This window comes from Burkholderia sp. PU8-34 (genome assembly GCF_053427725.1).
Window position 1 is genome coordinate 110,045 of the sequence record NZ_JBSAXC010000006.1, and the last position, 54,537, is coordinate 164,581.

At 66.6% G+C, this 54,537-nt stretch carries 57 protein-coding genes, 1 tRNA gene, 1 other RNA gene and 1 riboswitch (2 of these 60 only partly in view); of the genes, 35 read left to right on the top strand and 24 right to left on the bottom strand.

Annotation, left to right across the window (positions count from 1 at the left end; all coding sequences use genetic code 11):
• From ACV22Z_RS16645 to nadC, 5 genes are all read left to right on the top strand, one after another.
• A protein-coding gene (locus ACV22Z_RS16645) for an RsmB/NOP family class I SAM-dependent RNA methyltransferase (RefSeq protein WP_448077388.1) crosses the window boundary here: on the top strand, positions 1-459 show its final stretch. It extends 825 nt beyond the left edge of the window; only the last 459 of its 1,284 coding nucleotides appear in the window; its start codon lies beyond the left edge, outside the window; its stop codon occupies positions 457-459.
• Positions 459-1,817, top strand: a complete 1,359-nt coding sequence (locus tag ACV22Z_RS16650) for a mechanosensitive ion channel family protein (protein WP_448077625.1) — start codon at positions 459-461, stop codon at positions 1,815-1,817. The genes ACV22Z_RS16645 and ACV22Z_RS16650 overlap by 1 nt, the downstream gene beginning before the upstream one ends.
• Positions 1,818-2,020: 203 nt before the next feature.
• A complete protein-coding gene (locus ACV22Z_RS16655) occupies positions 2,021-3,217 on the top strand; it encodes a DesA family fatty acid desaturase (RefSeq protein WP_448077389.1) in 1,197 nt (398 codons plus the stop codon).
• 209 nt (positions 3,218-3,426) lie between these two features.
• A complete protein-coding gene (nadA, locus tag ACV22Z_RS16660) occupies positions 3,427-4,563 on the top strand; it encodes a quinolinate synthase NadA (RefSeq protein ID WP_448077390.1) in 1,137 nt (378 codons plus the stop codon).
• Complete coding sequence (gene nadC, locus ACV22Z_RS16665) at positions 4,560-5,444, top strand: carboxylating nicotinate-nucleotide diphosphorylase (RefSeq protein ID WP_448077391.1); 885 nt, start codon at positions 4,560-4,562, stop codon at positions 5,442-5,444. Before nadA ends, nadC begins: the two co-directional genes overlap by 4 nt.
• Before the next feature lie 104 nt (positions 5,445-5,548).
• Here the strand turns inward: nadC and nadB are convergent, their stop codons facing one another.
• The 4 genes from nadB to radC form a co-directional block, all read right to left on the bottom strand.
• A complete protein-coding gene (gene nadB, locus ACV22Z_RS16670; protein ID WP_448077392.1) occupies positions 5,549-7,135 on the bottom strand; it encodes an L-aspartate oxidase in 1,587 nt (528 codons plus the stop codon).
• A gap of 164 nt (positions 7,136-7,299) precedes the next feature.
• Positions 7,300-7,467: a 50S ribosomal protein L33 gene (rpmG, locus tag ACV22Z_RS16675; protein ID WP_006478046.1), complete on the bottom strand. Its 168-nt coding sequence runs from the start codon at positions 7,465-7,467 to the stop codon at positions 7,300-7,302.
• 17 nt (positions 7,468-7,484) lie between these two features.
• The gene (gene rpmB / locus ACV22Z_RS16680; RefSeq protein ID WP_004186391.1) at positions 7,485-7,718 is read right to left on the bottom strand and encodes a 50S ribosomal protein L28; all 234 of its coding nucleotides are present in this window, start codon (positions 7,716-7,718) and stop codon (positions 7,485-7,487) included.
• A 240-nt stretch (positions 7,719-7,958) separates the two neighbouring features.
• Positions 7,959-8,723 (bottom strand): RadC family protein, encoded by a 765-nt coding sequence (gene radC, locus ACV22Z_RS16685; RefSeq protein ID WP_448077393.1) that lies wholly within the window; start codon positions 8,721-8,723, stop codon positions 7,959-7,961.
• Between the two features lie 135 nt (positions 8,724-8,858).
• Here radC and ACV22Z_RS16690 point away from each other — a divergent pair, with 135 nt between their 5' ends.
• The 8 genes from ACV22Z_RS16690 to ACV22Z_RS16725 all read left to right on the top strand — a co-directional run bounded on the left by ACV22Z_RS16690 (position 8,859) and on the right by ACV22Z_RS16725 (position 16,649).
• Complete coding sequence (locus ACV22Z_RS16690) at positions 8,859-9,314, top strand: FKBP-type peptidyl-prolyl cis-trans isomerase (RefSeq protein WP_124597807.1); 456 nt, start codon at positions 8,859-8,861, stop codon at positions 9,312-9,314.
• Between the two features lie 2 nt (positions 9,315-9,316).
• The gene (gene ispH, locus ACV22Z_RS16695; protein WP_448077394.1) at positions 9,317-10,297 is read left to right on the top strand and encodes a 4-hydroxy-3-methylbut-2-enyl diphosphate reductase; all 981 of its coding nucleotides are present in this window, start codon (positions 9,317-9,319) and stop codon (positions 10,295-10,297) included.
• 280 nt (positions 10,298-10,577) lie between these two features.
• Positions 10,578-11,771, top strand: coding sequence for a branched-chain amino acid ABC transporter substrate-binding protein (locus tag ACV22Z_RS16700; protein WP_448077626.1), 1,194 nt, complete (start codon positions 10,578-10,580; stop codon positions 11,769-11,771).
• Between the two features lie 211 nt (positions 11,772-11,982).
• The gene (locus ACV22Z_RS16705; RefSeq protein WP_448077395.1) at positions 11,983-12,933 is read left to right on the top strand and encodes a branched-chain amino acid ABC transporter permease; all 951 of its coding nucleotides are present in this window, start codon (positions 11,983-11,985) and stop codon (positions 12,931-12,933) included.
• Positions 12,934-12,951: 18 nt separating this feature from the next.
• The gene (locus tag ACV22Z_RS16710; RefSeq protein ID WP_448077396.1) at positions 12,952-14,118 is read left to right on the top strand and encodes a branched-chain amino acid ABC transporter permease; all 1,167 of its coding nucleotides are present in this window, start codon (positions 12,952-12,954) and stop codon (positions 14,116-14,118) included.
• A 21-nt stretch (positions 14,119-14,139) separates the two neighbouring features.
• Positions 14,140-14,916 (top strand): ABC transporter ATP-binding protein, encoded by a 777-nt coding sequence (locus ACV22Z_RS16715; RefSeq protein WP_448077397.1) that lies wholly within the window; start codon positions 14,140-14,142, stop codon positions 14,914-14,916.
• Positions 14,916-15,632: an ABC transporter ATP-binding protein gene (locus ACV22Z_RS16720; RefSeq protein ID WP_448077398.1), complete on the top strand. Its 717-nt coding sequence runs from the start codon at positions 14,916-14,918 to the stop codon at positions 15,630-15,632. The genes ACV22Z_RS16715 and ACV22Z_RS16720 overlap by 1 nt, the downstream gene beginning before the upstream one ends.
• A 345-nt stretch (positions 15,633-15,977) precedes the next feature.
• On the top strand, positions 15,978-16,649 hold the full coding sequence (locus tag ACV22Z_RS16725) for a DUF2278 family protein (RefSeq protein ID WP_448077399.1): 672 nt from the start codon (positions 15,978-15,980) through the stop codon (positions 16,647-16,649).
• A gap of 41 nt (positions 16,650-16,690) precedes the next feature.
• On the opposite strand, the gene ACV22Z_RS16730 is transcribed toward ACV22Z_RS16725, so the two are convergent.
• The 3 genes from ACV22Z_RS16730 to ACV22Z_RS16740 form a co-directional block, all read right to left on the bottom strand.
• A complete protein-coding gene (locus ACV22Z_RS16730) occupies positions 16,691-17,143 on the bottom strand; it encodes a GNAT family acetyltransferase (RefSeq protein WP_448077400.1) in 453 nt (150 codons plus the stop codon).
• Between the two features lie 13 nt (positions 17,144-17,156).
• Positions 17,157-18,341, bottom strand: coding sequence for an acetylornithine transaminase (locus ACV22Z_RS16735; RefSeq protein WP_448077401.1), 1,185 nt, complete (start codon positions 18,339-18,341; stop codon positions 17,157-17,159).
• 282 nt (positions 18,342-18,623) lie between these two features.
• The gene (locus tag ACV22Z_RS16740; RefSeq protein ID WP_448077402.1) at positions 18,624-19,655 is read right to left on the bottom strand and encodes a CDP-6-deoxy-delta-3,4-glucoseen reductase; all 1,032 of its coding nucleotides are present in this window, start codon (positions 19,653-19,655) and stop codon (positions 18,624-18,626) included.
• An 83-nt stretch (positions 19,656-19,738) separates the two neighbouring features.
• Between ACV22Z_RS16740 and ACV22Z_RS16745 the strand changes: the two genes are divergently transcribed.
• A complete protein-coding gene (locus ACV22Z_RS16745) occupies positions 19,739-20,776 on the top strand; it encodes an NAD-dependent epimerase/dehydratase family protein (RefSeq protein WP_448077403.1) in 1,038 nt (345 codons plus the stop codon).
• On the opposite strand, the gene ACV22Z_RS16750 is transcribed toward ACV22Z_RS16745, so the two are convergent.
• Positions 20,759-20,947: a hypothetical protein gene (locus tag ACV22Z_RS16750; RefSeq protein WP_448077404.1), complete on the bottom strand. Its 189-nt coding sequence runs from the start codon at positions 20,945-20,947 to the stop codon at positions 20,759-20,761. The genes ACV22Z_RS16745 and ACV22Z_RS16750 overlap by 18 nt on opposite strands.
• Positions 20,948-21,053: 106 nt before the next feature.
• Positions 21,054-21,770, bottom strand: a complete 717-nt coding sequence (locus ACV22Z_RS16755; protein WP_448077405.1) for a pseudouridine synthase — start codon at positions 21,768-21,770, stop codon at positions 21,054-21,056.
• Positions 21,771-21,897: 127 nt separating this feature from the next.
• Here ACV22Z_RS16755 and ACV22Z_RS16760 point away from each other — a divergent pair, with 127 nt between their 5' ends.
• From ACV22Z_RS16760 to ACV22Z_RS16775, 4 genes are all read left to right on the top strand, one after another.
• The gene (locus tag ACV22Z_RS16760; protein WP_448077406.1) at positions 21,898-22,272 is read left to right on the top strand and encodes a copper resistance CopC family protein; all 375 of its coding nucleotides are present in this window, start codon (positions 21,898-21,900) and stop codon (positions 22,270-22,272) included.
• 72 nt (positions 22,273-22,344) lie between these two features.
• Entirely contained in the window at positions 22,345-22,845 is a 501-nt protein-coding gene (locus tag ACV22Z_RS16765; protein WP_448077407.1) for a DinB family protein, read from the top strand.
• A 141-nt stretch (positions 22,846-22,986) separates the two neighbouring features.
• The gene (locus ACV22Z_RS16770) at positions 22,987-23,760 is read left to right on the top strand and encodes an SDR family oxidoreductase (RefSeq protein WP_448077408.1); all 774 of its coding nucleotides are present in this window, start codon (positions 22,987-22,989) and stop codon (positions 23,758-23,760) included.
• A 306-nt stretch (positions 23,761-24,066) separates the two neighbouring features.
• Entirely contained in the window at positions 24,067-24,987 is a 921-nt protein-coding gene (locus ACV22Z_RS16775) for a LysR family transcriptional regulator (protein ID WP_448077409.1), read from the top strand.
• 34 nt (positions 24,988-25,021) lie between these two features.
• Here ACV22Z_RS16775 and ACV22Z_RS16780 read toward each other — a convergent pair whose 3' ends face one another.
• Positions 25,022-25,189: a hypothetical protein gene (locus ACV22Z_RS16780; protein ID WP_448077410.1), complete on the bottom strand. Its 168-nt coding sequence runs from the start codon at positions 25,187-25,189 to the stop codon at positions 25,022-25,024.
• Between the two features lie 88 nt (positions 25,190-25,277).
• Complete coding sequence (locus ACV22Z_RS16785) at positions 25,278-26,660, bottom strand: TAXI family TRAP transporter solute-binding subunit (protein WP_448077411.1); 1,383 nt, start codon at positions 26,658-26,660, stop codon at positions 25,278-25,280.
• Positions 26,661-27,159: 499 nt separating this feature from the next.
• Between ACV22Z_RS16785 and ACV22Z_RS16790 the strand changes: the two genes are divergently transcribed.
• Positions 27,160-27,372 (top strand): hypothetical protein, encoded by a 213-nt coding sequence (locus ACV22Z_RS16790; RefSeq protein WP_448077412.1) that lies wholly within the window; start codon positions 27,160-27,162, stop codon positions 27,370-27,372.
• Between the two features lie 11 nt (positions 27,373-27,383).
• The gene (locus ACV22Z_RS16795) at positions 27,384-28,499 is read left to right on the top strand and encodes a DUF3396 domain-containing protein (protein WP_448077413.1); all 1,116 of its coding nucleotides are present in this window, start codon (positions 27,384-27,386) and stop codon (positions 28,497-28,499) included.
• 268 nt (positions 28,500-28,767) lie between these two features.
• On the opposite strand, the gene ACV22Z_RS16800 is transcribed toward ACV22Z_RS16795, so the two are convergent.
• The 3 genes from ACV22Z_RS16800 to ACV22Z_RS16810 all read right to left on the bottom strand — a co-directional run bounded on the left by ACV22Z_RS16800 (position 28,768) and on the right by ACV22Z_RS16810 (position 31,184).
• A tRNA-Leu gene (locus ACV22Z_RS16800) sits at positions 28,768-28,852 on the bottom strand.
• Positions 28,853-28,939: 87 nt separating this feature from the next.
• Entirely contained in the window at positions 28,940-30,097 is a 1,158-nt protein-coding gene (locus ACV22Z_RS16805; RefSeq protein ID WP_448077414.1) for an ABC transporter substrate-binding protein, read from the bottom strand.
• 145 nt (positions 30,098-30,242) lie between these two features.
• The gene (locus ACV22Z_RS16810; RefSeq protein WP_448077415.1) at positions 30,243-31,184 is read right to left on the bottom strand and encodes a CysB family HTH-type transcriptional regulator; all 942 of its coding nucleotides are present in this window, start codon (positions 31,182-31,184) and stop codon (positions 30,243-30,245) included.
• A gap of 216 nt (positions 31,185-31,400) precedes the next feature.
• Here ACV22Z_RS16810 and ACV22Z_RS16815 point away from each other — a divergent pair, with 216 nt between their 5' ends.
• From ACV22Z_RS16815 to cobA, 6 genes are all read left to right on the top strand, one after another.
• Positions 31,401-33,080 (top strand): nitrite/sulfite reductase, encoded by a 1,680-nt coding sequence (locus ACV22Z_RS16815; RefSeq protein WP_448077416.1) that lies wholly within the window; start codon positions 31,401-31,403, stop codon positions 33,078-33,080.
• A 25-nt stretch (positions 33,081-33,105) separates the two neighbouring features.
• Positions 33,106-33,663 (top strand): DUF934 domain-containing protein, encoded by a 558-nt coding sequence (locus ACV22Z_RS16820; protein WP_448077417.1) that lies wholly within the window; start codon positions 33,106-33,108, stop codon positions 33,661-33,663.
• A complete protein-coding gene (locus ACV22Z_RS16825) occupies positions 33,660-34,406 on the top strand; it encodes a phosphoadenylyl-sulfate reductase (RefSeq protein WP_448077418.1) in 747 nt (248 codons plus the stop codon). The genes ACV22Z_RS16820 and ACV22Z_RS16825 overlap by 4 nt, the downstream gene beginning before the upstream one ends.
• 75 nt (positions 34,407-34,481) lie before the next feature.
• Positions 34,482-35,444, top strand: coding sequence for a sulfate adenylyltransferase subunit CysD (cysD, locus tag ACV22Z_RS16830; protein ID WP_448077419.1), 963 nt, complete (start codon positions 34,482-34,484; stop codon positions 35,442-35,444).
• A 22-nt stretch (positions 35,445-35,466) separates the two neighbouring features.
• A complete protein-coding gene (locus ACV22Z_RS16835; protein ID WP_448077420.1) occupies positions 35,467-36,783 on the top strand; it encodes a sulfate adenylyltransferase subunit 1 in 1,317 nt (438 codons plus the stop codon).
• Positions 36,784-36,853: 70 nt separating this feature from the next.
• A complete protein-coding gene (cobA, locus tag ACV22Z_RS16840; RefSeq protein ID WP_448077421.1) occupies positions 36,854-37,603 on the top strand; it encodes a uroporphyrinogen-III C-methyltransferase in 750 nt (249 codons plus the stop codon).
• A 58-nt stretch (positions 37,604-37,661) separates the two neighbouring features.
• On the opposite strand, the gene ACV22Z_RS16845 is transcribed toward cobA, so the two are convergent.
• The 3 genes from ACV22Z_RS16845 to lptF are packed head-to-tail and all read right to left on the bottom strand — an operon-like array spanning position 37,662 to position 40,326.
• Positions 37,662-38,054 carry a sirohydrochlorin chelatase gene (locus ACV22Z_RS16845; protein ID WP_448077422.1) on the bottom strand — a complete coding sequence of 131 codons (393 nt, stop codon included), beginning with the start codon at positions 38,052-38,054 and terminating at the stop codon, positions 37,662-37,664.
• 25 nt (positions 38,055-38,079) lie between these two features.
• Entirely contained in the window at positions 38,080-39,228 is a 1,149-nt protein-coding gene (gene lptG, locus ACV22Z_RS16850; RefSeq protein ID WP_448077423.1) for an LPS export ABC transporter permease LptG, read from the bottom strand.
• A 3-nt stretch (positions 39,229-39,231) separates the two neighbouring features.
• The gene (gene lptF, locus ACV22Z_RS16855) at positions 39,232-40,326 is read right to left on the bottom strand and encodes an LPS export ABC transporter permease LptF (RefSeq protein WP_448077424.1); all 1,095 of its coding nucleotides are present in this window, start codon (positions 40,324-40,326) and stop codon (positions 39,232-39,234) included.
• Between the two features lie 122 nt (positions 40,327-40,448).
• Between lptF and ACV22Z_RS16860 the strand changes: the two genes are divergently transcribed.
• From ACV22Z_RS16860 to ACV22Z_RS16870, 3 genes are read left to right on the top strand one after another with little or no spacing between them, the layout of a single operon-like run.
• Positions 40,449-41,960: a leucyl aminopeptidase gene (locus ACV22Z_RS16860; RefSeq protein WP_448077425.1), complete on the top strand. Its 1,512-nt coding sequence runs from the start codon at positions 40,449-40,451 to the stop codon at positions 41,958-41,960.
• Between the two features lie 34 nt (positions 41,961-41,994).
• The gene (locus ACV22Z_RS16865; RefSeq protein ID WP_448077426.1) at positions 41,995-42,411 is read left to right on the top strand and encodes a DNA polymerase III subunit chi; all 417 of its coding nucleotides are present in this window, start codon (positions 41,995-41,997) and stop codon (positions 42,409-42,411) included.
• Between the two features lie 25 nt (positions 42,412-42,436).
• Entirely contained in the window at positions 42,437-43,078 is a 642-nt protein-coding gene (locus ACV22Z_RS16870) for a DUF2486 family protein (RefSeq protein ID WP_448077427.1), read from the top strand.
• Positions 43,079-43,106: 28 nt separating this feature from the next.
• Here the strand turns inward: ACV22Z_RS16870 and ACV22Z_RS16875 are convergent, their stop codons facing one another.
• Positions 43,107-43,430, bottom strand: coding sequence for a c-type cytochrome (locus ACV22Z_RS16875; protein WP_448077428.1), 324 nt, complete (start codon positions 43,428-43,430; stop codon positions 43,107-43,109).
• A gap of 125 nt (positions 43,431-43,555) precedes the next feature.
• Positions 43,556-45,229 carry a dihydroxy-acid dehydratase gene (gene ilvD / locus ACV22Z_RS16880; RefSeq protein ID WP_448077429.1) on the bottom strand — a complete coding sequence of 558 codons (1,674 nt, stop codon included), beginning with the start codon at positions 45,227-45,229 and terminating at the stop codon, positions 43,556-43,558.
• A 145-nt stretch (positions 45,230-45,374) separates the two neighbouring features.
• Between ilvD and ACV22Z_RS16885 the strand changes: the two genes are divergently transcribed.
• Both ACV22Z_RS16885 and lgt read left to right on the top strand, forming a co-directional pair.
• Positions 45,375-46,292 (top strand): LysR substrate-binding domain-containing protein, encoded by a 918-nt coding sequence (locus tag ACV22Z_RS16885; RefSeq protein ID WP_448077430.1) that lies wholly within the window; start codon positions 45,375-45,377, stop codon positions 46,290-46,292.
• A gap of 90 nt (positions 46,293-46,382) precedes the next feature.
• Entirely contained in the window at positions 46,383-47,273 is an 891-nt protein-coding gene (gene lgt / locus ACV22Z_RS16890) for a prolipoprotein diacylglyceryl transferase (protein WP_448077431.1), read from the top strand.
• 100 nt (positions 47,274-47,373) lie between these two features.
• Here the strand turns inward: lgt and ACV22Z_RS16895 are convergent, their stop codons facing one another.
• The 5 genes from ACV22Z_RS16895 to ACV22Z_RS16915 form a co-directional block, all read right to left on the bottom strand.
• Entirely contained in the window at positions 47,374-48,114 is a 741-nt protein-coding gene (locus tag ACV22Z_RS16895; protein ID WP_448077432.1) for an SIMPL domain-containing protein, read from the bottom strand.
• Positions 48,115-48,296: 182 nt separating this feature from the next.
• Positions 48,297-48,758 (bottom strand): EVE domain-containing protein, encoded by a 462-nt coding sequence (locus tag ACV22Z_RS16900; RefSeq protein ID WP_448077433.1) that lies wholly within the window; start codon positions 48,756-48,758, stop codon positions 48,297-48,299.
• Between the two features lie 101 nt (positions 48,759-48,859).
• A non-coding RNA gene (gene ssrS, locus ACV22Z_RS16905) (6S RNA) lies at positions 48,860-49,041 on the bottom strand.
• Between the two features lie 81 nt (positions 49,042-49,122).
• Positions 49,123-49,437 (bottom strand): cell division protein ZapA, encoded by a 315-nt coding sequence (locus ACV22Z_RS16910; protein WP_448077434.1) that lies wholly within the window; start codon positions 49,435-49,437, stop codon positions 49,123-49,125.
• On the bottom strand, positions 49,434-49,784 hold the full coding sequence (locus tag ACV22Z_RS16915) for an ATPase (RefSeq protein WP_448077435.1): 351 nt from the start codon (positions 49,782-49,784) through the stop codon (positions 49,434-49,436). The genes ACV22Z_RS16910 and ACV22Z_RS16915 overlap by 4 nt, the downstream gene beginning before the upstream one ends.
• 167 nt (positions 49,785-49,951) lie before the next feature.
• Positions 49,952-50,204: riboswitch (cobalamin riboswitch) on the top strand.
• Between the two features lie 65 nt (positions 50,205-50,269).
• Here ACV22Z_RS16915 and ACV22Z_RS16920 point away from each other — a divergent pair.
• The 4 genes in view from ACV22Z_RS16920 to cobT are tightly spaced (at most 52 nt apart) and all read left to right on the top strand, a layout consistent with a single transcriptional unit that may run on beyond the window.
• A complete protein-coding gene (locus ACV22Z_RS16920) occupies positions 50,270-52,180 on the top strand; it encodes a TonB-dependent receptor domain-containing protein (RefSeq protein WP_448077436.1) in 1,911 nt (636 codons plus the stop codon).
• Between the two features lie 30 nt (positions 52,181-52,210).
• Entirely contained in the window at positions 52,211-53,212 is a 1,002-nt protein-coding gene (locus ACV22Z_RS16925) for a FecCD family ABC transporter permease (protein WP_448077437.1), read from the top strand.
• Positions 53,209-54,021 (top strand): ABC transporter ATP-binding protein, encoded by an 813-nt coding sequence (locus ACV22Z_RS16930; RefSeq protein ID WP_448077438.1) that lies wholly within the window; start codon positions 53,209-53,211, stop codon positions 54,019-54,021. Before ACV22Z_RS16925 ends, ACV22Z_RS16930 begins: the two co-directional genes overlap by 4 nt.
• A gap of 52 nt (positions 54,022-54,073) precedes the next feature.
• Positions 54,074-54,537: the start of a nicotinate-nucleotide--dimethylbenzimidazole phosphoribosyltransferase gene (cobT, locus tag ACV22Z_RS16935; RefSeq protein ID WP_448077439.1), read on the top strand. Its footprint extends 589 nt past the window's final position; only the first 464 of its 1,053 coding nucleotides appear in the window; the start codon lies at positions 54,074-54,076; its stop codon lies off the right edge, out of view.

A 54,537-nucleotide genomic window follows, 5' to 3' on the forward strand; every position in this document is an offset into this window, starting at 1 on the left:
GTGAACCCGGTGCTGATCGACAGCGAGCACGACGCGAAGATCAAGCGGCTCGCGGGCAAGATCGACCGCGTGCTCGTCGATGCGCCGTGCAGCGGCCTCGGCACGCTGCGCCGCAACCCGGACCTGAAGTGGCGCCAGTCGCGCGCGTCGATCGACGAACTCACGCCGAAGCAGGCGTCGATCCTCGCGAGCGCCGCGCGTCTCGTGAAGAAGGGCGGGCGGCTCGTCTACGCGACCTGCAGCGTGCTCGACGCGGAAAACGAGGCGATCGTCGAGCAGTTCCTCGCCGATCATCCGGACTTCGCGCTCGTGCCGGCACAGAAGGTGCTGGCCGACCAGCGCATCGCGCTCGAGACGGGCGACTACCTGTCGCTGTGGCCGCATCGTCACGCGACCGACGGCTTCTTCGCCGCCGTGCTCGAGCGGCGCGCGCAGGCTAACGGCGGGCCGCAAGGATGATGCAGAACCTGCAGAGCCGCCTGCTGTCGAGGCGGCTCGCTTCGGTGATCCAGGACTTCAACCAGCCGGTGATGATCTGGCAGGCGGCGATCCTGGTCGGCGCGCTGTGCTTCGCGTGGCTGGCCGCGCGTTTCGTGCACGCCCGCATCGACGCGCGTCGGCGCGCTGCCGGGCGCACGCCCGGCGCCGGCGCGCAAAGCCTGAAGCGCGCGCTGTTTCCGCTGTTCGGCAGCGTGTTCGTGGGGATCGCGCAGCTCGCGTTCGACCCGTTCATGTCGACGTCGCTGCTGTCGCTCGCGCTCGTGCCGCTGATCGGCATCGCGTTCATCTACGCGCTGTTCTTCTTCGCCCGGCGCGTGTTCGCGCGCGACGGCCACACGCATGCGTGGCTGTCCGTCGTCGAGAAGCTCGTGTCGATCGTCGTGTGGGCCGCGATGGTGCTCACCGTGCTCGGCATCCAGCGCGACGTGCTGCAGTGGCTCGACAGCGTGCAGTTCCGCGTCGCGAACGCGCACCTGACGCTGCTGTCGGTGATCTCCGGCGCGTTGTGGGTCTGCGTGACGCTGATGGTCGCGGTGTGGCTCGGCTCGGTGCTCGAGGATCGCCTCGCGCGCGCGAGCACGCTCGACGCGAACCTGAAGGTCGTGCTGTCGCGGGTCGGGCGCGCGCTGCTCGTGTTCGCGGCGGTGCTGATCGGGCTGTCGCTCGTCGGCATCGACGTGACCGTGCTCGGCGTGTTCGGCGGCGCGGTCGGCGTCGGGCTCGGCTTCGGCCTGCAGAAGATCGCGAGCAACTACGTGTCGGGCTTCATCATCCTGCTCGACCGGTCGCTGCGGCTCGGCGACGCGATCAGCGTCGGCGGGCTGCAGGGCGTCGTCACGCAGATCCGCACGCGCTATACGGTCGTGCGCGGCCTCGACGGCAACGAGACGCTGATCCCGAACGAGAAGCTGATCACCGACGTCGTGCAGAACCAGTCGTCGTACCTGACGCGCGGCTATGCGAAGGTCGCGGTGCAGGTCGCGTACACGAGCGACGTCGAGCACGCGCTCGCGGTGCTTGCCGACGCGGCGAAAGGCGTGCCCCGCGTGCTCGCGGAGCCCGCTCCGACGCCGTATCTCGTGAATTTCGGCGCGGACGGCATCGATCTCGAGCTCGGCTTCTGGATCGAGGATTCGGCGAAGGGCACGTCCGGCGTGCGCTCGGCGGTGAACCGCAACATCTGGCGGCTCTTTTCCGAGCACGGGATCTCGATTCCGTTCCCGCAGCGCGAAGTGCGCGTCGTCGGCCTGCCGGACGGCTTCACCGCCGTGCGGCCGGCAGGCGGCGACATCGCGGCCGGGCGCACCGTCATGTAATGCCGGCCAGAAGCGGAGCGCCGGCGCCGTGGAGTCCGCCGGTGGACTTTCGGCGTTGCTCCAAGGCAAGAAATATTCATTTTTTACAAAGACTTGGAACGATTGCAGTAAAATTTCTGTCTGTTACGCGGTATGCTTTCATTTTTCTGACGCCGGTGCCGGCCTGTTTGTGCGCGGCGTCGTTTACACCACAGGTAACTGCCTTGTTGAATTCCCTGCTCGACTTTCTTTCCCACGGGCTCCTGCGCTTTTCGTGGTGGCAGATCGCGCTGTTCGCGCTCGCCGTCACGCACGTCACGATCGTCGGCGTGACCGTCTACCTGCATCGCTGCCAGGCGCACCGTGCGCTGGAGCTGCACCCGATCGCGAGCCACTTCTTCCGCTTCTGGCTGTGGATGACGACCGGCATGCTGACGGGGCAGTGGGCGGCCATCCACCGCAAGCACCATGCGAAGTGCGAAACCGAGGAAGATCCGCACAGCCCGCAGACGCGCGGCATCTGGAAGGTGTTCCTCGAGGGCGCGGAGCTGTACCGTGCGGAAGCGAAGAACGAAGAAACGATGCGCAAGTTCAGCCACGGCACGCCGAACGACTGGATGGAACGCAACGTCTACACGAAGTACCCGATCCTCGGCATCAGCCTGATGATGGTGATCGACGTCGCGCTGTTCGGCGTGATCGGCCTGACCGTATGGGCCGTGCAGATGGCCTGGATCCCGTTCTGGGCGGCCGGCGTCGTCAACGGCTTCGGGCACTTCTGGGGCTACCGCAACTTCAACTCGGCCGATGCGAGCACGAACCTGTTCCCGTGGGGCATCGTAATCGGCGGCGAGGAACTGCACAACAACCACCACACGTTCGCGACGTCCGCGAAGCTGTCGAACAAGTGGTACGAGTTCGACATCGGCTGGATGTACATCCGCATCATGTCCGCGTTCGGTCTCGCGAAGGTGAAGAAGGTCGCGCCGACGCCGCGCCTGAACAAGCCGAAGACGGTGCTCGACCAGGAAACGCTGCAGGCCGTGCTGTCGAACCGCTACGAGGTGATGGCGCGTTACGGCAAGGCCGTCAAGCGCGCATACCGCCAGGAGCTCGTGCGTCTCAAGGAACTCGGTTCGAGCGACAAGTACCAGCTGATGCGCGGTGCGCGCAAGTGGTTCCACAAGGACGAGGACGGCCTCGACGAGCAGAAGAAGAAGCTGCTGCCGGAGATCTTCGCGAACAGCCAGAAGCTGCAGACGTACTTCCAGCTGCGCCAGGAACTGGCCGCGATCTGGGATCGTTCGACCGCGTCGCGCGAACAGCTGCTCGCGCAATTGCAGGATTGGTGCCATCGCGCCGAACAAAGCGGCATCAAGGCGTTGCAGGAATTTGCGACGCGCCTGCGCCGCTACGCCTGATTCGAAATCGATTAGAATCTCAGGACGTCACAAACCCCGCGTTGGCGGGGTTTTTTCTTTTGGGCCGGCCGTTTCCGCGGCGGCGATCAGCAGGACCGGGTTTTGCACGAAACCGGAGCAAGCGCGATGGCGCTGACTCTGGTCGAGCTTTGCATGGGATCGGAGTAAGCGCTGAAGCGCTAACTCCGATCGACACAGGAGATATGGAGATGCAATCGACGATCAAACCCGTCGAGTACGACCGACCGGTTGCCGCAGGGGCAGTCTGCGGCGTCGGGCAGGCATGGGCGAAGGTGCCCGAGACGCCGTCCCCCGAGGAACGCGCGGCGCTGAAGGCGCGCATCAAGGCGTTGCTCGTGCGCGAGAAGGCGGTGCTGGTCGCGCACTATTACGTCGATGCCGTGTTGCAGGAGCTGGCCGACGAAACCGGCGGCTGCGTCGCCGATTCGCTCGAAATGGCCCGCTTCGGCCGCGACCATGATGCGCGGACGCTCGTCGTCGCCGGTGTGCGCTTCATGGGCGAGACCGCGAAGATCCTGAGTCCGAACAAGCGGATCCTGATGCCGGACCTCGACGCGACCTGTTCGCTCGATCTCGGCTGCCCGGTCGACGAGTTCTCCGCGTTCTGCGATGCGCACCCGGATCGCACCGTGGTCGTCTACGCGAACACCAGCGCCGCCGTGAAGGCGCGTGCCGACTGGATGGTCACGTCGTCGATCGGCCTCGAGATCATCGCCGACCTGCACGCGCGCGGCGAGAAGATCATCTGGGCGCCGGACCGTCATCTCGGCAGCTACATCCAGAAGAAAACCGGCGCGGACATGCTGCTGTGGCAGGGTTCGTGCCTCGTGCACGACGAATTCAAGGGCATCGAGCTGGACCTGCTGCGCGCCGAGTATCCGGACGCGAAGGTGCTGGTCCATCCGGAGTCCCCGGAGAATGTCGTCGCGCAGGCCGACGTTGTCGGCTCGACGACGCAGCTGATCGACGCCGCGGTCAAGCTCGATGCGACGCGCTTCATCGTCGCGACCGATCTCGGCATCCTGCACAAGATGCAGCTGGCGGCACCCGGCAAGACCTTCATCGCGGCGCCGACGGCCGGCAACAGCGCGACCTGCAAGAGCTGCGCGCACTGCCCGTGGATGGCGATGAACGGCCTCGCGAACCTCGCGGACGTGCTCGAACGCGGCCACAACGAGATCTTCGTCGATCCGGCGATCGGCGAACGCGCGCGCCTGCCGATCGACCGGATGCTCGATTTCGCAGCCGCCCACAAGAAGCGCGTGCAGGCGAGCGGCGACCTGCAACGCGACCAGCAACTGTTCGCGAACGTGGGGGCGGCATGACGAGTAACGCCGTTTCCCCGCTTTACGAGAGCGTCCTCGCGCAATACGGCGCGGCGTTCGAAGACGCAATCGCGCGCAACGTCGCTGATGCAATTTCGGAGGACGTCGGCCCGGGCGACCAGACCGGGCGGCTCGTGCCGGCGGACGAGCGCCGTCGCGCGCGCATCATCGTGCGCGAAGAGGCCGTGCTGTGCGGCGTGCCGTGGTTCGACGCGGTGATGCGCCGGATCGGTCCGGCGATCGATGTGCGCTGGCATTACCGCGAAGGCGACCGGATGACGGCCGATTCGACCGTTTGCGAGCTCGAGGGGCCGGCCCGCGCGCTGCTGACCGCCGAGCGCAACGGGCTCAATTTCCTGCAATTGCTGTCGGGCGTCGCGACCGCGACGCGGCGCTACGTCGACCGGATCGAAGGCACACGCGCGAAGATTCTCGATACGCGCAAGACGCTGCCGGGCCTGCGGCTCGCGCAGAAATACGCGGTGCGGGTCGGCGGCGGGGCAAACCAGCGCCTTGCGCTGTACGACGGAATCCTGATCAAGGAAAACCACATCGCGGCCGCGGGCGGCGTCGGCGAGGCGCTCGACGCCGCGTTCGCGCTGAACGCTGGCGTGCCGGTACAGGTCGAGGTCGAGACGCTTGCGCAGCTCGACACGGCGCTCGCGCACGGCGCGCAGTCGGTACTGCTCGACAACTTCACGCTCGACATGATGCGCGAAGCGGTGCGCGTGGCGGACGGCCGCGCGGTGCTCGAGGTATCGGGCGGCGTCAACTTCGATACGGTGCGCGCGATTGCCGAAACCGGCGTCGACCGGATCTCGATCGGCGCGCTGACGAAGGACGTGCGCGCGACCGATTATTCGATGCGGATCGTCGACTGATCGCACTGCGGTGCAATCCGCAGACAAAAAAGCCGTTGGCGTGCGAGCGCCAACGGCTTTTCTTCTTGCGCGCAGCGCAGCGTTGAGCTGCGCTGCGCGTGGCGTCAGCGACGCACCTTCGGCATCAGCACGCTCGGCAACGCCTTCGGCAGCGCATGCGGCCAGTCGCGGCTGAAATGCAGGCCGCGGCTTTCGCGGCGCGACTGGGCGCTCTTCACGATCAGCGTCGCGACATCGACGAGGTTGCGCAGTTCGAGCAGGTCGCGGGTCACGCGGAAGTTCGCGTAATACTCCTGGATCTCGTCGCGTAAAAGCGACAGCCGGTGCCGCGCGCGCTCGAGGCGCTTGTCCGTGCGCACGATGCCGACATAGTTCCACATCAGGCGCCGCAATTCGTCCCAGTTGTGCGCGACGACGACTTCCTCGTCCGCGTCCGACACGCGGCTCTCGTCCCACGCGGGCAGCGTGCCGTGCGACTCGGCGTCGAAGCCGGCCGTCTCGATCGCGTCGGCGGCCGCGCGGCCGATCACGAGGCATTCGAGCAGCGAGTTGCTCGCGAGGCGGTTCGCGCCGTGCAGCCCCGTGTACGACGTTTCGCCGACCGCATACAGGCCGGCGAGGTCGGTGCGGCCCGCGAGATCGGTGACGACGCCGCCGCACGTGTAGTGCGCGGCCGGGACGACCGGGATCGGCTCTTTCGCGATGTCGATCCCGAATTCGAGGCAGCGCGCGTGGATCATCGGGAAATGCTCGCGCAGGAACGCCTCCGGCTGATGGCTGATGTCGAGATACACGCAGTCGATCCCGCGCTTCTTGATCTCGAAGTCGATCGCGCGCGCGACGATGTCGCGCGGCGCCAGTTCCGCGCGCGGATCGTGCGCCGGCATGAAGCGGGTGCCGTCCGGCAGCTTCAGCAGGCCGCCTTCGCCGCGCACGGCCTCGGAAATCAGGAACGATTTCGCATACGGATGGAACAGGCAGGTCGGGTGGAACTGGATGAATTCCATGTTCGCGACCCGGCAGCCCGCGCGCCACGCCATCGCGATGCCGTCGCCGGTCGCGGTGTCGGGGTTCGTCGTGTACAGGTAGACCTTGCCTGCGCCGCCCGTGGCGAGCACCGTGTGCGGCGCCTCGATCGTGATCGTGCGATCGTTCTCGACATCGAGCGCATACAGGCCGTGGCAGCGGCGGCCGGGCAGGCCGAGCCGCTCCGACGTGATCAGGTCGATCGCGTGGTGGTTTTCGAAGAACGTGATGTTCGGGTGCCGGCGCGCGCGTTCGGACAGCGTCGCGAGCACCGCGTGGCCGGTCGCGTCGGCGGCGTGGATGATGCGCCGGTGGCTGTGGCCACCCTCGCGGGTCAGGTGAAAGCCGAGCTCGGCGGCGTCGTCCTTCGTGAACGGCACGCCTTGCGAGATCAGCCATTCGATCGCTTCGCGGCCGTGCTCGACGATGTAGCGGGTCGCGCCCTCGTCGCACAGGCCGCCGCCGGCGACCAGCGTGTCGTCGACATGGTTCTCGATGCTGTCCGCGGAGTCGAGTACCGCTGCGATGCCGCCTTGCGCGTTGTCGCTCGCGCCCTCCATCATCGAACGCTTCGCAATCAGCGCGACGCGCCGCGTGCTGGCCAGATTGAGCGCGACCGACAGGCCTGCCAGGCCGCTGCCGACGATCGCCACGTCGAATTTCATTGCTGCATCTCCGTCATTGCACTCTTGATCTTGTCTGTTCCGGCGGCAAAACCGCGGAAAGGGGAGAGCATACCGCGTCGGGCTCGAGCGTGCTTCGGGCAAAACAAAAAGCCCCGCGATTGCGGGGCTTTCTGGTCGTCATCAGGCTGGCAGAAACCAGGAGATTACTTGATCTTGGTTTCTTTGTATTCCACATGCTTGCGGACGACGGGATCGAACTTCTTGATCGCCATCTTTTCCGGCATGTTGCGCTTGTTCTTCGTGGTCGTGTAGAAATGACCCGTGCCAGCGGTCGACTCGAGCTTGATCTTGTCGCGTGCGCCTTTTGCCATGATTGTGCTCCTTGGGCTTAGGCTTCGCCGCGTGCGCGCAGGTCAGCGAGCACGGAATCGATGCCGTTCTTGTCGATCAGGCGCAGGCCGGCGTTCGAGACGCGCAGACGCACCCAACGGTTTTCGCTTTCCACCCAGAACCGGCGGTTTTGCAGGTTCGGCAGGAAGCGACGCTTCGTCTTGTTGTTGGCGTGGGAAACGTTGTTGCCGCTCATCGGCGCTTTCCCAGTTACTTGGCATACGCGTGCCATGAGAGCACTCCTAATACGCTAAATTCGGGGTTCGATCGCCGGTGAAGGTTCCATCGTACCGCCACGTGATCCATGGCTGCACTCAGAACGCCCAAGCCCATAACAGACAAGGCCCTTCGATGGCTAGAACTGGTTGGAAAAAAGACAGACGGCGATTCTAGCAGAAAAAGCTCAGAAAAATCAAACGCAATTTCGCTTCACCGTTGCATCGGGCCCGGACGGTTCGCCGGGGCGCACAGTCTACAGCCAACCGGCGCCCGCGAACGAAAATGTGTCGCTCGTGCCGACGACGATATGGTCGAGCAGCCGCACATCGATCAGCACGAGCGCGTCGCGCAGCACCCGGGTCAGCCGCCGGTCTTCCGCGCTCGGCTGCACGGCGCCGGAAGGGTGGTTGTGCGCGACGATCAGTGCGGCGGCGTTCAGCGACAGCGCGCGGCGCACGATCTCGCGCGGGTAGACGGCCATCCGCGTGAGCGAACCGCGCGCGCTTTCCTCGATGTCGATCAGGCAGTGGCGGGCGTCGAGATACAGCGTGACGAACACTTCATAGGGACGTGTGCCGATCTTGAGCCGCAGAAAATCCTCGACCGCGCCGGGCGAATCGATCAGCAGCCGCTCGCGCGCCTTCTCGGCGAGCGCGCGCCGCGCAAGCTCGGCGACCGCGGAGAGCAGCGCGATGCGGGCGTCGCCGATGCCGGGGCGGCCGCGGAAATCGTCAGGCGTCGCGTCGAGCAGCCCGCGCAGCGAGTGGCCGAACTGCGCGAGCAGCGCGCGGGCGTTGTCGAACACGTTGTGGCCGGGCACGCCGGTGCCGAGCAGCAGCGCGATCAGCTCGTCGTCGGACAGCGCGGCGGGCCCGCGCGTGAGCAGCCGTTCGCGCGGCAGCCCGGTTTCCTTCGTGCGCGGGGCGCGGCGCCTGCGCCGAACGGGCGGGGTGCGCGGGGCGGGCGCGGGCCCGAGGTTCTCCCGGCATGCGGGCAAAGGCAATAATTGTTGCGTCATCGTTGATACTCCATTGTCGGCAGGCGGCCTGCGCGCCGTCGTCGCACTTTCTGCCTTGCGCGCGCAGGTGACTTACAATAGGGGTTTTGCGCTGGGCCTTCCGGCCGTTACGGGCGCCGATTGAACGAGTCATTCATGAGCCTTATCGATCTATCCGAAGTGAAGCCCGGTTCGCACGTCACGCTGCACTACCGGTTGGCCCTCGCCGACGGCGCCGACATCGTCAACACCTTCTCCGACAAACCGGCCACGCTGCTGCTCGGCGCGGGACAGCTGGCACCCTCGCTGGAACAGATTCTCGTCGGGCTCCGGGTGGGTGACCATTCGACTTTTCAGCTAGCGCCGGAGCAGGCGTTCGGTCCCCGAAACCCCGACATGCTTCAGCGCGTGACGCTCGCGACGCTGCGTGAAAACGGCATGGTCGGCGACGATTTCACGCCCGGCGACCTGATCGAGTTCAACGCGCCGGACGGCGGCCGATATGCAGGGGTGCTGAAGGAAATCGGCGAAACCTCCGCGCTGTTCGACTTCAATCATCCGCTCGCGGGCCAGGCGCTCACGTTCGAAGTGAAAATCATCGGGATTCTGTAATCATGAGCACCACCGATACGCTGTCCGGACAGACCGTCGCAGCCGACGCCGAAATCCTGCTGGCGCAGCCGCGCGGCTTCTGCGCGGGCGTCGATCGCGCGATCGAGATCGTCGAACGCGCGATCGCGATGCACGGCGCACCGATCTACGTGCGCCACGAGATCGTCCACAACAAGTACGTGGTCGAGGATCTGAAGAAGAAAGGCGCGATCTTCGTCGAGGAACTCGAGGAAGTGCCGGCCGGCAACACCGTGATCTTCAGCGCGCACGGCGTGTCGAAGGCCGTGCGCGACGAGGCCGGCGTGCGCGGCCTGCGCATCTATGATGCGACGTGTCCGCTCGTCACAAAGGTGCACGTCGAAGTGGCGAAGATGCGCCAGGATGGTGTCGACATCGTGATGATCGGGCACAAGGGGCATCCGGAAGTCGAGGGAACGATGGGGCAGGTCGAGCGCGGCATGCATCTCGTCGAGAGCGTCGAGGACGTGCAGAAGCTCGTGCTCGCCGATCCGGAGCGCATCGCGCTCGTCACGCAGACGACGCTGTCGGTCGACGACGCGGCTGAAATCATCGCCGCGCTGAAGGCGAAGTACCCGAAGATCCGCGAGCCGAAGAAGCAGGACATCTGCTACGCGACGCAGAACCGCCAGGACGCGGTGAAATTCATGGCGCCGCAGTGCGATGTCGTGATCGTCGTCGGGAGTCCGAACAGCTCGAATTCGAGCCGCCTGCGCGAGGTGGCCGAGAAGCGCGGCGTCGCCGCGTACATGGTCGACGCGCCCGAGCAGATCGATCCCGCATGGGTTGCGGGCAAGCGCCGCATCGGCGTGACGGCCGGCGCGTCGGCGCCCGAGGTGCTCGCTCAGGCGGTGATCGCGCGTCTGCGCGAACTCGGCGTGCGCAACGTCCGCGCGCTCGAGGGCATCGAGGAGAACGTGTCGTTCCCGTTGCCGCGCGGCCTGAACCTGTCTCCCGCCGCCTGACCCGGATACCACTCGCGGTACACCGAAGCGCGCCCTAGGGCGCGCTTTTTTTGCACCTTTTTTCCGCGCGTCGAGATTGCAAGCGCAACCAATCCTCCCAATGATGGTGCAACTGGGTTGCTATCCGCGCTCGAACCTGTGTCTCAAAATTGGTTGCAATGCAGGAAAACCCCATCGAATCAGGAATATTGGCGTCCTATAAATGGAGTTACAATGCGCCCGTTTTCAGGCCTGAGCGGTCGTGAAATCGGGTTTTGGCAAGGCGCGGGAGACCTATTTAATGCATGTGAAGTTGGCTTACGCCGTGTCCGTCGCCGCAGCGGTTGCAATGCTTGCCGCCTGCAGCAAAAAAGGCGACGACGGGGCGGGCAGGGAGGCTGCGGTGTCCGCGCCACCGCCGGCCAGCGACGCGCGCGTCGTCAAAATCGGCCATGCCGCCCCGCTGACGGGGAGCATTGCGCATCTCGGCAAGGACAATGAAAACGGGGCACGTTTGGCGATCGAGGAAATCAACGCGCATGGCCTGACGATCGACGCGCATCCGGTGCGGCTGGAACTGGTCGCCGAGGACGACGCCGCCGATCCGAAGACCGGCACGCAAGTTGCTCAGAAGCTGGTCGACGACCGGGTCGTGGCCGTGGTGGGGCACCTCAATTCCGGGGTGTCGATCCCGGCGTCGAAAATTTACAGCGACGCAGGCATCGTGCAGATTTCACCGTCCTCGACCAATCCCGACTATACGAAGCAAGGGTACAAGACCACCTACCGCGTGGTGGCGACCGATGCGCAGCAAGGGCCTGCGCTCGCCAACTACGCGCTGCATGCGCTCCACGCGAAGCGCTTCGCGGTCGTCGACGACGCGACCGCCTACGGCAAGGGTCTGGCCGACGAATTCGCGAAGACCGTCCGGGCAGCGGGCGGACAGATCGTCGCGCGCGAAGCGACCAACGACCGCGCGACGGATTTCAAGGCAATCCTGACGAAGATCAAGAGCGACCATCCCGACGTGATCATGTACGGCGGCATGGACGCGACGGGCGGCCCGTTTGCGAAGCAGGCGCTGGCGCTCGGCATCGAGGCAAAAATCCTTGGCGGCGACGGCGTGTGTACCGACAAGGTGGTCGAGCTCGCGGGCAGCGCGGTGCAGAACCTGATCTGTTCGGAGGCGGGGCTCGCCCTGTCGCGGATGGACAAGGGGGCGGACTTCGAGAAGAAGTACGAGGACCGTTTCCACACGCCGGTGCAGATCTACGCGCCATTCACGTATGACGCCGTCTACGTGATCGTCGACGCAATGAAGCGCGCGAACTCGATCGACGCGTCCAAGGTGCTGGCTGCGATGCCGTCGACCGATTACCGCGGGGTGATCGGTCACATCGCATTCACGCCGAACGGCGATTTGAAAGAGAGCGCGATTACGCTCTACGACTTCAAGGAGGCAAAGAAAACCGTCCTCGATGTCGTGACGATGTAGCGACGGGACTCGTGACGGCACCGGAACAGTGCGGTGCCGTTTTTGTATCCGCTCCGGCGGCAGGTCCGGCCGTACAGGCCGGGCGGCGCACGCCGGGACGATCCACCCTTACCGGTCTTTTCTAGTACCCGCAGTGTCGCCGAGACGACGTGATTCCTCGCTTACCCGCGGGGCGCAGCTTCATCCGGCAGCACGGGCCAAGGAGCTTTAAATGGATATCTTCGTCCAGCAGATCCTCAACGGGCTGGTGCTCGGCAGTGTGTACGCCATCATCGCGTTGGGTTACACGATGGTGTACGGCATTCTGGGCATCATCAACTTCGCGCACGGCGATGTGCTGATGATCGGCGCGATGGTTGCGCTGTCGGCGATCAACGTGCTGCAGAACCACTTTCCCGGGCTCGGCAACGTCGCGACGCTGACGATCGGTCTCGGTATCGCCGCGTGCGTCTGCGCGGTGGTCGGCTTCACGATCGAGCGGGTCGCGTACCGGCCGCTGCGCCGTGCGCCGCGTCTCGCGCCGCTGATCACCGCGATCGGCGTGTCGATCCTGCTGCAGACCGCCGCGATGATCATCTGGTCGCGCAACCCGCTGCCGTTCCCGCAGCTGCTGCCGACCGACCCGATCAACGTGATCAAGGCGACCGACACGACGCCCGGCGCCGTGATCTCGATGACTGAAATCGTGATCATCGCCGTCGCGTTCATCGTGATGGGCGGCCTGCTGCTGCTCGTGCACAAGACCAAGCTCGGCCGCGCGATGCGCGCGATCGCGGAAAGCCCGAACACTGCGAGCCTGATGGGCGTGAACCCGAACTTCGTGATCTCGGCGACCTTCATGATCGGTTCGGCGCTCGCCGCGCTGGCCGGCGTGATGATCGCGTCCGAGTACGGCAACGTGCACTTCTACATGGGCTTCATCCCGGGCATGAAGGCATTCACCGCGGCGGTGCTGGGCGGGATCGGCAACCTCGGCGGCGCGATGGTCGGCGGGGTGCTGCTCGGCCTGATCGAGCAGTTGGGCGCCGGCTACATCGGCAATCTGACGGGCGGCGTGTTCGGCAGTAACTACCAGGACGTGTTCGCATTCATCGTGCTGATCATCGTGCTCGTGTTCCGTCCGTCGGGCCTGCTCGGCGAACGGGTCGCGGACCGCGCGTAACGGAAGGGGAGCAAGAACATGACATCCATTCAACCGATCGAAACCTCGACGACGCTCGTCGAAGAACGCAACACCGCGAAGACCGTCACCATCGGTATCCTGACCGCGGCCTTCGTCATCGCTGCGCCGATCATCATCGGCGCAGCGGGCGGCAACTACTGGGTCCGCGTGCTCGACTTTGCGATGCTGTACGTGATGCTCGCGCTGGGGTTGAACGTGGTGGTCGGCTTCGCCGGCCTGCTGGACCTGGGCTATATCGCGTTCTACGCGGTGGGCGCGTACACGGCGGCATTGTTGAGCTCGCCGCACCTGACCTCGCAGTTCGAGTGGATCGCGCAGCTCGCGCCCGGCGGATTGCACGTGCCGTTCCTGATCATCGTTGTGATCGCGATGACGCTCGCGGCGGGAGCCGGAATTTTGCTCGGTGCACCGACGCTGCGGCTGCGCGGCGACTACCTCGCGATCGTCACGCTGGGCTTCGGTGAAATCGTGCGGATCTTCATGAACAACCTCGACCGTCCGGTGAACATCACGAACGGCCCGAAGGGGATCACGGGGATCGACCCGGTGCACGCCGGCGACTTCAGCCTCGCGCAGACGCACTCGCTGTTCGGCATCCAGCTGCCGTCGGTGTACATGTACTACTACCTGTTCGTGCTGTGCGCGCTGCTGGTGATCTGGACGTGTACGCGCCTGCAGCACTCGCGCATCGGCCGTGCATGGGCGGCGATCCGCGAGGACGAGATCGCGGCGAAGGCGATGGGCATCAACACCCGCAACGTGAAGCTGCTCGCGTTCGCGATGGGCGCGTCGTTCGGCGGCCTGTCGGGCGCGATGTTCGGCTCGTTCCAGGGCTTCGTGTCGCCGGAATCGTTCACGTTCTGGGAGTCGATCGTCGTGCTGGCGTGCGTGGTGCTGGGCGGCATGGGCCACATCCCGGGCGTGATCCTCGGCGCGGTGCTGCTGGCGATCTTCCCGGAATTCCTGCGTTCGACGATGGGCCCGCTGCAGAACGCGGTGTTCGGGCATGAGATCGTCGATACGGAAGTGATCCGCCAGGCGCTGTACGGCCTCGCGATGGTGATCATCATGCTGTACCGCTCGGAAGGCCTGTGGCCCGCGCCGAAGCATGAGGACAAGATCGCGAAACTGGCGAAGCGCAGCGCCAAGTCGGCGCGCGCGTAACGGACAAGCAGGAGAAAACACATGAGCGACAAACCAATCCGACTGTCCGTCAAAGGCGTGAACAAACGCTTCGGCGGCCTGCAGGCGCTGTCCGACGTCGGCCTCGAGATCAAGGAAGGCGAGATCTACGGCCTGATCGGCCCGAACGGCGCGGGCAAGACGACGTTCTTCAACGTGATCACGGGGCTGTACACACCGGATTCCGGCGAGTTCAAGCTGGACGGCGCGGAATACAAGCCGACCGCGGTGCACCAGGTCGCGAAGACGGGCATTGCGCGCACGTTCCAGAACATCCGGCTGTTCGGCGGCATGACTGCGCTGGAAAACGTGATGGTGGGCCGCCACGTGCGCACCAAGCACGGGCTGCTCGGCGCGGTGTTCCAGACCCCGGCGGAACGCCAGGAAGAGCGTGAAATCAAGGAGCGCGCGATCGAGCTGCTCGAATACGTCGGCGTGCTGCAGTACGCGGACTACACGTCGCGCAACCTGTCGTACGGCCACCAGCGCCGTCTGGAGATCGCGCGCGCACTGGCAACCGACCCGAAGCTGCTCGCGCTCGACGAGCCGGCGGCCGGGATGAACGCCACGGAGAAAGTGGAACTGACGCGCCTGCTCGACAAGATCCGTTCGGACGGCCGCACGATTCTGCTGATCGAGCACGACGTGAAGCTCGTGATGCACTTGTGCAACCGGATGACGGTGCTCGATTACGGCAAGGTGATCGCCGAGGGTCTGCCGCAGGACGTGCAGAAGAACCCGAAGGTGATTGAGGCATATCTCGGCGCAGGGGTGCACTGATGGCAGCGGCAATGTTGAAAATCAAGGGCTTGCAGGTCAACTACGGCGGCATCCAGGCCGTCAAGGGCGTTGACATGGAGGTCCGTCAGGGCGAGCTCGTGACGCTGATCGGCGCGAACGGCGCAGGCAAGACCACGACGATGAAGGCGATCACGGGTCTCAAGCCGTATTCGGCGGGCGACATCGAGTACGACGGCAAGTCGATCAAGGGCATGCCGACGCACGAACTGCTGAAGCGCGGCCTTGCGATGGTGCCGGAAGGCCGCGGGATCTTCGCACGGATGTCGATCCTCGAGAACATGCAGATGGGCGCGTACCTGCGCAACGATGCGGACGGGATCAAGAAGGACATCGACCGGATGTTCGGCTTCTTCCCGCGCCTGAAGGAACGGGCGACGCAGCTCGCGGGTACGCTGTCGGGCGGCGAGCAGCAGATGCTCGCGATGTCGCGCGCGGTCCTGTCGAAGCCGAAGCTGCTGCTGCTCGACGAACCGTCGATGGGGCTGTCGCCGATCATGGTCGAGAAGATCTTCGAGGTGGTGCGGACGATCTCGAAGGAGGGCATCACGGTGCTGCTGGTCGAGCAGAACGCGCGTCTCGCGCTGCAGGCGGCCGACCGCGGCTACGTGATGGACTCGGGCACGGTCACGATGGAAGGCGACGCGAAGCAGATGCTCGACGATCCGAAGGTGCGCGCCGCGTATCTGGGTGAATGAGTGAGTGAATGAGCGGGCCCCGCGTGTCGGTGCGGCTGCGGCCGCACGCGATGCGCAAGGGCTTTGGAAAGGCTGTCACGGGTTGCCGTGACGGCCTTTTTTTTCGCGCCGCGCGATGGCCGCAGAACTGTGCCCGTGTGCGTGACTCCATCGGACGAGCGCGCCACAACCGCGGCGCGCAGGCTGCATCACGTCGGCTGCTTGCGTCTGGCCGTCCGCGACCGGCCGTCCACAACCGGCCGTCCGCAACCGGCCGTCCACAACCGGCCGTCCGCAACCGGCCGTCCGCAAACCGACACGCGCGGGGCGTAGCATGAGCGGCCCATCGGCACACGGAGGACGCGCATGAGTCTGGACTACGGTTTCGTGAAGGCGAAGGTCAAGTCGGTGGCGGGGCTGAAGGCGTCGCCGCACGGCAGCGAGATTCAGTACCACATCCACCTGACGCTCGCGCTGCCGACGGGCGACTGGGATGTCGCGGTCAACGTCGGCACCAACGACGCGGACGACCTGCTGAACTACAAGCTCGTCTACGATTTCCACCACCCCGTCACGCAGACGCTCGCGAACGCGCAGCAGGGCTATACGGACCTGACGGGGACGGCCGCGCTGCCCGCACTCGATTACCTGCGCAGCGACATCCTGAACGAGACGGGAGCATGGCGCCCGAGCGACGTGATGGACGGCACCGGCCACCCGGAGCCGATTCCGTCGCTGCTGCGGCTCGTCGACGCCGCGCAGTCGCAGGGGCTCGATGTGGTCGTGTTCGGCCGCACGTACGTCGAGGGCAACGGCATCCACGACACGCACATGAACCAGGGTTCATCGGGGCCTCACTTCCTGCATCGCGCGGGCGACGACAGCAACGACCACAACGATATCTGGCAGGACGGCGCGCTGATCGTGCGCGTGAGCGACACGCAATGGGCTGCGTATTTCGCCGCGTTCGAACAGCAGGCAGTGCCGACCGACGCGCTCGGCAATCCGCTGCCGGGCGCGGAGCCGATTACATACTGATCACGCACCGACGCCGGCTGCTGCCGGCGCCAGCGGCAGCATCACGTTGCGGGCAGCAGCTTGCCGAACGAGATGCGTTCCTCGACGTGATAGCCGAGCGCGGCGTAGAAACGGCACGCGTCGTCGTTGCCGGGCAGCACCTGCAGATTGATCTTCAGGCAGCCGCGCGCGGCGAGCGCGTCCTCCGCATGCGCGATCAGCGCGCGGCCGACGCCGAGCCGGCGCGCGTCGCTCGCGACACCGAACGAATACAGCCAACCGCGATGCCCGTCGAAGCCCGCCATCAGCGTGCCGACGACGCGCGCGCCGCACACCGCGACGAAGAACAGCTCGGGTTGTGTCGCGAGCTTCAGCTCGATCGATCGCAACGGATCGCGGTGCGGCGCGGCCGCCTCGCTGTATTGCGGGAACGCGTCGCGCCAGACTGCAAGCACGGCGTCGGTATCGGCGTGATCGAACGGACGGATCGCGACGTCATCGGCGGCGGCATCCATCGGGCGGGTCTCCTCAGAGTGTGTCGAGCACCGAGCGCAGCATCGCCATCATCTGGTCGATCTCTTCGGTGGTCACGTTCAGCGCGGGCATGAAGCGCAGCAGGTTCGGGCGCGCCGCGTTGAGCAGCAGGCCGTCCGGCTGCATGTCGCGCGCCTTCTCGACGATCTGCGGGCCGATGTCCTTGCCGAGCAGCAGCGCGCGCAGCAGGCCCTCGCCGCGCTCGCCCTCGAAGCCGCGCTCCTCCGACAGCTCGAGCAGCTTGCGCTTCAGGTATTCGCCGCGTGCGCGCACGCCTTCGAGGAAGCCCGGTGCGACGAGCTGCGAGATCACCGAATAGCCGGCCGCCGTCATCAGCGGGTTGCCGTTGTAGGTGCCGCCCTGGTCGCCGGCCTCGAACACCGCGACGTCGGCCTTCGACAGCAGCGCCGCGAGCGGCACGCCGCTGCCGATCCCCTTGCCGAGCGTCATGATGTCCGGCTCGATGTCGGCCAGCTCGTACGCGAACAGCGTGCCCGCGCGGCCGCAGCCGCTCTGCACTTCGTCGACGATCAGGAGCAGGTTGTGCTGCTTCGTCAGCGCCCGCAGTTCGCGCATGAACTCACGCGTTGCGGGGATCACGCCGCCTTCGCCCTGGATCGGCTCGAGCATCACCGCGACGGTCTTGTCGCTGATCAGCTTCTCGACCGAGTTGATGTTGTTCAGCTCGGCCTTCGGGAAGCCCGGCACCTGCGGCGCGTAGATCGTGTCCCAGCCCGGCTTGCCGCTCGCCGACATCGTCGCGAGCGTGCGGCCGTGGAAGCTGTGGTCGAACGTGATGATCTCGTACGCACCGTTCCTGAACTTGCGGCCCCACTTGCGCGCGAGCTTGATCGCGCCTTCGTTCGCTTCGGCGCCGCTGTTCGTGAAGAACACCTTGTCGAACACGCTGTGCTGCGTGAGCAGGCCCGCGAGCTTCGCCATCGGTTCGTTGTAGAACGCCGGCGACGGGTTCAGCAGCTTTTCCGCCTGCGACTTGAGCGCTTCGACGACACCGTCGTTGCAGTGCCCGAGGCTGTTGACCGCCCAGCCCTGGATGAAATCCAGATAGCGCTTGCCGGTGTGATCGTAGAGCCAGGAACCCTTGCCGTGCGTGAACACGATGTCGGGGCGGTTCGTGATGTACATCAGCGAGTCGATCGGATAGTCGTTCAGGGGCATGGCGGCAGACTCCAGCAGACGGTCAAGGTGAAAAGACAATAAAAAAGCCACGGGGCATGCCGTGGCTGGGTGGTTCGAACAGCTTGTGCGTAACGTGTCGGGGGTTACGCGCGAGTCCGTGACGAGCCGGCGGCATCCGGGCGGAGCGGCGAGCGGCGACGTCGGAGGGTGGACAGGAAGCGGTTCATGTGCGCAAGCATACGGTATCCCGCGCCCCACTGTAAACCGCCGCGATGCAACAAATGTGTCGCGGCGGCGGGGCGCGGAGGATGCCGTCCGGGCTCAGACCGGATGCGCGAGATCGGCGGCGCTCGTGAACGAGTCCGCGTAGAACTCGTCCGCGGGCAGGCCGTGGTGCTGCGTGAAGTCGCGCTGCGCGGACTCGACCATCACCGGCGCGCCGCACGCATAGACCTGGTAGGCCGACAGGTCGGGCAGGTCCTCGATCACCGCACGATGGACGAAACCGGTGCGGCCCGTCCACGCGTCGGCGTCGTCCGGCTCGGACAGGACCGGCACGAACCTGAAGTTCGGGATCTCGCTCGCCCATTGCTCGGCGAGTTCGGCGAGGTAGATGTCCTTCTTGCGGCGCGCGCCCCAGTAGAGCGTCATCGGGCGCGTGATGCCGCGGTGCTTCACGTGCTCGATGATCGCCTTGATCGGCGCGAAGCCGGTGCCCGACGCGAGCAGCACGATCGGCTTGTCGGAATCCTCGCGCAGGAAGAACGTGCCGAGCGGGCCTTCGAAGCGCAGGATGTCGCGCTCCTTCATCGCGCCGAACACGTGGTCGGTGAACTTGCCGCCCGGCATGTGGCGGACGTGCAGTTCGACCGGGCCTTCCTCGTGCGGTGCGTTCGCCATCGAGTAGCTGCGGCGCGACCCGTCCTTCAGGATGAATTCGATGTACTGGCCCGCGAGGTATTGCAGGCGTTCGTTCGCCGGCAGCTGCAGCTTCAGCACCATCACGTCGTCGGCCTTGCGCTCGAGCGCGGCAATGCGGCACGGCAGCTTCTTGACCTGCACGCCGTCGACGCCGGCGATCTCGCGCACGTCGATCTCCAGATCGCATTGCGCCTTCGAGCAGCACAGCAGCGCGAGGCCGCGGGTACGCTCGTCGTTGGACAGGGCAGATGCGGCGTGCGGGCCTTGCTCGATCTGGCCCGACACGATCTGGCCCTTGCAGGAGCCGCACGCGCCGTTCTTGCAGCCGTACGGCAGATGGACGTTCTGGCGCAGCGCGGCTGCCAGCACGGTTTCGTCCGACTCGACCTGGAACTGCCGGCCGCTTTGCTTGAGAGTGACGTTGAATGCCATAGAACCAACTAGAACAAAATGTGGGGACCGTGCAAGTTGCGCACGGCAGCTACAATGCTTCCGCTACTGATTTCGCAACCATCATGATCGCGACACGAATCCTGCGCCGGCCGCGCGTGCTGATCGTCGGCTGCGGCGACGTCGGCCTGCGCTGCATCGCGCAATGGCGCGCGCGGCGCGGCGACCTGCGGATCGTCGCGCTGACGAGCCATCCGGCCCGGTGCGACGAACTGCGCGCCGCGGGCGCGACACCGATCGTCGGCGACCTCGATCGCCCGTGGACGCTCGGCCGGCTCGCGGGCCTCGCCCGCACTATCCTGCATCTCGCGCCGCCGCAGTCCGACGGTAGCGAGGACCGGCGCACGCGCGCGCTCGTCGCCGCGCTGACCGCGCCCGCGCGGCGCTCGACGGTTCAGCCGGCGCCGGCGTACGGCAGGCTGCGCAGCGTTCGCGCGGCGGCGCGGCCTGCCGGCGCGCCCGTCCGGGCAGCGCGTATTGTACCCGACGGCCTTCGCGCGCCGCGGCTCGTCTACGCCAGCACGACGGGCGTTTACGGCGATTGCGGCGGCGCGCGCATCGACGAGACGCACCCGCTGCGTCCGGCGAATCCGCGCGCCGTGCGCCGCGTGTCGGCGGAGCGCCAGCTGCGCGCCGCGACGGCGCGCGGCGTGCTGTCCGCGCGGATCGTGCGCATTCCCGGCATCTATGCGGCGAACCGGCTGCCGCTCGCGCGGCTCGAACGCGGCACGCCGGCGCTCGAACCGGCCGACGACGTCTATACGAACCACATCCACGCGGACGACCTCGCGGCGATCCTGCGGCGCGCGGCAGTGCGCGGCCGGCCGTCGCGCGCGGTGCACGCATCGGACGACAGCGAACTGCAGATGGGAGAGTATTTCGACCGGGTCGCGCATGCGTTCGGCCTGCCGCCGCCGCCGCGCGTGAGCCGCGCCGACGCCGAGCGCCTGCTCGAACCGACGCTCCTGTCGTTCATGCGCGAGTCGCGGCGGCTGTCCAACGCACGTCTCAAGCGCGAATTGTGCGTGACGTTGCGCTATCCGACCGTAGACGAATTCCTTCAAACGCTCGGGCCCGGCAAAGCGTCAGGTCAGCGCCGGTAGCGCCTCGATCAGCAGGAAGCACAGCAGCGCGCCGATCAGTGCGCCAATCAGGTTCGGATAATATTTGTGCTTCGCGCGCATGTACGCAAGCAGCCCGCCGATCGCGAGCGCACCTACCACGGCGAACGCGAGCATCACGTACGAAACGTCAGTCAGATTGTGGATTTGCATGATGTCTCCCCTGCATCGCTGCTCGTAACAGCTTGTCATTCGAGTATAGCGGGGGATAGGGCGGCCGCCACGCGGCCGATCATCGAACGGTCGTGCGGATTTTCCCTTACAGGGTTTGGGCGGTGTCGCGCAGCGACGCGAGATCGGCTTCGCTCAGCCAGCGCCATGCACCCGGTTCCAGGTCGGCCGGCAGCGTGAACCCGCCAATGCTCTCGCGGTGCAGGGCTTCCACGCGGTTGCTCGCGGCCGCGACCATTCTTTTCACCTGATGGTATTTGCCTTCGAGCACGGTCAGCGCGAGCACGTGCGTGTCGCGCGCATCGGCGGCAAGCGCGGCGATCGGTTTCGGCTCGCCATGAAGCTGCACGCCCGTGCGCAGCGCATGCAGCTGCGCGTCGTCGAGCGGATGGCGCACGGTCGCGACGTAGGTCTTCGGCACCTTGCGCTTCGGCGATGTGTACGCGTGGACGAACTGGCCGTCGTCGGACAGCAGCAGCAGGCCCGTCGTGTCCTGGTCGAGGCGGCCGACGCATTGCACGCCGCGGGCGGCGAACGGCGCCGGCAGCAGGCTGAACACGCTCGCGTGGTGCTGCGGATCGCGCGAGCACTCGTAACCGGCGGGCTTGTTGAGCGCGAGGTACGCGCGCGCGTGGAACGGCCACGCGGTATCGTCGACCGAGATCACGAGCGCGTCGGTACTGAAGTCGGCATCGGGGTCGGTGCAGACTGCGCCGGCGACCGTCACGCGCGCGGCCTCGATCAGGCCGCGGCACTGGCGGCGCGAGCCGAAGCCCTGGGAGTAGAGAATGCTTTCGAGATCCATAGCGCGCGCATTCTATCAAGCGGCACACGGTCGCTGTCACGGCGGTGCGTGCGCTGGTAAGCTGCCGGAACATTTCGGACGGGCACGCTTTCGTGAGCGGCCCGTTCATTTTCTTCCCGGACACACGATGACTTTCGATCTGCTCTCGCTCGGCCGCAAGGCTGCCGCCATCGCCGTTGCCGCGACCGTTTCGTCGGCTGCATTCGCGCACGCGCGGCCCGAGAACACCGACCCGGCCGCGAACGCGGCGCTCACCTCCGCGCCGTCTGCCGTCACGCTCGACTTCACCGAAACGCTCGAGCCGGCGTTCAGTTCGATCGTCGTCGTCGACGGCGCCGGCAAGCCGGTGTCGGACGGCAAGGCGAGCGTCGACGCGGCGAATCGCAAGCGGATGGCAGTGCCGCTGTCAGCAATCGGCGCGGGCGCTTTTACCGTGAAGTGGGTGGCCGTCGCGGCGGACGGGCACCGCACCCAAGGCAGCTACCGCTTCAGCGTGAAGTGATCGCGGCGGCGGGCTGGCTCGATGCCCGCTCGCCACCGCCGTTTCCCGACCATCCGACTGGGAGGCCCTCGCATGAACCCGACGACCCTCGACGCGCTTGCCGATTTTCCCCGCCTGCTCGAAGCGCATTTCGCGGCGGTGCCCGACGGGTACGCGAGCTGGACGCCCGACGACTGGAACGGAATCCCGAGCGAACGCTATTCGCCGCTCGGGCAGCTCTGCCACGTGCGCGACATCGAGATCGACGGCTATCACGTGCGGCTGCGCCGGATGCTCGACGAGGACCGCCCGCTGCTCGTGTCGCTCGACGGCGACGCGCTTGCCGTCGAGCGGCGCTACGACGACGCGTATGCGTCGGACGTGCTCGCTGCGTTTCGCGACGCGCGGCGGCAGACGCTCGACCTCCTGTCACGTGTCACGCCGGACCAGTTCGCCCGCATCGGCGAGTTCGAGGGCTACGGCGCGGTGACCGTGCGCGGGCTCGTCCACTACCTGTGCAGTCACGATCAGCAGCATCTGGCCGGGATGCAGTGGCTGCTCGGCAAGATCGACGCGAAACGGCACGCGCGCTGAGCGGCCGGCGACCGGCGAACCGGCGAACCGGCGAACCGGATTGGATCGGTTTTCTGGACAATCCATCCAGCTGCGACCGGCTGACCGGCGCCACGGACGTGCCTACACTCGGGATTTCGTTCAACGAGAAAGGAGTCAACCGTGGCCACTCATACGCTCGCAGACAAGGTCGTCCTGATCGCAGGCGGCGCGAAGAACCTCGGCGGATTGATCGCGAGGGATCTGGCGAGCCACGGCGCGAAGGCGGTGGCGATTCACTACAACAGCGCGGCGACGCAGCCGCAGGCCGAAGAAACGGCCGCCGCGGTGCGTGCGGCGGGCGCGGACGCCGCGACGTTCCAGGCCGACCTGACGACAGCCGGCGCGGTCGCGCAGTTGTTCGACGCGGCGAAGCAGCGTTTCGGCAAGCTCGATATTGCGATCAACACGGTCGGCAAGGTGCTGAAGAAGCCGATCACCGAGATCAGCGAGGCCGAATATGACGACATGTTCGCGGTCAACAGCAAGTCGGCGTTCTTCTTCATCAAGGAAGCGGGGCGGCATCTCGAGGATCACGGCAAGCTCGTCACGCTCGTGACGTCGCTGCTCGGTGCGTTCACGCCATTCTATGCGGCATACGAAGGGTCGAAGGCGCCGGTCGAGCACTTCACGCGGGCGGCCGCGAAGGAGTATGGCGCGCGCGGGATCTCGGTGACTGCCGTGGGGCCGGGCCCGATGGACACGCCGTTCTTCTATCCGGCCGAAGGCGCCGATGCGGTCGCGTATCACAAGACTGCCGCCGCGCTGTCGCCGTTCAGCAAGACGGGCCTGACCGACATCGAGGACGTCGTGCCGTTCATCCGCCACCTCGTGACCGATGGCTGGTGGATCACGGGCCAGACGATCCTGATCAACGGTGGCTATACGACCAAGTAAGCGACCAGATAAGCGACCAGGCAAGTGGCAAGTGGCAAGTGGCAAGTGGCAAGTGGCAAGCGGCAAGCGGCAAGCGGCAAGCGGCAAGCGGCCGGGCAGGTCCGGGCGGATCCGGGCAGGTCCGGGCAGGTCCGGGCAGGTCCGGGCGCGGCGCGGGCCGCGTACCCGCAATGGCCGGTTTCCATGGACAATGGGCGGGCGCGCGGGCGTAAAGGCCGCGCGCCTTTTTCATGTCGGGCGCCGGATCGTATCGCGGTTGCCGCGCCGGACGCGTCCGGTCGCCCGAACGAACCCACGTCATTGCCGATGGACAAGCTGGATCAGGTCAGAATCTTCCTGCAGGTTGCCGAACTGGGCAGCTTCATCAAGGCCGCGCACGCGCTCGACGTGCCGCGCGCGACCGTGTCGGCGGCCGTCCAGCAGCTCGAGACGGGCCTCGGCACGCGCCTTCTGCACCGCACGACGCGGCAGGTGCAGCTCACCGCCGACGGCGCGCTGCTGCTCGAGCGCGGCCGGCGTCTGCTCGCGGAAGCCGACGAACTCGATCGCCTGTTCCGCAGCCGCGACCGCGAAGTGGTCGGGCGGCTCAACGTCGACGTGCCGAGCCGGATCGCGCGGCGCGTGATCGCGCCCGCACTGCCGGCGCTGTTCCGACGTCATCCGAAGCTGCAGCTGTCGCTCGGTTCGTCTGACCGGTCGATCGATCTCGTGCAGGAGGGCGTCGATTGCGCGATCCGCGTCGGGCGTCTCGCGGAAAGCAGCCTGGTCGTGCGGCCGCTCGGCCGGTTCGTGCTGGTCAATTGCGCGAGCCCGGACTACCTGCGCGAATGCGGCGTGCCGGACCACCCGGATGCACTGGCGCACGGGCATTGGTCGGTCGGCTATGCGTCGCCGGCGACCGGGCGCGAATTGCCATGGGAATACGTCGCCAACGGCGATACGCACACACTGACGCTGCCGAGCCGCGTGATCGTCAACAACGCGGAGACGTACATCGCGAGCTGCCTTGCCGGGATGGGGCTGATCCAGATTCCGCGCTTCGATGTCGGGCACCTTCTCGACAGCGGCGTGCTGGTCGAGGTGATGCCCGCCTACCGTGCCGAACCGATGGACGTGTCGGCCGTGTATCCGCACCGGCGCCACCGGTCGCGCCGGCTCAATGCATTCATCGAGTGGTTCGACGAGCTGATGGGCGGCGCGCTGGAGGAGCGGGCGCGCGGCGGCTGACCGGCGTGATGCCGGACGCGCATGCGGCGCGCGTTCATTCGGTGCGATGCGGAACGTTGTCCGGGAACGGATAGGGTGCGTGCGGGCCCGGCCAGTCCGGCACGGGCGGCTGGCTCAGGATGTCGCAGCCGGACAGCGCGAACCAGAGCGCGGATGCCAGCACACCCGCGCAGATCCGTTTCGAAGTTGCTCGCAGGGACATAGGCCGCCTCCGTGCTGCGTCGTGCCTGTTGCTTGGACAATCGGGCAAGCCGGTGCGTTGCGCTGCAAGCGCGTGAGCACTTGGGACGTCACTGTCTTTCAGTGCCGCGTCGTGGTGGCGGCGTGGTGGCGGCGGAGGGGGGCATGATTTCAGTCGAGATGCGCTCCCTTACAACGCCAATCGCCTGCTTGAGCGCGTAAAGGTCCTGAAAATAGCGCTTCGGCATCCGCATCTGGCTGGCGTGCGCATCGATGTTCTCGATGTCCTGGTTCCATCGCGCGATCTGGTCGCGGGTTGGCTGCCGGTTGGCCCAGATTTCATCATCCAGCAGCTTGAGCTCCCCGTAGCAGATCAGCAGCCGCTTTTTCAAATGCGCCTCCACCATGCGTGGCAGTGCCTGCAACAGGCCTAGGAGCAGCGCTGCGAAAGGAACCAGGACGAGCAGGCGTCGTTCGATGAAGCTGGCCAGCCAGAACGGCAGGTAGCGCTGCAGGAAGGGGCGGCCGGATGTGAAATAGCGCGTGCTTTCGTCCGCGATCGGAAATTCCTGGGTGTTCAGGTTGGGGAACGTGCCGATCGGCGTGAAGTAGTCCTCGCGGCCGTGGACCATTTTGGTGACATCGAGCAGCAGATAGACGAAGGCAGGATGCAGCGTGTCTTTCGCCACGAGCAGCGCCGTGGCGGCCAGCAGGGTGACGTCTGCCGGTGGACGATCGTTGGCGATGCTGGTCGAGCCGCGCGGATAGACGATTCTGGACAGGGATGGAAACTTCTGCACGAGCGCGTCGGCCTGCGCGAAACTCATGAGCTTCAGATCGCTGCTCAGCAGGGTTTGCTGCATCGGCGCGTCAGGCCGGCCGATGAAAAAAGCGGCATCGAGCTCTCCCTGCTCGAGGCGCTGATATGCGGTGGCTGCATCCACTTGCTCCAGGGTCGTGTTGTTCCGTGTGATGCCGCTATAGCCGAGCAAGACAAGGGAGACATTGAGCAGTCCGCTGCCGGGCACACCGATGCCCACCCGTTTGCCGCGCAGTTGGGACAACCGGTCGACAACCGTGTCGCCACGATAGAACACCCAGATCGGCTCATACGAGACGGCGGCGATGGTCTGCAGGTGATCCGTCTCTTTCGGCGTCGTCGTGCCCGATTGGATGAAACCCACTTCGTACTCGCCGTCGGGCTTCGTCAACCGCTCGTAATTTTCGACCGAGCCGGACGAGCTGCGGATCTCGAGCGTGATGCCGTCACGCTTGAGGATCGCCGCGTAGCGGTCTGCAAAGCCGCGATAGATGCCGTTGTCGGCGCCCGTCGTAATGACGATCGTATGGCGCAACGCAGGCTGGATGACGCCGACGAGCACCCACCCCAGCGCTGCCAGGATCAATGCGGTGCCGGCCACGACGAGGTATCGGTGTGCCGGCGACGCGGGAGGTTTCTCGTGCGGGCGAAGCGCTCCGTGATCTCTGGGCATCGTTGGGTCTTCTCTTATCCGGCCTCATGTGCGCCGCTTGGCCGACGGGCCAACGTCAGACGTCTCGCGGGTTTTCTTGCGCAGTGGTGCCAGAGGCCGCGGGGGATGGGACACCGGAAATGAATCGGTGCTCCCACGCAGACGACGGTTCTTCATCTTCAACTTGAACGCGAGCGGAGCCAGGCGTAGCTGCGCTGGACGGCAATTACCGCAGAAGTTACCACAGAAACACGCGCTGGAAGGCTGGGGAGCCTTGACTGATAAGGCTTTGAAGGGATGTGACGGTGCCAGGGCTGCACAAACTAAATATCCACTGACCGTGCGACGGTATGGGGCGCCCCACCGGACTGGCACAGGCTGTGCGAAAGATCGCCGGCGTCCACCGCCAGCGCGCGCCGAGCCTTGATTGCCGGCAACTTTGACACGGTAGTTACCCCTATTCGGCACGTGCTACAGTCCTCGCACGTTTCCCACTTCGAAGACGCAGGAAGCGGCGTACATGGACATTGCTGGCGACGAATCGAAATATGCCGGCATCAGCCCGGATGATTGCGGCTGCGGTGACGCTGACGAGCAAGCGCAGCGGTCGACAGCAAAGCAGACTCAAACGGACCTTGAGAGCATCCTCGGCGGCGGCGCCAATGCGCGTTCGGGCAGCCTGCTTCCGCCGCTCATACCGCCGTCGCTCCCTCCATCTCCGATTCCCTTTTAAGCATCATGCCAATGACGAAGGACGAATTGATCGCGTGGGCCAACGATCCAAACCGAGCGGGCACGCTTCCGTACGGTGCGTTCGAGCCGAAGCACCAGCGAGCGATCGTAGGCGCGGCCCTCGCCGTGCGTGCTGTTGTCTACTTCAAGGGCGGGTGCACGCCAGCCAAGCGCAAGGCGCTGGCGGCCTGCTACCAGCGATTCGACCATGCGCTGCAGACTTATCAGCGCGCCGCCGAAGAGGCCGCCGACCGCGCCCCGTCCAAGGGCTCCCCGCTCCGATGGCTGTACCAGGACGGAAAGCAGCCGGTCGAACTGGGAAAGGGGCCGTCGGTCGCTTCCCTGTCGACCAGCATCCCGGCGGACGCTCCGTTCGTGCTCGCAGTCTCCAACGCCGAAGACAAGCAAGAGGCCGGCACGATGGAATTCTCGACCTTCTGCCTCGAGGACTGGCAGGCGTCGTTGAACCGCGGCATGGACGTCGTGACGTTCTCTGTTCCGCAGGCCTTTCTGACGCTCTGCCCGAGCGTGTTTCAGGCGCTCTTTGCGCACGTCGTCCGCGAACTCGACGCAGTGAGCGGTCACGCGGGATATGCCGCGAACCTTTCGCTGTTGCAGCGCGGCCCGAACGAGGCGTCGGAGTTTTTTTGGGCCCGCAAGTTCGGCCCCGGGCTGGACGTCGGCGACCCGATGCGTCGCAATCTCCGCCGCCTTACCGATCGCATCAAGACGGTGGACTGGCTGACCGCGATCAATGCCGACCTGGTACGCGAGTTGGGCAGGGCAGACAGACTGAATCTGCCGCCGGACTGGTTCATCGAGATGCCCTACGACGACGGTGGCCTGATCATCCAGGCGGGCGTCGCGCCGCAGACGGGCATTGCTGGCGAACAAGGGCACCCGCCCGAGCCCCCGCCCGCGTACGTGCTGCTGAACAACGCGTTGCGCCCGATCGTCGCTGAAGCGATCGGGACGCTGCAGACGGGAACCGCGACCAGCACCGCTCCCCTGTTGAACACGCAGGTTGCGACCGAGGCTTGGCTCCGCCGGCTCGACGTCGAGCCGGATCGTATTAATGCGTATTGGGTCGAGCTGCACAAGACGCCGAAGTTATCACCCGCATCGTGATATTGCGTCGCGAGCGCGGTTTTGGCCCGCCTTGATACAGGCCGAGCCCTTCGGCTTTAGGCCCATTTTGGGCCCGCGGGTGTGTCCAGGCGGCGGACACAGCGGGAGCCAGGGGAGGATGCGTTGAGGCAAAGAAAAAGCCCCGCCTGTTTCCAGTGCGGGGCTTTCTGTGCAGCTTTTGGACACGCTCCAGGGTCACGCTGTGCCACTTGAGGATGTCTTTTTGGAGAGAATCCTGGCTAAACCCTTGATTCCCTTCGATTTGTGATGGTGCCCAGGGCCGGAATCGAACCGGCACGCCTTGCGGCGGGGGATTTTGAGTCCCCTGCGTCTACCAATTTCACCACCTGGGCTTTTCCGGACTGCGCATGCGATTGCGCGCGGCGAAAAGGTAAATTATCGCTGAAAACGCGGCACCGGGCAAGCAGCCCGGCCACCGGTCACTGGCTGAGATAGACGAACCCGCCGTTTTTCACGATGCCCATCACGCTCGCGCGCTGGTCGAGCCCGACATGGTCCTTGTCGTTCGTGTTGACGACGCCGTTCGGCACGACGAGTTCGTGCGCGCGCTCCAGCTCGCGCCGCAGCGCGTTGCGGAATTCGGGCGTGCCCGGCTGCGCGGTCTTCAGCGCGCGGCCGACCGCATCGGCGAGGCGCGGATAGACGCCCGCCGCGTCGCCCGCGAACTGCGTGACGGTGCCGGCGCCATATTTCGCTTCATACGCATCGACGAATGCGAGCGCGGCCTTGCGGGCCGGATGATCGGCCGGCAGCGTGCGCGCGACGACGACCGGCTGCGTCGGGAACAGCGTCCCGTCGACGTCCTTGCCGCCGAGCTTGATGAATTCCGGCGTCGCGATGCCGTGCGTCTGGTAGATCGGGCCCTTGTAGCCGCGCTCGATCAGCGTGCGCTGCGGCAGCACGGCCGGCGTGCCGGATCCGGCGATCAGGATCGCGTCCGGCTTCGCCGCAACCAGCTTCAGCGCCTGGCCCGTGACGCTCGCGTCGGTGCGGTTGAAGCGCTCGGCTGCCACGACGCGGATCTTGCGCAGGTCGGCGAAACGCGTGAACTCGTTGAGCCAGCTGTCGCCGTAGCTGTCCGCGAAGCCGATGAAGCCGACCGTCTTCACGCCGTGGTTCGCCATGTAGCGGGTCATCACGTCGGCCATCGCGCGGTCGCTCTGCGCCATCTTGAACGCCCAGGTGCGCGCGCCTTCCTGCGGCTCGACGATCGCGCCGGAGCCGACCAGCGTGATCATCGGCGTTTGCGCGGCGGCCACCGCGTCGAGCGCCGCGAGCGCGGCCGGCGTGATGTTCGGCCCGATCACGACGTCGACACGGTCTTCGGACACGAGCTTCCTGATGTTGCGCACCGCCGCACCCGGGTCGGACGCGTCGTCGAGCAGCGTGACCTGCACGTTCTGCCCGGCGATCGTCTTCGGCCACATCAGGATCGCATTCTTGCTCGTGATGCCGATCGCGGCGGCCGGGCCGGTCGTCGACAGGTCGATGCCGACCTTCAGGTCCGCATGCGCGGCGGCGCACGCAAGCACGAGGGCGGCGCCGGCGGCGCCGCGCAGCAGGGCGGAAAGCGTCATGCGGAGTCCTCCGTCGGACAGAAAAAAGGGGCGCGATTTGCGCCCCTGTCTTTATACACGTGGCTTCAAGAAAACGCCGGGCCGCCCGAAGTTTTCTTGACCCCCTCGGGGGGCTGGCGCGAAGCGACAGGTCTGGGGGTGCCTGTTAAAGCTCGTACGATTCGGATTCGCCCTTGAGTGCCTGCTCGATCAGCTTGCGGTTCAGCGTCGGCGACAGCAGCTCAACGAGCGTATACACATAGCTCCTCAGGTACGCGCCCTGCTTGAGCGCGACGCGCGTGACGTTGCTGCCGAACAGATGGCCGACCGGAATCAGCCGCAGGTTGCGATCGCGCTCCGGGTTGAACGCGATGTCGGCCATGATCCCGACCCCGAGCCCCAGCTCGACGTAGGTCTTGATCACGTCGGCGTCGATCGCCTCGAGCACGATGTCCGGCGACAGCCCGCGCAGCGCGAACGCGTGGTTGATCTTCTTGCGGCCCGCGAACGCGTCGTCGTAAGTGATCAGCGGGTATTGCGCGAGATCGTCGAGGGTCGGCGTCTTGCGCTCGAGCAGCGGGTGATCGACGGGCACGACGGCCGCGTGGTGCCACTGGAAGCAGGGCAGCGACACGAGATCCTTGTAGTCGGCGATCGCCTCGGTCGCGATCGCGACGTCGGCCTGGTCGTGGATCACCATCTCGGCGACCTGCGTCGGGCTGCCCTGCAGGATCGACAGGTGCACCTTCGGGAAGCGCTTCTTGAATTCGGCGATAGCGGCCGGCAGCGAGTAGCGGGCCTGCGTGTGCGTCGCGGCGATCGTCAGGTTGCCCTGGTCCTGCGCCGCGTAATCCTTTCCGACCCTTTTCAGGCTCTCGACCTCCTGGAGGATCCGCTCGACCGACGCGAGGATGATCCTGCCGGGCTCGGTCAGCGAGCGCACCCGCTTGCCGTGCCGCGTGAAGATCTCCACGCCCAGCTCGTCTTCCAGCTCGATGATCGCCTTCGACACCCCCGGTTGCGACGTGTACAGCGCCTTGGCGGCTTCGGTGAGGTTGAAATTCTGCCGGACGGCCTCGCGCACGAAGCGAAATTGGTGCAGGTTCATTTATAACCCTTCCGCATATCAACAGAATTTTTTAGTCGTTTGAAATATAAGGCGAGTTTATTACGATTCACCGGAGTTTTTCAAATATGGATATCTGTTTTCGTCATTAGCAATCCACCGGGCAGCGGAAGGCCGGGCGGCGCGGACGGAACGGAGATTCGGGCGCGACGTGGCTAGGACGTCGCGCGGTCACCACGAAAACCCTGGGGTCCCCGAATGTATCAGTACGACCAATACGACCAGACAATCGTCGACGAGCGCGTCGCGCAGTACCGCGACCAGGTCCGCCGCCGCTTGTCGGGCGAGTTGAGCGAAGACGAGTTCCGCCCGCTGCGCCTGCAGAACGGCCTGTACATGCAGCGTCACGCCTACATGCACCGCATCGCGATTCCGTACGGCAACCTGCGCAGCGACCAGCTCCGGATGCTGGCCCGCATCGCGCGCGAGCACGATCGCGGCTACGGCCACTTCTCGACTCGCTCGAACATCCAGTTCAACTGGGTCCAGCTCGAGGAAACGCCCGAGATCCTCGCGAAGCTCGCGTCGGTGCAGATGCATGCGATCCAGACGTCCGGCAACTGCATCCGCAACATCACGGCCGACCAGTTCGCCGGCGTCGCGCAGGACGAGGAGATCGATCCGCGTCCGTGGTCGGAAATCCTGCGCCAGTGGTCGACGTTCCACCCCGAATTCGCGTGGCTGCCGCGCAAGTTCAAGATCGCGGTGTCCGGCTCGAAGGACGACCGCGCGGCCGTGCAGATCCACGACCTCGGCGTGTACCTGAAGAAGAACGCGCAGGGCGAGGTGGTCGCGAGCATCCTCGCGGGCGGCGGCCTCGGCCGCACGCCGATCGTCGGCGCGGTGATCAAGGAAGACCTGCCGTGGCAGCACCTGCTGACCTACTGCGAAGCCGTGCTGCGCGTGTACAACCGCTACGGCCGCCGCGACAACCTGTACAAGGCCCGCATCAAGATCCTCGTGAAGGCGCTGTCGCCGGCGAAGTTCGCGCAGCAGGTCGAGGAAGAGTGGCAGCACCTGAAGGACGGCCCGTCGACGCTCACGCAGGCGGAACTCGACCGCGTGTCGCAGTGCTTCTTGCCGCCCGTCTACGAGAAGCTGGCCGACACCGACGCGTCGTTCGAACAGCACCTGCTCGAGAACAAGGCGTTCGCGCGCTGGGTCGAGCGTAACGTCGCGCCGCACAAGGTGCCGGGTTACGCGGCCGTCACGCTGTCGCTGAAGGATCATCGCGTGGCGCCGGGCGACGCGACCGACCAGCAGATGGAACTGGTCGCCGACTGGGCGGATGCGTACTCGTTCGGCGAGCTGCGCGTGTCGCACGAGCAGAACCTGATCCTCGCGAACGTGAAGAAGCGCGACCTGTTCGCAGTGTGGGAAAAGGCGAAGGCGGCCGGTTTCGCGACGCCGAACATCGGCCTGCTGACCGACATCATCGCGTGCCCGGGCGGCGATTTCTGCTCGCTCGCGAACGCGAAGTCGATCCCGATCGCACTGGCGATCCAGCAGCGCTTCGACGATCTCGACTTCGTGTACGACCTGGGCGACCTGTCGCTGAACATTTCCGGTTGCATGAACTCGTGCGGCCACCACCACGTCGGCAACATCGGCATTCTCGGCGTCGACAAGGACGGCGCCGAGTGGTACCAGGTGTCGCTCGGCGGCGAGCAGGGCACGGGCCATAACGGCGCGCGCCTCGGCCGCGTGATCGGGCCGTCGTTCTCGGCGGAAGAAGTGCCTGACGTGATCGCGAAGCTGATCGACACGTTCGTCGAAGCACGCATCGACGGCGAGCGTTTCATCGACACGTACGACCGCATCGGCATCGCGCCGTTCAAGGAGCGCGTCTACGCGGCGCGCCAGGCTGTGAACGCGTAACCAACCGGGTAGAAGGAATTAGCAGATGGCTTCGATTATCAAGAACCGCGCCGTGATCGACGATGCATGGCAGGTCGTGCGCGCGGCGGAAGACGGCGCGCTGCCCGCGGTCGACGCGTTGCCGGCCGGCAAGGTGCTGGTGCCGTTCGCATTCTGGCAGGCCGAGCGCGCGGCGCTCGTCGCCGCGAAGACGAAGGACGAACTCGGCGTGTGGCTCGCGCCGGACAGCGAACCGGCCGATCTCGCCGCCGACTTCGGCGCGATCGCGCTGATCGCCGTCGAGTTCCAGCGCTTCGCAGACGGCCGCGGCTACAGCATCGCGCGCCTGCTGCGCGAGCGCTACGGCTGGACGGGCGAGCTGCGCGCGATCGGCGACGTGCTGCGCGACCAGCTGCTGTACATGTCGCGCTGCGGCTTCGACGCATTCGCGGTGCGCGCGGACAAGGACATCCACGACGCGCTGAACGCGTTCGGCGAATTCTCGCAGCGCTACCAGGGCGCGTTCGACGAGCCGGCGCCGCTGTTCCGCCGCCGCGGCGCGGCGGCTGGCGTAGCGACGCCCGACACGAAGGTGAGCGCATGAGTGCCGACGCCACCGCACTGACGCCGGAACTCGCCGCGAAGGTCGAGCGCCTCGATGCGCTGCTCGCGCAGATCGCCGCGCGCCATCCGAAGGTGAAGTTCGCGAGCAGCCTCGCGGCCGAGGACATGCTGGTGACGCACGCGATCCTGTCGAAGGGCGTGGCGATCGGCGTCTTCTCGCTGAACACGGGCCGCCTGCACGCGGAGACGCTCGGCATGATCGACCGCGTGCGCGAGCGCTACGGCTACGAGATCGAGCAGTTCCACCCGCAGCAGGATGCGGTCGACCAGTACGTTGCCGAGCACGGGCTGAATGCGTTCTACGAGAGCGTCGAGCTGCGCAAGTCGTGCTGCCACATCCGCAAGGTCGAGCCGCTCAACCGCGCGCTCGCCGACGTCGACGCGTGGGTCACGGGCCAGCGCCGCGAGCAGTCGGTGACGCGTGCCGAGCTGCACGAGGAAGAGCGTGACGATGCGCGCGGCATCGCGAAATACAATCCGCTCGCGGACTGGAGCGAAGCAGAAGTGTGGGCCTACCTGAAGGCGTTCGACGTGCCGGTCAACCCGCTGCATGCGCGCGGCTACCCGAGCATCGGCTGCGAGCCGTGCACGCGTGCGATCCGCCCCGGCGAGGACAGCCGGGCGGGCCGCTGGTGGTGGGAATCGCGCGATTCGAAGGAATGCGGACTGCACATCTCGATCACGCCGATTCCCGCGACGGCCGAAACCGGCGCGACGCACTGAACGACCGACACAAGACCGAACATGCGCCGCCTGCGACAGCGGGCGGCACGAACCCAGAAGAGAAGGACTGAAATCATGAGCACGACGCTCGAGCAATCCGCCTTTGCCCCGCCCACCGGCGCCGACAGCCGCATGGGCCACCTCGACTGGCTCGAAGCCGAGTCGATCCACATCCTGCGCGAGCTGGTTGCCGAGTGCAGCAAGCCGGCGCTGCTGTTCTCGGGCGGCAAGGATTCGGTCGTCGTGCTGCACCTCGCGCTGAAGGCGTTCGGTCTCGGCGCGAACCGCAAGACCTCGCTGCCGTTCCCGCTCGTACACATCGACACGGGCCACAACTACGACGAAGTGATCGACTTCCGCGACCGCCGCGCGAAGGAGATCGGCGCCGAGCTGATCGTCGGCCACGTCGAGGATTCGATCAAGCGCGGTACCGTCGTGCTGCGCCGCGAGACCGATTCGCGCAACGCCGCGCAGGCCGTCACGCTGCTCGAGACGATCGAGCAGCACGGCTTCACCGCGATGATCGGCGGCGCGCGCCGTGACGAAGAGAAGGCGCGCGCGAAGGAGCGCATCTTCTCGTTCCGCGACGAGTTCGGCCAGTGGGATCCGAAGGCGCAGCGCCCGGAACTGTGGAGCCTCTACAACGCACGCCTGCACAACGGCGAGCATCTGCGCGTGTTCCCGATCTCGAACTGGACCGAGCTCGACGTGTGGCAGTACATCGCCCGCGAGAACCTCGAACTGCCGTCGATCTACTACGCGCACCAGCGCGAGATCGTGCGCCGCAACGGGCTGCTCGTGCCGGTCACGCCGCTCACGCCGATGCGCGAGGGCGAGACGAGCGAAGTCGCTCAAGTGCGCTTCCGCACCGTCGGCGACATCAGCTGCACGTGCCCGGTCGAGAGCGACGCGGACGACGTCGAGAAGATCATCGCCGAGACGGCGGTGACCGAGATCACCGAGCGCGGCGCGACCCGGATGGACGACCAGACCTCCGAAGCCGCGATGGAACAGCGCAAGAAGCAAGGTTATTTCTGACGCACACGAGGACATTCACATCATGAGCATCATCGAGAACAACGAAGACCTCGGCGTGCTGCGCTTCATCACCGCGGGCAGCGTCGACGACGGCAAGAGCACGCTGATCGGCCGCCTGCTGTATGACAGCAAGGCCGTGCTGTCCGACCAGCTTTCCGCGCTGTCGCGCGCGAAGAACAAGCGCACGGTCGGCGACGAGCTCGACCTCGCGCTGCTGACCGACGGCCTCGAAGCCGAGCGCGAGCAGGGCATCACGATCGACGTCGCGTACCGCTACTTCGCGACCGCGAAGCGCAAGTTCATCATCGCCGACACGCCGGGCCACGAGCAGTACACGCGCAACATGGTGACGGGCGCGTCGACCGCGCACGCGGCGATCATCCTGATCGACGCGACGCGCGTGACGATCGAGAACGGCGTCGCGGAACTGCTGCCGCAGACCAAGCGCCACAGCGCGATCGTCAAGCTGCTCGCGCTGCAGCACGTGATCGTCGCGATCAACAAGATGGACCTCGTCGACTACAGCGAAGCGCGCTTCAACGAGATCCGCGACGCGTACGTCACGCTCGCGAAGCAGCTCGGCCTCTCCGACGTGCGCTTCGTGCCGGTGTCGGCGCTCAAGGGCGACAACATCGTCGGCGCGAGCGAGCGCATGCCGTGGTACGCGGGCGAGCCGCTGCTCGACGTGCTCGAGTCGCTGCCGGTCGAGACGCAGGCGCATGACGCGCTGCGCTTCCCGGTGCAGTGGGTCGCGCGCCAGGACGGCAGCTCGGCCGACGACTTCCGCGGCTACATGGGCCGCATCGAGGCGGGCGAAGTGAAGGTCGGCGACGAGATCCTCGTGCTGCCGTCGAACCGCACCGCGACGGTCGCCGAGATCATCGCGCCGGTGCCGGGCGGCACCGCGGCGGTCGAACTGGCGTTCGCGGGCCAGACCGTGACGATCCGCCTCGCGGAAGACGTCGACGTGTCGCGCGGCGACATGTTCGTCGCGATCGCGCAGCCGGTCGAGCCGGCGAAGAAGCTCGAGGCCGATCTGTGCTGGTTCGACGAAACGCCGCTGTCGCCGCAGCGCAAGTACCTGCTGAAGCAGACCACGAGCACCGTGTTTGCGAAGGTCGGCGCGGTCAAGCAGGTGCTCGACGTGCACACGCTGTCGCACGCGACCGACCGCCACGACCTGAAGATGAACGACATCGGCCGCGTCGCGCTGACGCTGCAGAAGCCGATCGTCTGCGACACGTACGATGCGCATCCGGGCACGGGCGCGTTCGTGCTGATTGACGAGGCGACGCATCACACGGTCGCCGCAGGGATGATCCGGGCGTTCTCGGCGTAACCGGGAAGCCGCGCCGCCGCACGGCGGCGCGGGCCGGAGCCGTCCCCCGCGGACAAGCGAAGCGACCAACATGGGCAAGGTGTATCTGATCGGAGCAGGACCGGGCGCGGCGGACCTCATCACGGTGCGCGGCGCGCGGCTGCTCGCGCAGGCCGACGTCGTGCTGCACGACGCGCTCGTCGAGCCGGCGATGCTCGACTATGCGCCGAACGCGCGCAAGATCGCGGTCGGCAAGCGCTGCGGGCAGCGTTCGACCGCGCAGCAGTTCATCAACAAGCAGATCGTCGACGCGGCGCGCGAACATGCGTGCGTCGTGCGGCTGAAGGGCGGCGACCCGATGCTGTTCGGCCGCGCGGACGAGGAAATGCGCGCGCTCGAGGCGGCCGGCATCGACTACGAGATCGTGCCGGGCATCACCGCGGCGCTGGCCGGCGCGGCCACGCTGAAGCGCTCGCTGACGCTGCGCGGTGTCGCACGCAGCGTCGCGTTCGCGACGCACAGCCGTGCGCCGGGCAGCGACGAGATCCGCGAAGCCGCGCGCGCCGATTCGATCGTCTACTACATGGGCCGCGACAGCGCGCCGGGCATTGCGCAGCAGCTGATCGACGCGGGCCGCGCGAGCGCGACGCCGGTCGCGATCGTCGAGGCATGCAGCACGGCGCGCGAGCGCACGCTGACGTTGACGCTTGGCGAGATGGCGGCGGGCGCGGCGCAGGCCTGGCTCGATCCGGCCGCGCCGAGCCTGCTGATGATCGGCGACGCGTTTGCCGGCCGCGGGAAGCAAGCGAAGCAGGGCGGCGCGTTGCGCGATGCGGCCTGAGTGAAACGAAAAACGCTGGCATAGGCCAGCGTTTTTTTCTGTGTGGCGTTCGCCGTGCTTACGCGTCGTCGCCCGACTGCTCGAGGCAGTAGCGCGCGATCGCGTCGAGCACGCCGTCGTCTTCGCCGACCGCGGTCGTGCAGCGGATTTCGACGCCCGGATGCGCTGCGCGGCACGCATCGACGAGCTGCGGCAGGTCGCGGCGGATATGGCCACCCTGGCCGAAGAACACCGGCACGACGGTGATGCGCGTGCAGCCGGCCGCCACCTGCGCGGCGACTGCGGTGTCGAGCGACGGCGTCATCAGCTCGAGAAACGCGAGCGAAACGGACCCCGGTGGCGCAGCGGCGCCGCGCGCGGCGCGCAGCCGTGCGGCGAGCCGCTCGAACGGCTCCGCCCAGCGCGGATCGCGGGCGCCGTGACCGAACAGGACGATACCGTGTGAACTCATGTGGCCCTCCGTCGCGTGCCGGCGCTCAGTGCCGGTCGACCCATTTGAGCGCGAACAGCCCGAGCGCGAGGTAGATCAGGCCGGGGGTGGCCGCCGTCAGCGGTGCGGGCCACGTGTTCAGCGTGCCGATATGCGAGAACAGCGTATTGAGGAGCTGGAAGCTCATGCCGAGCATGATGCCGCCGAACACCTTCACGCCGACCACGCCCGCGCGCGTATGCAGGTACGCGAACGGCAGCGACAGCACCAGCATCACGAACACCGCGAACGGGTACAGCAGCTTGCGCCACAGCGCGATGTCGTAGCGCTGCGTGTCCTGCTGGTTTTCCTTCAGATGCTGGATGTAGCGGAACAGATTGATGATCGACATCCGGTCCGGCGACACGAGCAGCACCGACAGGATCTGCGGCGTCAGGTCCGAGCGCAGCCGGTATTCCGGCAGCGTGACCTGCTGCGACCGGTACACGGGGTTCAGCGCGTCGGCGGGCTGGCCGCTGATCGGCTTGATCGGCGTGAGCTCCGTCTCGGTCACGCCGGTCAGCAGCCAGTGGCCGGGCGGCTCGTAGCGGCCCGTTTGCGCGATCCGCACGTTCTGCAGCTGGAATTTCGAATCGAATTCGTAGATCCGCACGTTGCTGATCGTCGAATCCGGCGACAGGCTGCCGACGTTCACGAAGCGCGTGACGTGCTCGCCGTTCTCGCGCGCCGCGAGCGTGTCCTTCACCCACACGCCGGACTGGAAGTTCGACGACACGGACGCGCCGAGCGCCTGCAGCCGCACGCGTTCGGACAGCTGGTCCGCGTACGGGCCGACGAACTCGCCGATCAGGTAGGTGACGATCACGATCGGGATGCCGATCTTCAGCAGCGAGCGCAGCGCCTGGTTGGTCGCGAGGCCCGATACGCGGAAGATCGTGAACTCCGAGTTCGCGGCCATCTGCGCGAACACGTAGATCGCGCTGATCAGCGCGGCGACCGGGATGATCTCGTAGAAGCGCGACGGCGTCTGCAGCGCGACGCGCAGCACCGCGTAGCCGAACTTGTAGTTGCCGTGCCCGACCGAGTTCAGTTCGCTGATCAGGTCGAAGAAGAAGAACAGGCCCGAGAACGCGAACAGGATGAAGACGAACGTGACGTAGATCTGCCGCGCGAAGTATTTTTCATAGAGCCGCATCGATCATGCTCCCGTCGAGCGGCTGAACAGCGCGCGTGTAAACAGCGGCCGGTTGCGCACCCGCAGCCAGAAGATCACCGCGACGATCGCCGCGACGATCAGGTGCAGACCGACGAGGCCGACGCCGAACGACAGCTTGCCCTGCTCGATCTGCGCCTGCACGACGTTGAGCAGGTTCGAGTAGGTCAGGTAGATCAGCACGGCCATCACGAGGTTGATCGTGCGGCTGCGGCGCGGGTTCTGGTACGCGAGCGGGATGCCGAGCACCATCAGGTTGATCGCGATCAGCGGCAGGCCCGCGCGCCACGCGAATTCGGCGAGGTTGTCGCGCGTCGGGTTGCGCAGCAGCTCGAGGGTCGGCGTGCTGTTGGTGGTCGGCACGTTGACGACCGGCTTGCTCGTGATCTTCACGCCGTAGCGCTCGAACTCCATGATCTTGAAGTTCGGCTGGCCGGGCGAGCCGTCGTAGCGGCGGCCGTTCTCGAGCACGACGAAGCGGTCGCCGTCCTTGGATTCCGTGTGGCCCGTCTGCGACACGACGACGTTGACCTTGCCGTTCTCGGTCGACGTGACGAACACGTTCTGCACCTTCGACTGGTCCGGCGTCATCTTCTCGATGAAGAACACGCGGTGGGTGGTCGCCGATTCGCGGAACTGGCCGGGCGCGAGCAGCGAGATCTCGTCGCGCTGCTGGAAGCGCGACTTGATCATCTTGCTCTGCTGGTTCGACCACGGCCAGCCGACGAACGCGAAGAATGCAATCAGCAGGACGATCGGCGTCGCGAACATGCCGATCGGCTTGATGAGACGCGTGAGACTCACGCCGGACGCGAGCCAGACGACCATTTCGGAGTCCCGGTACCACCGGGTCAGCACGAACAGGATCGACACGAACAGCGTGACGACGAGCATCACGGCCAGGTAGCCGATCACGGTGAGGCCGATCAGCACGAGCACGTCGCGCGGATCGATTTCGCCAGACGCGGCATAGCCGACGATGCGGATCATCATCGTCGTGAGCATGATCGTGAGCAGCACCATGAACACGGCGCCAGCCGTATACGCAAGCTCGCGCTGGAGGGAGCGTTCGAAGATCATTCTTGATGAGAAGAGGGCGGGGCGCTGCACACGCGTGGGTCGGCGCTCGCGCCGCCACGGGAAAAATAGCGGATAATTGCGGCTTTCATCCTTAGCCCAGATTTTATCCGAGGACAAGCGCGATGGACTTTAGCATAAAAGGCTGTGATTGGAGCAAAGGCGAGTCGAAGGGGTTCCTGACCGGGAAGTCCGACTGCATCGTGCTCGGCATCTTCGAGGCGCAGACGCTGTCCGGCGCCGCGCTCGACATCGACACGGCCACCAAGGGACTGATCTCGCGCATCGTGAAGGCCGGCGACATGGACGGCAAGCGCGGCAAGACGCTGTTCCTGCACGAGGTGCAGGGCATCGGCGCGTCACGCGTGCTGCTCGTCGGCCTCGGCAAGCAGGATGCTTTCAACCAGAAAGCCTACAACGACGCGGTGACCGCCGCGTGGCGCGCGCTGCTCGCGACCAAGGTCGTTCAGGTCACCTTCACGCTGGCCCAGCTGCCGGTCGACGAGCGCAGCTCGGACTGGGGCGTGCGCGCGGCGATTCTCGCGCTGCGCAACGAGACCTATCGCTTCACGCAGATGAAGAGCAAGCCGGAGCCGGCGTCGCATGCGCTCAAGCGCATCGTGTTCAGCGTCGACCCGGCGGACGAGAAGACCGCGAAGGTCGCGGTCAAGCAGGCCGTCGCGCTCGCGAACGGGATGGATCTGACCCGCGATCTGGGCAACCTGCCGGGCAACGTCTGCACGCCGACCTATCTCGCGAACACCGCGAAGCAGATCGCGAAGGACTGGGGCCTGAAGGCCGAGGTGCTCGGCCTGAAGCAGATCCAGGCGCTGAAGATGGGCTCGTTCCTGTCGGTCGCGCGCGCGTCGGTCGAGCCGCCGCAATTCATCGTGCTGCACTATCAGGGCGGCGCGGCGAAGGCCAAGCCGGTCGTGCTGGTCGGCAAGGGCATCACGTTCGACACGGGCGGTGTCTCGCTGAAGCCGGGCGAGGGCATGGACGAGATGAAGTACGACATGTGCGGCGCGGGCTCGGTGCTCGGCACGATGCGCGCGGTCGCCGAGATGGGCCTGAAGATCAACGTCGTCGCGATCGTGCCGACCTGCGAGAACATGCCGGGCGGCAACGCGACGAAGCCGGGTGACATCGTCACCAGCATGAAGGGACTGACGATCGAGGTGCTGAACACCGACGCCGAAGGCCGCCTGATCCTGTGCGACGCGCTGACCTACGCGGAGCGCTTCAAGCCGGCCGCGGTGATCGACGTCGCGACGCTGACGGGCGCGTGCATCATCGCGCTCGGCAACCACAACAGCGGCCTGTTCTCGAAGGACGACGCGCTCGCGGGCGAACTGCTCGACGCGTCGCGCGAGGCGAACGATCCGGCGTGGCGCCTGCCGCTCGACGACGAGTACCAGGACCAGCTGAAGTCGAACTTCGCGGACATCGCGAACATCGGCGGGCGTCCGGCCGGCAGCGTGACGGCCGCGTGCTTCCTGTCGCGCTTCACCGACAGCTATCCGTGGGCGCACCTCGACATCGCGGGCACCGCCTGGAAGAGCGGCGCGGCGAAGGGCGCGACCGGCCGTCCGGTGCCGCTGCTCGCGCAGTTCCTGATCGACCGCGCCGGCCAGTGACGGCGGTGCGCATGACGTGGCGGGCGTGCGGGCGATGACACGGATCGATTTCCACTCGAACGTCGGCGATTCGCTCGCCTACGCGTGCCGGCTGCTGCGCAAGGCCTACCAGGCCGGGCAGCCGGTCGTCGTGCTCGCGGAGCCCGCACGCCTGCGCGCGCTCGACGAGCAGCTCTGGACGTTCTCGCCGCTCGATTTCATTCCGCATTGCGGGGTCGACAGCGCGCACGCGGCCGACACGCCGATCGTGCTCGCAGCCGACCTCGACCGGGCGCCGCATCACCACGTGCTGCTGAATCTCGGCGCGGCGGTGCCGGCGCAATTCGCACGCTTCGAGCGGCTGCTCGAGGTGGTCGGCAACGAGCCGGCCGAACTGGCTGCGGGGCGCGAGCGCTACCGCTTCTATCGCGATCGCGGCTACGCGCTCAATAATTACAAGCAGGGCAGCTAGTCGCACCCGTCGACGGAGTATCCACGTGGGGCAAACCGAATCATCCTCGATTCCGACGCTGACGGACGTGCTGGTGCCGGGCAAGCCGGCGCCGGCGCGCGCGCCCGCGGCCGATGCGCCGCGTGACGATGCGGCCATTCCGGTGCTGACCGACGTGGTCGCATCGGGCAAGCCGGGGCAGGAAGCGGCGAAAGTGGCCGAAGAGACGCGGCCGGAAGCGACGGCCGTGCCAGCCGAAATCGAAGGCGACCCCGATACGGTGACCGTCGAACCGGTGCCGACGCCGCATGTTCCGGCGGTCGAATGGCCGCCTGCCGGCGAGGTTGCCGCGCCGGTCGCCGACACGCCGGCGCCGTTTTCATCCTCTTCGACCCTTTCTTCCCCTTCGACCCCGGACACCGGCGCAACGACTTCCGTCGCACTCACGCCAGAAGACGCGCAGCACATTGCCGAGCGGCTGCGCGACCGTCTGACGAATTACCTGACCGGGGAAGGGCGAGAGGCGATCGAGGCGCGCTGCCGCGATGCGCTGCACGACCACACGGCGTGGCTCGTCAGCCAGATCACGCGCGAGGTGGCGCTTGCGCTCGAAACCGAAGTGATGGAGTGGGTGCGGGATGCGGTCGACGAAGAGATCGCGCGCCGCCGCAACGGGCGTTCCGGCTGAATCGGACGCACGATCCGGTCGGACTGACTTACTTCAGCGTCAGCACCCAGTGCGCGAGCGCATGCGCCTCGGCACCCGTCAGCTGCGTATTCGCGGGCATCGGCACGCTGCCCCACACCCCGACGCTGCCCTTCACGATCGTCTGCGCGAGGTAATCGCCGGCGTCGCCGCGCGCGCCGTACTTGTCGGCGATGTCATGGAAAGACGGCCCCATCAACGGCTTGTTCACCGCATGGCAGGCCATGCAGTTCTTGCGTTGCGCGAGCGTCAGGCCGTCGGTCTGCTCCGCGTGCGCGGCCGCGCTGCCGATCAGCAGGGTCAGGATCGTTGCACGCAATATCGTCTGTTTCATGCGGTTCTCCGCCGGCGGCACAGCCGGCTTGACGTCCGCGCATTATAAAAGCAAAGGGAGCGCGCGGTTTTGCGCTCCCTTGGCGGGCGGCCGGCTTGACGGCCGCATCATCGCCCGGCCTGATCTCAACCGGTCACGGCGCCCTGGTTCGCCGGGCGCGCGAGCGCCGCGAACTTCGCGAGCACGCCGCGCGTATAGCGCGGCGCCGGCTGCTTCCACGCGGCGCGGCGGCGCGCCAGTTCGGCGTCGTCGACGTTCAGCTGCAGCACCAGCCGGTGCGCGTCGATCGTGATCGAGTCGCCTTCCTGCACGAGCGCGATCGTGCCGCCGACGAACGCTTCCGGCGCGACGTGGCCGACCACCATGCCCCAGGTGCCGCCCGAGAAGCGGCCGTCGGTGATGAAACCGACCGATTCGCCGAGCCCCTTGCCGATGATCGCCGACGTCGGCGCGAGCATTTCCGGCATCCCCGGGCCACCCTGCGGGCCGAGATAGCGCAGCACGAGCACGTCGCCCGCGTGGATCCTGTCGCCGAGGATCGCTTCCATCGCGCTCTGCTCGTCGTCGAACACGCGCGCAGGGCCGGTGATGACCGGGTTCTTCAGGCCGGTGATCTTCGCAACCGCGCCGTCTTCCGCAAGGTTGCCCTTCAGGATCGCGAGGTGGCCCTCCTTGTACAGCGCCTGGCCGATCGGGTAGATCACGTTCTGGTCCGCGCGCGGCACGCTCGGCACGTCCTTCAACTCGTCGGCGAGCGTGCGGCCCGTGATCGTGATGCAGTCGCCGTGCAACAGGCCGGCGTCGAGCAGGATCTTCAGCACCTGTGGAATGCCGCCCGCCTGGTGCAGGTCGGTCGCGACGTACTGGCCCGACGGCTTCAGGTCGCAGATCACCGGCACGCGCTTGCGGATGCGCTCGAAGTCGTCGATCGTCCAGTCGACCTCGGCTGCGTGCGCGATCGCCAGATAGTGCAGCACGGCGTTGGTCGAGCCGCCGGTCGCCATGATCAGCGACACCGCGTTCTCGATCGATTGCTTCGTGATGATGTCGCGCGGCTTCAGGTCCTGCTTCACCGCTTCGACAAGCACGCGCGCCGATTCGGCCGCGGAGTCGACCTTTTCCTGGTCGGGGTTCGCCATCGTCGACGAATACAGCAGCGACATGCCGAGCGCCTCGAACGACGAGCTCATCGTGTTCGCGGTGTACATGCCGCCGCACGAGCCGGTCGTCGGGCACGCGTTCTGCTCGACCCCTTCGAAATCCTCCTGCGACATCCGGCCCGCGGTGAACTCGCCGACGGCCTCGAACGACGACACGATCGTCAGGTCGCGACCCTTCCAGTGGCCGGGGCGGATCGTGCCGCCATACACGTAGATACCCGGCACGTTCAGCCGCGCGAGTGCGATCATGCCGCCTGGCATGTTCTTGTCGCAGCCGCCGACGACGACCACGCCGTCCATCCACTGGCCCTGCACGCAGGTCTCGATGCAGTCGGCGATCACTTCGCGCGACACGAGCGAGTATTTCATCCCCTCGGTGCCCATCGACATGCCGTCCGAGATGGTCGGCGTGCCGAAGATCTGCGGGTTCGCGTCGGCGGCCTTCACGGCCGCGACCGCCGCATCCGACAGGCGCTGCAGGCCCGCGTTGCACGGCGTGATCGTCGAATGGCCGTTGGCGATGCCGATCATCGGCTTGTCGAAATCTTCCTTCCGGTAGCCGAGCGCGTAATACATCGAGCGGTTCGGCGAACGGGCCACGCCTTGCGTGACGTTCTTCGAGCGGCGGTTGTATGACATGGGGACTCCATCCTGGTGTGGGTGATGCCTGCGGGTGCACACGCAGGCGGCGCATCGGCTCCGATGACGCAAGGATGCGATTTCCCTCTGAGCGTGTCCAATATATTATTCATCGCCTATTAGGTCGTTTTCCATATGACTGACGATGCCTGACCTGACCCCCGATCTGCGGCAGTGGCGCTACTTCGTGACCGTTGCCGAAGAACGCCATTTCGGCCGCGCGGCAACGCGCCTGTCGATGACGCAGCCGCCGCTGTCGCAGGCGATCCGCGCGCTCGAGGAGCAGCTCGGCGTTGCATTGTTCGTGCGCACCAAGCGCTCGGTCGCGCTGACGGCCGTAGGCGCGGCGCTGCTCGCGGACGTGCGCAAGCTGCTCGAGGCGGCCGACGCGTTGCCGTCGCGCGCGCAGAGCCTCGCGCGCGGCGAGACCGGCTCGCTCGCGCTCGCGTTCGTGTCGACCGCCGACTACGGATTGCTGCCGTCGCTGTTGCGCGCGTTCGGCGCGCGCTATCCGCAGGTGCGGCTGCAGCTCGCGGAGGCGACGAGCGACGTGCAGATCGAGGAGCTCGCCGCCGGCCGCATCGACGCCGGGCTGATCATTCCGCCCGTGCCGCCGCGCCATGCGGCCGAGCTGTCGTACCTGCCCGTCGTGCGCGAGCCGCTCGTGCTGGCGATGCCCGCGGCGATGTGTGACGCGCCCGGCGACACGCCGGTGCGGCTCGCCGACGTGGCCGCGTTGCCGCTCGTGATCTTCCCGCGCCGTTTGGCGCCCGGCTTTTATGACATCATTACGGGCTGCTACGGCGCGGCGGGGGAGACCCCGCGCATCGGCCAGGAAGCGATCCAGATGCAGACGATCGTGAGCCTCGTGTCGGCCGGCATGGGTGTCGCACTGGTGCCGCAGTCGCTGCGTAACCTGCGGCGCACCGGCGTGGTCTACCGGCCGCTCGCGGGTGATGCGCCCGTCGTCGAGACGGGCCTCGTGTGGCGCACCGGCGACGTCAGCCCCGTGCTGGCCGGCTTCATCGACATCGTGCGCGCGCGGGCGTTCGCGAGCGCATGACGTGAACGATGGCGCGCCGGCGTCGTCCAATGCGCGGCGCGGCACGTTTGCGCGCCGTCGCACCGAATTCGAAACCTTCACCGTTAACCCATGATCATTCACCCGAATTTCGACCCCGTTGCGATCCATCTCGGGCCGCTCGCCGTGCGCTGGTACGGGCTCATGTATCTCGTCGGTTTCATCGCCGCGATCGTCGTCGGCCGCGTCCGCCTTAAGCTGCCGCACGTCGCCGCGCAGGGCTGGACCGCGAAGGACATCGACGACATGATGTTCTACGGCGTGCTCGGCACCGTGCTCGGCGGCCGGCTCGGCTACGTGCTGTTCTACAAGGCGAGCTTCTACTTCACGCATCCGCTCGACATCTTCAAGGTGTGGGAAGGCGGCATGTCGTTCCACGGCGGCTTCCTCGGCGTGACGCTCGCGATGATGCTGTTCGCGTGGCAGCGCAAGCGTCACTGGCTGCAGGTCACCGATTTCGTCGCGCCGATGGTGCCGACGGGTCTCGCGGCGGGCCGCCTCGGCAATTTCATCAACGGCGAGCTGTGGGGCCGCGTGACCGATCCGGCCGCGCCGTGGGCGATGCTGTTCCCGGGCGCGTCGCGCGACGATGCCGCGTGGCTCGGCGCGCATCCGGAACTCGCCGCGAAGTGGCACCTGAACGACGTGTTCCTGCAATACCAGATGCTGCCGCGCCATCCTTCGCAGCTCTACGAAATTGCGCTCGAAGGCATCACGCTGTTCTTCGTGCTGTTCTTGTTCGCGCGCAAGTCGCGTCCGATGGGGGCGGTGTCCGCGCTGTTTCTGATCGGCTACGGCCTCGCACGCTTCACGGTCGAGTTCGCGCGCGAGCCGGACGACTTCCTCGGCCTGCTTGCGCTCGGCCTGTCGATGGGGCAGTGGCTGTCGCTGCCGATGATCCTCGCGGGCATCGCGCTGATGATCTGGGCGTATCGCCGCCGCGCGGCCGCGGCCACTGCATGATGCGCTTGCGCGCGTGACGCACCAACGAAAAACGCCGGCCCCGGGGCCGGCGTTTTCGCATCTGGCGTGCAGACTGCCCGCGTGACTTCGATTACTTCAGTTACTTCATCTGCACCGAGCCGTTGACCGTGACCGTCACGGTCGCCTTGCCGCCTTCGACGGCGATCGGCGCGCTCATCTTCGCGCTGTCCATCGCAGGCGCGGCCATCGCCATCATGCGCGGATACGGCTGCACGTTGCGGCCGCTGCCGACGTTTACGTCGCGAATCGAATAGCTGCTGTAGCCGAATGCCTTCGCGGCTTCGTCCGCACGCATGCGGAACGACTTGATCGCTTCGGTCGTGAGCTTCTCTTCGGCTGCGCGTTGCGCTTCGGGCGACAGCGAGAACTCGACGTTCGCCACCTGCATCAGGTTCGACAACTGGCCCGCGAGCTTCGACGCCGCGGCGAAATCGCGCGACTCGAGCACGACTTCCGTGCGGCCGCGCCATGCGGAGATCTTGCCGTCGCGATCGGTGCTCGGATAGACGGAGAACGCGCCCGTATGCGCGGTCACGCCGGACACGCTCTTCGCTTGTGCGAGCGCGGCGTCGGCGCGCTGGTTCAGCTGCGACGTCAGGCTGCCCGGATCCTTCGCCTGCTCTTCATAGAACAGCGTGATATGGATGATGTCCTGCGGCACTTCGCTGCTCGCCTGCGACGACAGCGACAGCACGCCCGACGGCTGCGGGAAGTGCGGGTTGACGGCTTGGGCCTGCGCGGTGGCGGGCGCGATGGCCAGCACAGCGGGCACGGCGGCGGCAAGCATCAGCGACAGCGCGAGTGCGGATTTCTTCGTCATTGTTGGGTTCCTTGTCGATGGCGCGCACGCGGATCGCGCGTGCGCGACGCGGGCGGACCGCGCGAGGGAAAAACGACAGCCGGCCGGATCGGCCGGTCGCGGTTGCTTAGGCCCGGCGATGCATCGGCGAGTTCCGGACGCGCCGCGCATGCTGACCAAATTTGACGTTTGCCCGCCCGCGCTTACTTCATCAGCCGTTCGGTGATGAAGCGCCATTCGGCGCGCGTGACAGGTGTGATCGACAGCCGGTTGCCTTTCGCAAGCACACGCATGTCGGCGAGCTCGTCGTATTCGCGCAGCGCCGCGAGCGGCACGAGCGGCGACTTCTTCACGAAGCGAACGTCGACGAGCAGCCAGCGCGGCGTTTCCTGCGTCGACTTCGGATCGTAATAGGGACTCTTCGGATCGAATTGCGTGGGATCGGGGTAGGGTGTCGACGACACTTCGGCGACGCCCGCGATGCCCGGCTCGGGGCAGCTCGAGTGATAGAACAGCACGCCGTCGCCGAGCTTCATCGTGTCGCGCATGAAATTGCGCGCCTGATAGTTGCGCACGCCGGTCCAGGGCAGCGTGCGCTGCGGCGCGTTCGCGAGATCGTCGATGCTCGCTTCGTCCGGTTCGGACTTCATCAGCCAGTATTGCATGGATCGTGATCGACGCAGAAAGAGGCTGCTACAAGAGGCCGCTACAAAAGAGGCCGCTACAAAAGGAAACGGCATCGGGTGCAAGACCCGATGCCGTTGGATAGGCCCCCGCCTTAGCCGCTAGGCCGGCATCCTGAACCTGGGGTTCAGAATTGGTCGCAGTTAGCAGCACTTCGGGTACATCAGACAGAGTGACGCGCGCGCCCGTGCTACAAATTTCCGCAACCGTGCACATGGCATTGGTTCAAGGAATATATGACCTTGGCGAACCAGGCAGGGAAGCTGACTGAACTGTGAATCGTTGTGTCCAATTTGACCACCGTTGACCGCTGAGATCAAGGGGAATCGACACATCGATTCGAGGTTACTGCGTCTCGTGCTGTGCGAGCACCGCACCGAGTTTTTCGTTCATCTGGCGCATTGTACGCCGGATTTCTTCCGCCGGAAATGCTTCACCGTGACGCACGCTCGTTTGCAGCCGCAGCAGTTCGGACGCGAGCGACAGCGCCGCCATCACGGCGATGCGATCGGTGCCGCGCACCGAGCTGTTCGAGCGGATCTTCGTCATTTCCGCGTCGACACGCGCGACAGCCTCGAGCAGCGCCCCTTCGGTCTCGGCCGAACAGGCGAGACGATAGGCCTGGCCGAGAATCGAGACTTCGATCTGCTTGGTGCTCATGCGTGTTCTCCGTGGCTTGCCGCGTCGTCGCGATCGGCGCGCGCCTGTGTATCCAGCAGATCGAGCTGGTTGTCGGTTTCCGCCACGCTCTTCGAGCGCGGCAGCTTCTCGAGAATCGCGTTCAGTTTCACCTGAGCGTCGTCGATCTTCGCCGACAGCGTGTCGCGTTCCGCCTCGAGCGCATTGCGTTCCTCGCGCAGTTGCGTGAGCTCGGCGCGCACCGTGTCCGCTTCCGCGCGCAATTGCGCGACTTGCTCTTCGAGCGCGAGCCGTTCCGAGTGATAGCGCTGGTTCAGTGCAATCAGCCGGCCAATATTTTGAGATAGGGTTTCGAGTTCGTTGAGCATCTGCTGCGTCCTCTAAAGACCCAGCATTTTAGCGCGGAATAACGCGCATTCCGACATCTGTAACGTTTCCAGTCGTAACACCCCTGCTTCTTGCCGCGAAATTGCGAGACGGGGGCCGGTTTTTGCCTGTGTGCCGAGCGCTTTCTTGACGCTCTCGCGGACCGCTCCTAAACTGGCGCCGCCTCGGTGCTCGCGCGTGCGACGCGCGGTTAAACGGGAAGCAGGGCGCCGGCTCCGCCAGGAGCGGCCAACCTGCGCTGCCCCCGCAACGGTAAGCGGCCGCATCGGACGATGCAGGCCGGCTCGGGTGCGCTCGGCGTGTGCGGTTCGCATGCGGGCGCAGGCCACTGCGCATGATTGCGCGGGAAGGCGAGCCGGTGTGCCGCCAGCCCGGATACCGGCCGAGGCGGGGAGCCCGTGCGCGGGCTTCATGACGCGCGGCCTGCGGGGAAGCGGGGCGCGCAGCCGTTCACAGGATGTCTTCGATGCTGACCCCAATCGCCCGCAACGCGCTCGGCGCGCTATGCGGGCTGCCGCTCGCCGCCGCGGCCCAGACTGCTGCTGCACCGGCCGTACCCGCCACCTCCACCACACCCGCTGCCGCGCAGACAGGACAGAACACCGACGCGCAGCTGCTCGCGCCGGTCGTCGTCACCGCGCAGCGCGCGCCGCAGGTCCTTGCCGATGCGATTCCGCAAACGACCGTGTTCGACGCGCAGGACATCGCTGCGCATCCGGGCGCCGACCTGCCGACGCTGCTCGCGTTCGCGCCAGGCGCGCAGATCGTGCGCAACGGCGGCCCTGGCGCGAGCGCGACGCTGTTTTTGCGCGGCGCGCAATCGACGCAATCGCTCGTGCTGGTCGACGGCGTGCGCGTCGATTCCGCGAGCCTCGGCGCCGCGCAGCTGAGCCAGCTGCCGCTCGACCAGATCGAGCGGGTCGAGATCGTGAACGGCAACGTGTCGTCGCTGTATGGCTCCGGTGCGATCGGCGGCGTCGTGCAGGTGTTCACGAAGGACGGCGGCAATCATCCGCCGCGCTTCAACTTTGCGGTCGGCCTCGGCAGCTATGGCACGCAGACGCAGCAGGCGGGCGTGTCGGGCCGGCTCGACGCCGACGGCAAGACGACCTTCAGCGTGTCGATCGCGCGCGACAAGGACAACGGCTTTTCCGCGCTCGATCCGGCGAAGCAGCCGAATGCGAACCCGAACGCGAACGGCTACCTGAACGAGAGCGTCACCGCATCGCTGCGGCATCGCTTCGACGATCGCTGGGATGCGGGCGTCACGTACTTCCAGTCGAACGGCACCAACAGCTACGACAACGCGTTCGGCGCGCCGACCGACCTGAACAACCTGTATTCGCGCGTGCAGCAGGCGCGCGTCTTCGCGAACGGCAAGCTGTTCGACTGGTGGACGACGCATGTCAGCGTGGCGACCGGCAACGACCGCAGCCAGACGGAGCTGAACGGCGTCTACACCGACCACTTCAATACCGACAACCGCCAGTACACGTGGCAGAACGATTTCCGGATCGCGCCCGACCACATGATCCAGGCCGGCTACGAGCGGCTCGACCAGCAGTTCATGTCGAACGTGTATTCGGCGCCGCAACGCCACGTGAATTCCGGCTGGCTCGGCTACATGGGGCGCATCGGCCGCCAGCAGTTCCAGGCGAGCCTGCGGCGCGACCAGTATTCGGATTTCGGCGGCGCGAACTCGTACTATCTGGGCTACGGGCTCGACCTCACCGATCGCTGGAAAATCACCGCCAGCTATTCGGACGCGTTTCGCGCGCCGAGCTTCAACGACCTCTATTACCCGATCGCCGGGAATCCGTCGATCCAGCCCGAGCGCAGCCACTCGGTCGAGGCCGCGCTGCAATATGCGGCGAACGCGGTGGGCGTCATGCGCATCACCGTGTTCCAGACGCGCTATTCGAACCTGATCGACTACCGGCCTGAAGCGAACAGCTTCTTCTATGTCGCGCAGAATGTCGGCCGGGCGAAGGTGCAGGGGCTCGAAGGCTCGTGGCAAGGGCACGTCGGCGCGACCGACGTGCGGGTTGCCGCCACCTTGCAGAACCCGATCGACGAAACGCAGAATCAGGACCTGGACCGGCGCGCGCGGCGCTTCGCGTCGGCAGCGGTGAGCCGCGCGTTCGGCCCGGTGCGCGTCGGCGGCGAATGGCTCGTCAGTGGCGCGCGCAACGATTCGGGCGGCGGGCGGCTCGGCGGTTATGGGCTCGTCAATCTGTCCGCGCGCTACAACATCACGAAGGCGTGGTACGTCAGCGCGCGCATCGACAACCTCTTCGACAAGGACTACGAGCTTGCCTACGCATACAACACGCCGCGGCGCGGCGCCTATGTCACGCTCGGCTGGCAGCAGCAGTAAGCGCCCGGCGTGCGCGGCACGGTGCGCCGCATGAGCGCCACGCGCGCGGCGGCGATCTGGGCGGCGCTCGCCGTGGCCGTCGCCGTGCTGTTCGTCGCGTCGCTGACGATCGGCAGCGTGCCGATGTCGCCGCTGCAGGCGCTCGCATCGCTCGTTCCGCACGGCGGCGGCGATGCGCTGTTCGCCGACATCGTTCGCACGCTGCGGCTGCCGCGCGCGCTCGCGGGCTTCGCGTGCGGCGCATTGCTCGCACTCGCGGGCGCGCTGCTGCAGGTGCTGCTGCGCAATCCGCTCGCGGAACCGTACGTGCTCGGCGTGTCGGGCGGCGCGGCCGGCTTTGCGCTCGTCGCGATGATCGCGGGCGCCGCGTGGTGGCTCGTCGATGCGTCGGCGTTCGCCGGCGCGCTCGTGTCCGTGGGGCTCGTGCTCGGCCTCGCGCGCCGCGAGCTGTGGCGCGGCGAGTTGCGTGACGCGTCGCCGCGGCTGCTGCTCACCGGCGTCGTGATCGCGGCCGGGTGGGGCGCGCTCGTCACGCTGCTGCTGTCGCTCGCGCCCGATGCCAGGCTGCGCGGCATCATCTTCTGGCTGACCGGCGACCTGAACGGCGCCGCGGCGCCATGGTTCGCGTGGGCCGCGCTTGCGCTCGCCGCGTGCGTCGCGCTGCCGGCCGCGCCGCAGCTGAACGTGCTGCTGCGCGGCGACGCGACCGCACTCGCGCTCGGCGTGCCGGTCGCGCGGCTGCGCGTGCGCATCTACCTCGTCGCGTCGCTGGCCGCGGCTGCTGCGGTGACGACCGCGGGCACGATCGGCTTCGTCGGGCTCGTCGTCCCGCATGCGCTGCGTCTCGCGTTCGGCAACGACCAGCGCATGCTGCTGCCTGCCGCGCTGCTCGCGGGCGGCGGCGGCGTGATGGCGGCCGACCTGCTCGCGCGGACCGTGATCGCGCCCGCGCAGTTGCCGGTCGGCGTGATGACCGCGCTGATCGGTGTGCCGGTGTTCCTGTGGATGTTGCTGAGGAGACCGACGCGATGAATGCAGCCGTATCCTTGCCGGCCACCGGCGTCTCGTACGCGGCTGTCCACCTGACGCTGCGGGTCGGCGCGCGCACGTTGCTGAGCGGCTTCACGCAGGAGTTCGGGCCCGGCGAGATCTGGTGCGTCGCGGGGCCGAACGGCGCGGGCAAGACGACATTGCTCGCGACGCTCGCGGGCCTGCATGCGCCGTCCGGCGGCCACGTCGAAGCCGACGGCCGCCCGCTCGCCGCGTGGCCGCCCGCCCAGCTCGCACAACGGCGCGCGCTGATGCCGCAACACCTGCACGATGCGTTCAGCGCGACCGTGTTCGACACGGTGCTGCTCAACCGCTTCCCGTATCTCGGCGGCTGGGGCTGGGAGCGCGACGGCGACCGTGCGGCCGCGCGCGACGCGCTCGCGACCTTCGGCCTCACGCCGTTTGCCGATCGCGACGTGCTGTCGCTGTCCGGCGGTGAGCGGCAGCGCGTCGCGCTGGCCGCGACGCTGTGCCAGGATGCGCCGCTGCTGCTGCTTGACGAGCCGCTCGCGCATCTCGACCTGCATCACCAGATCGATTGCCTGACCGCGCTGGCCGCGTGGCTCGACGCCGGCCAGCGCACCGTGCTGTTTTCGTGCCACGACCTGAATCTCGCGCGCCGCTTCGCGACGCATGCATTGCTGCTCGACGGCCGCGGGCGCGCGTGGGCGGGCCCCGTGCACGACGTGCTGACGGCCGAGCGCGCGAGCGATGCGTTCGGCTATCCGCTCGTGCTGATCCGTCAGGATGGCCGCGACGCATTGCTGCCCGCGTGGCCGGAGCGGCGATGACTTACTTTCTTTCGACGTGCGGCGGCTGCCGCGCTAACCAGGCGAACCAACGATGACCCAGACCGACTTCCTGCCCGACATCGCGCCGCTCGACGCATCCTTGCGCGCGCGCCTGCAGCATGTGATTGACCACAAGACCAAGCCGCCGGGCAGCCTCGGCCAGCTCGAGCCGCTCGCGCTGCAGCTCGGCCTGATCCAGCAAACCGAGCGGCCGCTCGTGCAGCGTCCGGCGACGATCGTGTTCGCGGGCGACCACGGGATTGCGGCCGAAGGCGTGAGCCCGTATCCGCAGGCCGTGACCGCGCAGATGGTCGCGAACTTCCTGGCCGGCGGCGCGGCGATCAACGCGTTTTCCGGCGTCTCGCAGAGCACGCTCGAGATCGTCGATGCAGGCGTTGCGTCGCCGCTGCCCGCATCCGACCGGCTGATCTCGCTGCCGGTCGCGCGCGGCACGCGCAACTTTGCGCTGGAGCCGGCGATGACGCGCGACGAGGCGCTCAGCGCGCTTGCCGCGGG

Bases quoted from the DNA above. Each gene is read 5' to 3' on its own strand.
- nadA (WP_448077390.1), top strand. From the start codon at position 3,427: ATGCAATCGACGATCAAACCCGTCGAGTACGACCGACCGGTTGCCGCA.
- lptG (WP_448077423.1), bottom strand. From the start codon at position 39,228: ATGCGGCTCTATGAAAAATACTTCGCGCGGCAGATCTACGTCACGTTC.
- ACV22Z_RS16760 (WP_448077406.1), top strand. From the start codon at position 21,898: ATGACTTTCGATCTGCTCTCGCTCGGCCGCAAGGCTGCCGCCATCGCC.
- ACV22Z_RS16820 (WP_448077417.1), top strand. From the start codon at position 33,106: ATGGCTTCGATTATCAAGAACCGCGCCGTGATCGACGATGCATGGCAG.
- lgt (WP_448077431.1), top strand. From the start codon at position 46,383: ATGATCATTCACCCGAATTTCGACCCCGTTGCGATCCATCTCGGGCCG.
- ACV22Z_RS16895 (WP_448077432.1), bottom strand. From the start codon at position 48,114: ATGACGAAGAAATCCGCACTCGCGCTGTCGCTGATGCTTGCCGCCGCC.
- ACV22Z_RS16915 (WP_448077435.1), bottom strand. From the start codon at position 49,784: ATGCTCAACGAACTCGAAACCCTATCTCAAAATATTGGCCGGCTGATT.
- ACV22Z_RS16920 (WP_448077436.1), top strand. From the start codon at position 50,270: ATGCTGACCCCAATCGCCCGCAACGCGCTCGGCGCGCTATGCGGGCTG.
- ACV22Z_RS16845 (WP_448077422.1), bottom strand. From the start codon at position 38,054: ATGAGTTCACACGGTATCGTCCTGTTCGGTCACGGCGCCCGCGATCCG.
- ispH (WP_448077394.1), top strand. From the start codon at position 9,317: ATGAGCACCACCGATACGCTGTCCGGACAGACCGTCGCAGCCGACGCC.
- ACV22Z_RS16865 (WP_448077426.1), top strand. From the start codon at position 41,995: ATGACACGGATCGATTTCCACTCGAACGTCGGCGATTCGCTCGCCTAC.
- ACV22Z_RS16810 (WP_448077415.1), bottom strand. From the start codon at position 31,184: ATGAACCTGCACCAATTTCGCTTCGTGCGCGAGGCCGTCCGGCAGAAT.
- ACV22Z_RS16910 (WP_448077434.1), bottom strand. From the start codon at position 49,437: ATGAGCACCAAGCAGATCGAAGTCTCGATTCTCGGCCAGGCCTATCGT.
- ACV22Z_RS16765 (WP_448077407.1), top strand. From the start codon at position 22,345: ATGAACCCGACGACCCTCGACGCGCTTGCCGATTTTCCCCGCCTGCTC.
- ACV22Z_RS16730 (WP_448077400.1), bottom strand. From the start codon at position 17,143: ATGGATGCCGCCGCCGATGACGTCGCGATCCGTCCGTTCGATCACGCC.
- ACV22Z_RS16775 (WP_448077409.1), top strand. From the start codon at position 24,067: ATGGACAAGCTGGATCAGGTCAGAATCTTCCTGCAGGTTGCCGAACTG.
- ACV22Z_RS16750 (WP_448077404.1), bottom strand. From the start codon at position 20,947: ATGCAAATCCACAATCTGACTGACGTTTCGTACGTGATGCTCGCGTTC.
- ACV22Z_RS16705 (WP_448077395.1), top strand. From the start codon at position 11,983: ATGGATATCTTCGTCCAGCAGATCCTCAACGGGCTGGTGCTCGGCAGT.
- nadB (WP_448077392.1), bottom strand. From the start codon at position 7,135: ATGAAATTCGACGTGGCGATCGTCGGCAGCGGCCTGGCAGGCCTGTCG.
- ACV22Z_RS16815 (WP_448077416.1), top strand. From the start codon at position 31,401: ATGTATCAGTACGACCAATACGACCAGACAATCGTCGACGAGCGCGTC.
- rpmG (WP_006478046.1), bottom strand. From the start codon at position 7,467: ATGGCAAAAGGCGCACGCGACAAGATCAAGCTCGAGTCGACCGCTGGC.
- ACV22Z_RS16780 (WP_448077410.1), bottom strand. From the start codon at position 25,189: ATGTCCCTGCGAGCAACTTCGAAACGGATCTGCGCGGGTGTGCTGGCA.
- rpmB (WP_004186391.1), bottom strand. From the start codon at position 7,718: ATGGCACGCGTATGCCAAGTAACTGGGAAAGCGCCGATGAGCGGCAAC.
- lptF (WP_448077424.1), bottom strand. From the start codon at position 40,326: ATGATCTTCGAACGCTCCCTCCAGCGCGAGCTTGCGTATACGGCTGGC.
- ACV22Z_RS16700 (WP_448077626.1), top strand. From the start codon at position 10,578: ATGCATGTGAAGTTGGCTTACGCCGTGTCCGTCGCCGCAGCGGTTGCA.
- cobA (WP_448077421.1), top strand. From the start codon at position 36,854: ATGGGCAAGGTGTATCTGATCGGAGCAGGACCGGGCGCGGCGGACCTC.
- ACV22Z_RS16710 (WP_448077396.1), top strand. From the start codon at position 12,952: ATGACATCCATTCAACCGATCGAAACCTCGACGACGCTCGTCGAAGAA.
- ACV22Z_RS16930 (WP_448077438.1), top strand. From the start codon at position 53,209: ATGAATGCAGCCGTATCCTTGCCGGCCACCGGCGTCTCGTACGCGGCT.
- ACV22Z_RS16715 (WP_448077397.1), top strand. From the start codon at position 14,140: ATGAGCGACAAACCAATCCGACTGTCCGTCAAAGGCGTGAACAAACGC.
- nadC (WP_448077391.1), top strand. From the start codon at position 4,560: ATGACGAGTAACGCCGTTTCCCCGCTTTACGAGAGCGTCCTCGCGCAA.
- ACV22Z_RS16785 (WP_448077411.1), bottom strand. From the start codon at position 26,660: ATGCCCAGAGATCACGGAGCGCTTCGCCCGCACGAGAAACCTCCCGCG.
- ACV22Z_RS16835 (WP_448077420.1), top strand. From the start codon at position 35,467: ATGAGCATCATCGAGAACAACGAAGACCTCGGCGTGCTGCGCTTCATC.
- ACV22Z_RS16825 (WP_448077418.1), top strand. From the start codon at position 33,660: ATGAGTGCCGACGCCACCGCACTGACGCCGGAACTCGCCGCGAAGGTC.
- ACV22Z_RS16875 (WP_448077428.1), bottom strand. From the start codon at position 43,430: ATGAAACAGACGATATTGCGTGCAACGATCCTGACCCTGCTGATCGGC.
- cysD (WP_448077419.1), top strand. From the start codon at position 34,482: ATGAGCACGACGCTCGAGCAATCCGCCTTTGCCCCGCCCACCGGCGCC.
- ACV22Z_RS16725 (WP_448077399.1), top strand. From the start codon at position 15,978: ATGAGTCTGGACTACGGTTTCGTGAAGGCGAAGGTCAAGTCGGTGGCG.
- ACV22Z_RS16885 (WP_448077430.1), top strand. From the start codon at position 45,375: ATGCCTGACCTGACCCCCGATCTGCGGCAGTGGCGCTACTTCGTGACC.
- ACV22Z_RS16860 (WP_448077425.1), top strand. From the start codon at position 40,449: ATGGACTTTAGCATAAAAGGCTGTGATTGGAGCAAAGGCGAGTCGAAG.
- ACV22Z_RS16925 (WP_448077437.1), top strand. From the start codon at position 52,211: ATGAGCGCCACGCGCGCGGCGGCGATCTGGGCGGCGCTCGCCGTGGCC.
- ACV22Z_RS16900 (WP_448077433.1), bottom strand. From the start codon at position 48,758: ATGCAATACTGGCTGATGAAGTCCGAACCGGACGAAGCGAGCATCGAC.
- ilvD (WP_448077429.1), bottom strand. From the start codon at position 45,229: ATGTCATACAACCGCCGCTCGAAGAACGTCACGCAAGGCGTGGCCCGT.
- ACV22Z_RS16740 (WP_448077402.1), bottom strand. From the start codon at position 19,655: ATGGCATTCAACGTCACTCTCAAGCAAAGCGGCCGGCAGTTCCAGGTC.
- ACV22Z_RS16690 (WP_124597807.1), top strand. From the start codon at position 8,859: ATGAGCCTTATCGATCTATCCGAAGTGAAGCCCGGTTCGCACGTCACG.
- ACV22Z_RS16805 (WP_448077414.1), bottom strand. From the start codon at position 30,097: ATGACGCTTTCCGCCCTGCTGCGCGGCGCCGCCGGCGCCGCCCTCGTG.
- ACV22Z_RS16720 (WP_448077398.1), top strand. From the start codon at position 14,916: ATGGCAGCGGCAATGTTGAAAATCAAGGGCTTGCAGGTCAACTACGGC.
- radC (WP_448077393.1), bottom strand. From the start codon at position 8,723: ATGACGCAACAATTATTGCCTTTGCCCGCATGCCGGGAGAACCTCGGG.
- ACV22Z_RS16790 (WP_448077412.1), top strand. From the start codon at position 27,160: ATGGACATTGCTGGCGACGAATCGAAATATGCCGGCATCAGCCCGGAT.
- ACV22Z_RS16735 (WP_448077401.1), bottom strand. From the start codon at position 18,341: ATGCCCCTGAACGACTATCCGATCGACTCGCTGATGTACATCACGAAC.
- ACV22Z_RS16650 (WP_448077625.1), top strand. From the start codon at position 459: ATGCAGAACCTGCAGAGCCGCCTGCTGTCGAGGCGGCTCGCTTCGGTG.
- ACV22Z_RS16745 (WP_448077403.1), top strand. From the start codon at position 19,739: ATGATCGCGACACGAATCCTGCGCCGGCCGCGCGTGCTGATCGTCGGC.
- ACV22Z_RS16795 (WP_448077413.1), top strand. From the start codon at position 27,384: ATGACGAAGGACGAATTGATCGCGTGGGCCAACGATCCAAACCGAGCG.
- ACV22Z_RS16755 (WP_448077405.1), bottom strand. From the start codon at position 21,770: ATGGATCTCGAAAGCATTCTCTACTCCCAGGGCTTCGGCTCGCGCCGC.